The sequence below is a fragment of the Methanobrevibacter oralis genome, from assembly GCF_001639275.1.
GTDB classification, from domain to species: Archaea; Methanobacteriota; Methanobacteria; order Methanobacteriales; family Methanobacteriaceae; genus Methanocatella; species Methanocatella oralis.
Genome location: NZ_LWMU01000125.1, coordinates 1 through 57,671, shown reverse-complemented (window position 1 = coordinate 57,671; position 57,671 = coordinate 1). Strand labels below are relative to the sequence as shown.

Here is a 57,671-nt window from a genome sequence, read left to right as displayed (position 1 = left end):
AATTGTGAAAAACAATGAAATTATAAATCTAGAATTAGAATGGTTGCCTTTTAATTCAAATAGTTTATATGAAATTAAATAAAATTGCTTCATGAGAAATAATTATTTTGAAAATTTAAAAATAGAAAAATTAATTAATTTCTTCCACAAAATAGTATTGAGGGTTTGTTATTTTGTTTCATTTTGTATAATTTACTCTCGAACCTTATAAGACTTTCTATAAACAACTAGTTCTATTTTTAAAAAATGAAACAACCATAAAATAAAATATATTTCAATGAATATCAATCAAATTTAAACAATAAACCAACGCATTTGATTAAAACAAAGCAACATCCAATTAACTCACATTACAACAATAAACATTAAATAATAATAAACAATTAAACAACGAAAAACAAACAACCGTTTATCTATATTAAAAATTGAGAAAAATAAACACTCAATATTAACAATAAATACTTAATATTATAATAATGACTAAAATAAGTATTTTTAGAAAAGTCTTAGGTTGACAACATTGAGTTGTTTTTAAGTAAAAAATTTAAAGATACAAATAGCTCATCAAATTCGAGCCAAGGATTTTAAAATAATGAGAAAAAAACTTAACTTGATTGTAATGCTCCTTAACCCACAATACATCAAATTAAAACTCAATATAACAATATTTTAAAAAAATAATTCAGTATCAAAAATCAATCCATAAATCGACAAAGCCCACAGTTGTATAGTGAAACTGGATGTTCAATACACTTAATATTTATTGAATATTACATTATTTAATTACTTAAAATTTGCATATTTTTTAATAAGTTTAGTTAGTTTACAATGTATAGAATTTAGTAATTCTTTATTTGAATTCAATATTTCTTCATTCGTGGAGGATAATATTTCATTCTGTTTTTTAAGATTTTTAATTTCATTATTATTTCTTTTAATAATGTTATTGAATGTCATTATTGTTTTATTTTTAAATATGTCATAATTAAAGTGATTCAATTCATATTTTTTAATTTCATTAAGTACTATAGAATATTCATTAGGATAGACATCTAAATATCTAAATAAAAATGTCATTTGACTAGAGTTGATAGTAAGATCCAATAATCGTTCCATTTTTTTATTTTTAATATTTTCAAATATTTTATCTATTTCTTTCATGGTCTCTAATCTTTGTATAATATTAAAATCATATGAAAGACCTTGTCTTGACATAGAGTTACTTACTACTAATCTATAATAAATTGCATCACAATTATTCTCCACAACATAAAATTCAAAATCATATTTTGAGTATAGTTCACAGAAGAACACATGGTCATCCCCACTTCTAAGATTGGTATTAAATCTAATAGTTTTTATATATTTTGTAGGCATTAATTTATTTGTTGCGATTAATAAAGCTCCTTGTGAAACATCATAAGGATTTATAATTCCTGCACATTTATTCAATGACTTTGTGAAATAAGTTTCACTAACTTCCCCAGTATTTTCATCAATATCATAATAATTTCCAATTACTATCCTATTTGGTGCAGCATGTTCATATGTTATTTCTAAATAACCAGGACTAATAAAATCATCAACATCAATAAAAGTCACATATTCTCGATTTAATTCTTCAATTCCCTTATTTCTAGCTATTGTTGCACCTGGTTCAGATTCAATTACTTTGATATTAATTTTTGGATTTTGAGTTATAAAATTATTAATTAAGTTTTCAGTATTATCTCTTTCTCCATTAATGACAAACAAAACTTCAAATAATTTATAATTTAATGTTTGTTTTTTCATAGAATCTAAAAATGTTGGAATAAACTTTTCAGCTTTATATGTAGGCACTAAAACTGTAATTCCTTTTTTTAATTTTTGATATCTCATGTTATCATCTTAAAGCAAATATTATTAACATATTAATCAATTATATTAAATTTTTGAAATATTTCCTAAATTATATAATTTAATCTTGTCAGGTACATTTTTTATAATATTTTTAGTATCAAATATAATGGGTGTTTTCATATTTTTAATTAATAAATTAAAATCTAAATTTTCAAACTCGTCATGATCAGTTAAAATTAAACATAATGATGCATTAGCCAGTGTATTCTTTATATTTGTGTATTCCTTTTTTTCAATATGCGGATCATATATTTCGAGGTCATATTTATATTCTTTAAGTTTAGATATGATTTCAAATGATGGACTTTCTCGAGTATCAGAAGTGTTTCCTTTATATGAAATTCCAAAAATTGCGATTTTAATCTTTTCAGAATTACTATAATGTTTAACAATTTTATTGGCATATTTAACTATAAAATCAGGCATACTTTTATTTGTATCTCTTGCTAATTTGATTATTTTAGCTGTTTCAGGTGTTTTTGAATAAATAAAATAGGGATCAATTGCGAGACAATGCCCTCCTACACCAGGTCCTGGATTTAAAATATTCACACGAGGATGTTGGTTTGCAAGTTTAATAACCTCAAGTACATTAATATCAATTTCAGCACATATTTTTGTAAGTTCGTTAGCAATGGCAATATTAATATCTCGGAAAGTATTTTCCATACATTTTGATAATTCTGCAGTTTTTGCTTCTGTTTTCATTATTTGACCTTTAACAAAAATACTATAAACTTTAGCTGCTTTGTCAGCACAATTTTTTGTTATACCTCCAATAATTCTATTGTTATTAACAAGTTCATGCATTATTTTTCCCGGCAATACTCTTTCTGGGCAGTGTGCAAGGAATAAATCTTTTCCAATTTCAAAACCTTTTTCTTGAAAAATAGGTTTAATAATTTTTTCCATAGACCCTGGAGTCATTGTTGATTCAATAATAATTACATTCCCTTTTTTAACAAATTCTAAAATGGAATTGCAAGCATCAATAACAAAACTTAAATCACAACTTAAATTTTCAATTTTATATGGTGTAGGCACTGTTATGATAAAAACATCAGCTTCTGAGGGTTTTAATTTTGCAATATATTTTTTTTCGTTAATAGCATTAGAAATAATTTCAGATATTCCATCCTCTTCAATGTGAACAATTCCTTTATTCAAATTATTAATCATTTCTTTTTTAACATCAACTCCTACAACATTACATCTATTTTTCGCGAACAATGCAGCTGTAGGTAATCCAATATATCCTTGACCAATGACACATATATCCAATTTTGTCACCTAATTATTTTTTTAATATAAATTTTATCATTTTTTTTTTAAAATGATTTTAAATACTCAATTTCATCATATTTTCAAACTATTGCTTTTTTTTATCATTTAATAAGTTTAATTTTTTGTAATTTTATAACCTAAATAATATATTCACATATAGAAATTACTTTTTTAAAATTCGCTTAAGAAGATTATTATTTTTATCATTAAGTTTTTCTTTAAGTACTTTATTTTCATTTAATATTTTAGCATAATTTTTTTTAAGATATAAGAATTGATCTATTGTAAATTGGGGTGGTTGAATATTATTTCTAAGTGGTTTTGTAATAACTTTTTCAACTACATTATTATTTTTTATTAAAGATTCATTTTTAGCTTTTAATTTTTTATTATCATTTTTTAGTCTATTTATCAAAATTGTTTGAGTATGATTTAATTTTTCGAATTGATTTAATGTTTTATTATAAAATTCTAATTGTTTATCTAACTTATCTAGAGAAATATCAGTTGTATAAAATTTTAATAATTTATCTAAATCCTCAATTGAATTATTTATTTTTTTATAAATTTCATTATTTTTTTTAATTTTATCAGTATTCTCAATCATAAAATTACCTGAATATTCATATTTTAACTTTGAAATATCATGATGTTTCAAAAACTTAGATAATTTTTTGCAAAAGTTTTTATTAAAATTTCATTCTTGATATTTACAGTTTGATAATATGTTAATTGTTCAAAGTATAAATTATCTTTTAAATTTTTAAAAACATCTTATATTCTAATTTAATACAATATTTATATATTTTAATTTATATATAATAGTATATAAAAATGTTAGTAACTTTCAAAAACATGGGTGATTTCAATTAAACAAGTTTTCTACTAAAAACTTTTTTTAGTATATGTGATTTTAGTTTTATAATTTAAGCTATTATATCCATTATTCTGAAAAATTTAATGCATAATTCAATCAAATTATTCATCACTCAAATTTTTTAAAAGTGACGATTATTATAGGATTTAATTAATAATTATTATAATTGATTAAAATCTATTTTAGATTTTTAAAAGATTAATTAAACGATGGAGGAAAATTATGGTTGTGGTAAAAAGGGAGATAAATAATAAAAAAAGTAAAAAATTAGTTTGTGCATTTAATTTTCTACCGTATAATGATACAAGTAGTAATGTTGCTGCAAAAAGACTATTGGAACATGGTAAAGAATTTGATGTTATACATAATAAAATGGATTATCCTATTGATGATTATTTTTATAAAATTGTTAAAAAGCTAATAAATAATGATATTCTTTTAGATATTTCATATTTGTGGAAATGGGAAAACACTAAAACTTTTATGAAAGAAGGTATGGAAGAAATAAATAAAATATGTAAAAAAAATGGAGAATATGAAGAAGTTTATAGTAGATCAATGATGCCAATGTCACATTTTTTAGCATTTGCATACAAAGTAAAAAATCCAAAAGTGAAGTGGACAGCAGAATTTTCAGACCCACTTATGATAAATTCAAGAGGTGAAACAACTTATATTCAAATTGATAAAGAAGATATGGATAAAATAAATAGAATTATTGAAGAAAATAAATATCCTGTAGTGAATAATGATAATTTTATTTTTTATAGTGAATATATTCCTTTTTTATTCGCTGATAAAATTATTTTCACAAATCAAAATGAAATGGATTTAATGTTAAATACACTCCAAGTAGAAGAAGTAAAAAAAAATATACGAAAAAAATCAGTTATATCTCCTCATCCTATTCCAAATTCGGATTGGTATTATTTAAAAGAAGCTAATTATGATAAAATTGATAATAAAAAAGTTAATATTGCATATTTTGGTAAATTTTTTGATTTAAGGCATATATATGATGTATTTTCATCGTTTTATGCTCTTGATAAAAATTTACAAGAAAAAACTATTATTCATTTATTTGTTCAAAATCCAAATGAATTTCAAAATATTATAAATTGTACACCTATAAAAGACAATGTTATTGTTAATCCATTTTTATCCTTTTTTGAGTTTTTAAATTTAACTACAAAATTTGATTGTTTGATTGTCAATGATTTAAGATCTAAAGGAAATTTTAAAATAAATCCATTTGTACCATCAAAAATAAGTGATTATTTGGGTAGTGGGACAGATATTTGGAGAATATGTGAATATGGTAGTCAAATGGTTGGTATAGATACGAAATATCTTTCATATATAGATAATATTTTTAGTATTCAAGAAACATTAAAAAAGATAATTGAAGATAAAATTCAAAGTAAAAATTTAAATAAAAATTATATATAAATAATTGGAATTTTATTTTATTATTAATAATATTTCCTATTTTTGTTAAAATTTAAAGTAGTTTTTTGGGGTGGATTAATTTGGTTAAAGTTTCAGTTGTAGTTCCAGTATACAATGTTGAAAAATATTTAGAAGAATGTTTAGATAGTATTGTTAATCAAACTTTAGAAGATATTGAAATTATCTGTGTTAATGATGGATCTACAGATAATTCTTTAGATATTCTTAATCGTTATGCTAAACATGATAAAAGGATAACTATCATATCTCAAGAAAATAAAGGTCATGCTGTAGCCACTAATAAAGGTATTGAGCTTACAAGTGGTGAATACTTATACCTAATGGATTCTGATGATATCATAGAGTTAAATACTCTTAAAGAAACTTATGAATATGCTAAAGAAAAAGATGCAGATTTTGTTATTTTTCAGTCAATTAATTTCGATCAAAGTTCTGGTAAATATTATAAATCTGATTTTTATAGCATGGATATTGTTGCAGATATTATAGGAGATTCTGTTGTAAATTATAAAGATTTAGGAATTTTTATTTTTAGAATTTCAGTAACTCCTTGGAGTAAATTATATAATAATAATTTTATTAAAAGCATTGGAGCTAAATTTCCTGAAGGACTTATTTTTGATGATAATATTTTTTTTTGGGATGTTCTTTTTAATTCAAATAGAATAGCTTTTTATAAAAAGTACTTTTTCACACGTAGATGGCATGATCATTCATCAACAACAAATGGCAACAAACATTTTATGGATTCTATAACAATAAGCAATTTAATATTAGATAAATTTAAATATTATGGTGCTTTTGATAAATATAAAGAAATATTATATAATCGTAAGGTTGATCTAACTTATCTTCGTTTTTCAAATATTAAGCCAGAATTTAAAAAAGAATTTTTTGATAAATTACAAGAAGATTATAATCTTGTTGTTTCTGAGGGGCTTTATGAGGATTATTTAAATGTTTTAAACCAAAGAAATAAATTAATTTTTCGAACATGTTTGATTGCAAAAGATTATGAAGAATTTATTTTAAGAATTTCTAATTTTGATAATTTAAATTCATTAAATAATTTAAAAAAAGAAATTAAAAAAATGGAAAATGAAGTTCTTGTTCTTAAACAAGAAAATAGTAAATTAAATAATGAAATTACAACATTTAAAAAATCCAATAGTTGGAGATTAACATCCCCTCTTAGAAAAATAAGAAAATTTTTTAAAAATTAGGGCTCTTTCAAAACTTGGATTATTTGAATTTTTCGTGATTTTTGAGACGAGAAAAATTTCTCCACTATTTATTATTTATTTTTAATTTAAAAGTAGTAAATTATTTATATCAACTTAAATTAATATATAAAAGCTTTATATAATAATATGAAGTCTATATGACTTAAACTTATTGAAATATCACATCAAAGTGTAGAAAACATTTTATTAAACTCTGGTTATGTCTTTGATGATAAAAATTGGTCTTATCCCAGATATTACTTGTTTGACAGTCTTTGAATTAAAATTAATGGTTTTTATAACTATATTCTAGCATTATTCGATGTTAAATTAAATACCCTTGTTTTGGTTAAATTAGTCGAATCAGAAGATTCAGAGACTATTCATCGATTTTTAAAGGAATCTTTAAGAAATTATGACAAATTTTCAAGGGGGACATGATTTAAAACACGAATATCGAGAAGCTATTGATAAATTAAAAGTAAAACCCCATTTCTGCAAATTCCATGTAAAAAACATAAACATAAATTAAAAGTATTTATAAGGATTATTTTTGATAAAAATAACTTCAATGATGAAAAATTAATGAATTAATTAAACTAAAACAAGATATTTTCAAAATATTAGATGTAAAAAGCCTAGATATAGCTAAAAAACTAAAAAACGAGTTAATCAATAAAAAATATCCTGAAAATAAGTTTATTGCAAAAGTTCTTTGGAAATTCATCATTCCATACTTTAAAAAATTAACGACGCACCTTAAAAATAACAATATTTCATCGACAAATAATAAAATCGAAAATATATTCCAAAAAGTATTTCCAAAACACATAAAAAAGACAATGAAAATAGAACAAGGACCTTTAAAAAGATTTATGCTAAAACTAAATTATTGAACTTGTGAAGCATATGTGGATGGGGAAATCCACATTTAAAAAATAATATCAAAAATTAGATGGAATCATTTATTCAATTTATTTAGAATCAAATCTAATTTGTCTTCTAAATTATTAATCCTTTGTTCTATTTCTTCGGTATTGGCATTAATACCTTCTTTTTTAGCAACTAAACAAGTATCACACCAAGGATGTGCTTCTTTATCTTTATTAGTTGAAATGTGAAGAACTTCAAAATCGACATAATTTGCAATAGCTTTCATTCCATCTTCATTAAACCTGTAACAGTCAGTATCTGCAGCACCATGTTTGTTCCCACCACTTGGAGCAATAATGCAACAATATCCTCCCGGTTTTAAAACTCTCTCTATTTCGCCCATTGCTAACCAGAAGTATTCTAAATGTTCAAATAATTGTCCTGAAATTATAACATCATATGAGTTATCTTCAATTTCAAACCAGTTGTAAATATCATCAACTAAAATGTCTACATTTTTTCCGTTTTGGAAGTCAAGTCCAGTATAATTCCAATTATTTTCATTAAAAATTGATTTGTAATTAAAGTTTTTACCACTTGTATCAAGTGATCCAACATCTAAAATTTCTAGGGATTCGTTTTTATTTAAGTATGTGTCTTTAAACCATTTCATTTTATTGTGGGTTGTTTTATGCATTTTATACACCTTTTTATTCTAATTTTTTTAAAATCAAGTCTATCTTATTTTCTAGATTATTTATTCTATCTTCAAGATTTTTTTCATCTTTTCTAGCTACTAAAACACAGTCATGCCATTGATTATCATGATTCATGTATACTTCTAACATGTTTAGTTTAACATATTTGGCAATAGCTTTCATTCCATCTTCTTTAAATCTATAACAATCTACTGGATTTCTATGAACGGGACCCGCACTTGGAACAATAATGCAGAGGTAACCATTAGGTTTAAGTATTCTGGTCATTTCTTCTGCAGCCTTCCAAAAGTAATCCATGTGTTCAAAAGCTTGTCCAGAGATTACAATATCATAGGATTCATTTTCTATCTCTACCCAGTTATAAATATCTTTAACAACGATATCTACATTTGATCCTTTTTTAATATCCATGCCCCAATATTTCCAATTTTTTTCTTTAAAAAGCAATCCATAATTGTATGGGGGATTATTGGAGTCGTAAGAACCAACATCTAAAATTTTTAAATTGGTTGATTTATCGAGGTATTGATTTTTAAATTTTTCCATTGATAAATATGAACTTTCGTGCATTTATTCACCTAATTACTACTATTTATTATAAATTTATTTTATAAAAAAGTTTTTCATTCTTTCTATTTTATTTTTTTCAAGATTTTTTAATTGTTTACTTAATCTGATATTGCTTTGTTTTAAGTATTTATTTTCTTCTTTAATTTTTTCATTGCTTGTTTTTAATGTGGTTATGATTTGTTTTATTTCTTTTAACTCAGCTTTAATTTCAACTATTTCTTCCATATTTTTACTTAATTTATTTTCTAAATTCTCCATATACTTTTTATTTTGTTCAAGTTTCTCTTCAGGACTAACTGAGGTTTTATTTTCATTAATGAAGAATCTATTTTTAGAATCACCTATTAAATTATTTTCAATGTATTTTAATACATCTTCAGGAGAATCACAAGCATTCAGACTATCTTCTATTAATTCAAAATTCAGAGTTTCTTCATTTTTTGCATAATTAAATTCATCAATAGAGTATTTTGCCATTGACACAGTTTTTTTACTGTCCCATCCATGAACAGAATATCCCTGCCAAAACACGTTCTTTTTTATTAATTTTGCAGGATTTCCTGCATATGCAGTGTTTGAAGGTATTTTTTTATTAGTTAAGATAGAACCTGCACCAATTATTGAGCCCGACCCAATGTCACATCCTTTAAAAATCTTAGCATTTTGACCAATCCAGACATGGTCTCCAATGTGTATGCTTTTAGTATAGTTTAATCTTTTTTTTGTTTTAGTATCATAAATTAAATGGGGATCTGCAACTCTAAATATTACATTATATGAAAGCAAGCAATCTGAACCGACAGTTAGATTTTTTTCTTCAGAAAGTACAATAGTTGTCAATCCATTAAAATAATTGTTTTTTCCAATAAAACAAACATTATTGTTGTGAAGTGAAATATTCATTAAGTATTCGTAAGAATTACTTGATAAGTATAAAATGGAATTATTTAGATTAAAATCAATTCTAGAGTTTTTTAGAACAACATTTTCCTCACATACTAGAATGTTATTTTCACCAGTAAAATTAATAGAACTATTTATTAGTTCAGGAGGTTTTCCAATGAATTTATTATTTTTTAATTCTAAAAGTTGGTTTTTGTTTGTTATATTCATGTTTTCACCATTTTCTTTCCATCAAATACATCTTGCATTTGTTTAAATTCTTCATAATCATTGCAATTTATCACATGAATATAAAATGTATAATAATCAAAAGGTAATTTGTTTAAATCATTATTTTTTAAATTCATTGTTTCATAAAAAAATTTAATTTTAGAAAAATACTCTTCCTGATAATCTTTTTGAGTCCAGTCTAATTTATTTTTAAAGCTTTTCATTGAATAATTAACAAATTCATCTTTAAAATCTTCTATTAAATTATTTTCTTCTAAAAAATCTCTTATTTCAAGCATTACATAAAACCAAAGGGATTCATATTTGCCCCATCTAAATGAATTTTGAAGGGATGCTTGATTAGTTTTTGTGTAGTGGTAAAAAGTTTCAGAGTAATATGAAATTCTTTCAGCTTTAAGCATGCTTTTAAAATGAAACACGACATCATTATATATTTTGTAAGTTGAAAATCTGATTTTATTTTCTTTAATAAGGGATGTTTTATAAAATTTAGACCAGATTACTCCTAAATTGGGATTTACTATTTTATCTTTAACGAAATCATGATTAAATATGAAATCCTTTTCCACTATATTTTCATTAAAATATTGGACATGATTTTTTTTATTATTCTTAAAGTACCATATTGTATCAAAAAGAACTAAGTCACAATTTAATCTCTTGGCATGAGAATATAATTTTTCACACATATCATTTTCAATCCAATCATCAGCATCTAAAAAAATTATAAATTCTCCACTTGCTTCATCAATGCCTTTGTTTCTAGCTTTTCCAGCACCTTGATTTTTTTGATTAAATATTTTCAATCTGAAATCTGTATTTTCATTTAAAATATCTATTGAACCATCAATAGAACCATCATTAATGCAAATCACTTCAATATCTTTCAATGTTTGATTTAATGCAGAATCTATGCATTTTTCAAATAATTTCCCTGGATTGTAAACAGGAATTATAATAGATACTTTTACCATATTAATCTTTTAAACCGAAAATCTGTCATGTAGCTTATTTCTAACGAATAATTTTTGTATAAAATCAATTCTCTCATCAATTCTAAGTTCTGAAATTATTTTATCGATTGTTATCAAATCCAAAGTTTCTTTTAATTGAGGTCCATATATGTATATTCTGCTGTTATAATTTTCAGAGTTCAATGTATCTTCTGCTTTAAAACCACCATTATAGTCTTTTGTAAAAAATACATTGTCTTTTATAAGCTGTGCAGGGTTTCCAGCAAAGATTGCATTGGATTTTAATGAATAGTTACTTGGCACATAAGTATTATTATCTAAAATAGCACCAGAGCCAATTTTAGAACCCTTACTAATAAATGTTTGATGCCCAATCCAGACATGGTCTCCAATAAATATGCTTCTACTATCGTTTATTCGTTTTTTAGAAATTGTATCATAAATTAAATATGCATCAGAGGTTCTAAATATTGTTCCACTTGATATGATGCAATCATCACCTATGATGAGGTTTTGATGTTCTTGTATGTTAATACTTATTGGTTGTGCCATAGTGTTATCTCTTCCGATGTAAACTGTACAATCTTGAAAAACATGTATATTAATTGAATAATTGTTTTCGTTACGAGATAAATAAATTAATGAATTATTTCCTTTAAATTGGATATCACAGTTTACGAGATTCACATCATTTTCACAATATAAAATGTTATTTATTCCTATAAATTTTATATTTGAATTGGCTAAAGTTGGATTTCCTATAATTTTATTATCTTTTAGTTCTTGAATTTGATTATTGTTTGTTACATTTTCCATGTTTAATCCTCACAGCGACATTCTAGAATTGTGTCTCCGATAAATGTTTCTGGTCTTTCTTTAGATACTTTAAAAGTGTAACCTAGATTCAAACTTTCAATTAATGGTTTAATTTCAAAAAAATCGTTTACATTATGATATATACTTAAAAACATTATTGGTTTTTGTGTTTTAATCGTGTTAAGTGCTCCTTTAATTAATTTTTGTTCTGCTCCTTCAACATCCACTTTGATAAAGCCAACATCAAGATTATTTTTTTCAACATACTCGTCAATTGTCATGGTTTTAGCTTTAAGAACTTTATCATATTTTCGCATTGTAGAATCATTAGTGATACCTTGAATATTATCTCCTGCAAGATATAGGTTTTCTTCACCAATTTTATCGCTTAATGATAAGTTAACAGGGACAATGTTTTTAATATTATTTAGTTTAATATTTTCAACTAAGTTCTTGTATGAATCTTCAAATGGTTCAAAAGCATAAACGTTTTTTTGTGTCAACTTGGAAAATGGTATTGAAGAGTCTCCAATATAAGCTCCTGCATCAATAATATCTTTATTTTTTAAAAATTCTTTATCTTTATCCGTTAAAAAGTCATTCATAAAACAATGAACATTAAAAGTATTTGTTGTAAACTTATATCCACAGATTTCATTTTTCTTCACATTATTTTTTCTAAACTCCTGATGCTTTTTTTGGAGTTTTAACTCTTCATCAGTAAATAATGTGCCTTTTCTTTGCATATTTGCTGCTATTGCCCTTAAATAAATGTGTAGTAAAATATTTCTAGATTCTGTTGGTAAATTTTTAAGTAAGTCATTTAATTTAGTTGGAAAGTCTTCATGATAGGCAAAATTGACTAATTTATTATTGCAAAAGCTATCTGCTACTTTTTCTAAATTTCGAGCATCATGTTCTTCTTTATATAGTTCATAATTTTTCTTGTAAAAATTATACCTATCACTTTTTTCTAGGAATTTATCTTTAAAACTCATAAATTTCTAACAGCCTCATAAACTCGCTTACAATTATTTTTATCTTTGTATTTATAAAAATTTTCTACTCTTTTTTTATATTTTTCTTTCATTATACAATTATTATTTAAATATTCATTAATAATTTTGATTAATCTTGTTTCATCATGGATAACCTCTCCAAATCCATTTTTTTCATAATCAATAATTGACTCTTTAAAATGATAGTCATTTGCATATTGGTAATATAGAATTGGTTTTTTAAGATATGCAAAATCAAATGCAACAGAAGAAAAATCTGTTATCAATAATGATGATGAATTGAATAATTCTTGATAACTACTTGTTTCATCTATATTTACAAATTCATTTCTATCAAACAAATCAATTATTTCCATTATCTTTGGATGAGGTTTATAAATAATCTCATAATGATTTTTTTGAGCTATTTTAATTAACTCTTCATTGTTAATTAATGAATTATTTTTTTTAAAGAATTGTGTTTTTTTAATTTGCTTTTCACTTAAATTTTCTAAACTCCTTCTCCAACTGGGCATTATAAGAATTTGTTTTTTGTTGTTAATATTTTCTAAATTATCAAATCTTGGAAAACCCAATACTTTAATTACATCACTATTGTAATTATATTTATATTTTAGAAATGATTTAGCTTCTCTTTCAGATACACAAACAATCATTGATAAGTTTTTATCGTATTTTCTAAGCCATGATGACACATTGTCTTTTGTAACACCATGTTGTAAAAATATTTTCTGAGAATTAATTAACCCTGAATAAAGTTGTATGTTTTTATCCCAAAAAGGATTTAAAATAGACTCATCTGGGTGCGATGAGATGATTTTATCTGCAAATAAGTAAAGTAATCTCTGTTTAATAGAGTAAAATTTCAATGCATTATTAAACTTTTTAAAGTCCTTTGAATTTTCATTTAAAGTAAAGTATTTGTTTATACTATCATCAATATCATTACAGTAATTAAAAAGATGCTCTGCATTATCATCAGCTGAATCTTGTCTATCCATGAACATCCATATTGTTTTATTTTTGTAAATAGGAAATAAAATTAAATATACTAACCTAAAGAAAATTGCCGATGTCCAATAAGGGTATTTGTTAAATAGGATATTTTTTAAAACTCTTAACTCTAGACTAATCATTTTAAAATAAGAATATTTTAATATATGGAAAGTATTGTTTTTAAAAATGATTAAATAATCATCCCAAAGAGAATAATTACTTACTTTTGATAATCTAGCATGATTTAAAAATTCGATTTTTAATTCAATATAATTGCTATCTCTTTTTAGCCTATCTTTTACAACAAGTTTAATTTCATATTCCATTTCATTTAGTGGGATGCTAAAGTCAAAATTAATAGTTGATTCTAAAAATTCGCTTTCACTTCTATTATCATAATTAAAATTAGTTCCATTAAATATGTCATTTCCTTTTAAAAGTTTAATTTCAACATCATTGCTATTAAAAAAAGATCTTAAAAATCCAGAAAGAAACAACTGGTTATTTCTAATTTCAATAATATCAATGTAAAATTTGTGAATTGACAGTTCATCAATTAAAATATTATTGATGTACATTGATATTTTGTCATCTTTACTTATTATTTCGTAATCACCATATTTTAATTCAAATATTCTTTTTTTTAATTTATAATCATCTTTTTTAAAATGTTCTTCTATAATTTCATCATCAACAGAATCTAAAACATATTTTGTTAATTTATTAAATTCATCAAGTTCATCATTGTTAAGTATTTCTTTATAATAATCATCAAGAAACATCCATTTAACGTCGTAAATAATAAGATATTGTATAAATTTAGGAATGAAGCCCAATTTGTTTCTAGAATATTTAATCAACTCAATGAAGTATCCTTTCAAACGATTATTATAAAATCGTTTATCTTGTTTAACATTATCTATTATGGAAGAATTATCGTTTCGTTTTCTATAGCACAGGCCTCCATCTTTTATCACACCATAAGCCTTTTTTTCTAAAAGTATCTTATTTACCATTATGGAATCTTCGGAATTAATTAAATTAACATCAAACTCAAATTTATCAAATAACTCTATTTTAAAAAAAGCCGAATTTGTAGCTAGTTGGGGATAATTCCAATTTTTATCTAGATAAACAACTTTATCTTCAATAAATTTATAATTTAATGGGTGGGGGTCGGTTTTTCTTTCAAAAAAATACATTGGAATTGCAACCAAATCAATTTCTTCATAGTTATTTTCAAAAAAGTCATAAACGGAATTTAAAGTATTATTCATTAATTTATCATCAGCATCTAAGAAATTAACATATTTTCCATTAGCATATTTTATTCCAATATTCCTAGCTAAAGCTTGACCTCCATTTTCTTTATAAATATATTTAATATTATTTGGGTATTTTTCAGTATATTTTTTACAAATTTTTCCAGTGTCATCTAAACTCCCATCATCAACCAAAATAATTTCGACATCTTCAAAATTAAATTTTTGATTGATTATGGAATTTATTGCTTCATTTATATAATCTTCAACATTATAACATGATATTATAATTGAAAAAATTTTTTTATTCATAACACCATCAACAAACTTTATTTGCTTTATAATATTAATTAAACATTGTTATAAATATATTGCTAAATTAAATATAAACAATGTAAATTAATTATTCAACATTAAAAAACTTCAATGTTGTTTATCTAAGTTTGTCATTAAGAATTGATAAAATTTTAAAAAAATTTGATTTAAAACTATGTTTCATACAAAATAGGATTTTTAAAAGGCATCTAATTTTTGTATTGCCGATAAAGTTAAAAAAGAAGAAATTAATATTTATAGTAAATATACGATTTCAGATAAATTATGAGGTTGATGTTATAAAAATTTTATTTCATTTTATTTGAATTTAATAGATTTTGTGATTAAAAGCATCATTATATTAAATAAAATTAAATGTTTATTAAAGAGTGTAATGTGGTTTTCATGAGTATAGCTAATAGTAATAATATCTTTTTATTACAAGAAATTGTTAAAAAGAATTTTTCATCAAAATACAAAGATTCTGTTTTAGGCATATTTTGGAGCATATTAAAACCATTATTGATAATGATTGTATTTACTATTATTTTTTCCACTTTATTTGGAAGAAGTATTGAAAACTTTCCTGTTTACTTTTTATCAGCAAGATGTCTTTTTGATTTTTTTAATTCTGCAATTGCAGCATCTATGAATTCCATTAAAGGTAATCAAAATATTTTAAAGAGAACTGCAGCTCCTAAACACATTTTTATTTTAGGAAGTATAATTTCTGAATTTATTAATTTTTTCATTACATTAATAATTTTGGTCGGAGTAATGATTGTAACTCATGCACCATTTTATTTTAATACAATTCCCTATGCATTTATTCCAGTTTTAGCTTTGACAATGATGATAATTGGAATAGGATTTGTTGTTGCAATATTATGTGTTTATTACTCAGATATTCAACATTTATGGGGTGTTATATCATTAGTATTAATGTATTCTTCAGCAATGTTTTATCCGATGGATATTATCCCGGAACCATATTATAGTTATATGATTTTAAATCCTCTATTTTGGGTAATAGATCAGTTTCGGCATTTTGTAATTTGGGGAACAATCCCCAATACATTAAATATAATTAATTTATTATTATTTTCATTAATTATTTTAGTATTTGGAGTTATTATATATAAAAAATATGAAGATATGGTTTCAAAGAGATTTTAGGAGGTTTTAGATGAGTACAGAAGAAAAAAATTTTAAATTTAAAAAGTCGCTTAATAATCCTGAAATTCAAAGTACCATAGAAGATTCTCAAGTTATTAAAAATAATGAAACAATTAAAAAACGATTACATGCTAAGGAAGTTTTAATTAATAAATATCATTTATCTGAAATGGAAGCTGAAGAAAAATTGAATGAGGCTGAAAGGAAAGCTTTAGCTAAAAAATCAAATGGGGAGAATTTTAAAGGAATTAATCATAAAAATCAAAGAAATATTGATAATATACAAAATCTTCGAAAGCTGGAATTAAAAAAGCATAATGAAAAAGGCATGTCTGTTGATGATGTAATTATACCTCAGCATGTATTAGATAGGGAACAAAAAATTAAAGAAAGTAAGCCGATTAAAGATGTGATCCCTGAGATTTCAACAGAACAAAATTCTAAAAAACAAGTAATTAATGTTGATAATCAAAAGAGCGAGAATGGCAATTTTCAAAATAATTTCAATAATAATTCTAACAACTATGAAATAAATAATCAAAAAGTTTCTGCTGATGTTTTACATAACAATGGAATTAATGTCTCTGAAGAGAGTCTGAATAATGTTTCAAGTCAACAAAATAGTGTTAATCATCATACCTCTGAAGTAATTAAAAAAGAAAGAACAATTCCTAATAATGCACAAAAACATGATGTAGATGCCATTTTATCTAACATTATCCAAGACTATAATCAAAATATTTCAATTGAAGTTCAAAATGTTGATTTGACATTTGAAGTTCAAAATGATAAAATTGACAATTTAAAAGAACATTTTATAAGGACATTAAAGAGAAACAAACCTAAAAAAACTAAATTTCAAGCTTTAAAAGATATTTCATTTAAAATTTATAAGGGGGAAAAAGTTGGAATCATTGGGTATAATGGAGCAGGTAAGTCTACTTTGCTAAATGTCATTACTGGAATTTACAAACCTGATAGTGGTTGTGTGAAAACTGAAGGTAGAATTTCCCCATTACTTTCATTAGGTGCAGGTTTTGATTATAATTATTCTGGAGCTAAAAATATATTTTTAAATGGGGCAGTTTTAGGCTATGATAAGAAATTTTTAGAAGAAAAATATGATGAGATTGTAGAGTTTGCGGATTTAGGCGAGTTTATTAATTATCCAATTAAGAATTATTCTTCTGGAATGCTTGCAAAGTTAGGATTTTCAATAGCCACTATTGTTGAACCGGATATTTTAATCATTGATGAAATTTTAGGTGTTGGAGACGTTAATTTCAAAAAGAAAAGTAATGATAAAATGAAATCATTAATGGATGGTCAAACTACTGTTATTTTAGTTTCTCATTCAATACCTCAAATTAGGCAGTTATGTGATAAAGCTATTTGGATTGATAACGGGTGTGTTCGAGAGATAGGTGAAGTTAACACGGTTTGTGATAATTATCTTAAAGATTCTGAAAAAGCAAGTACTAGTCAGCTTAAGAATATTCAATTTAGATAATTAAATTTCAACATTACTTATATGATGTATGTATATATATTACATTACGGGGTGGGGTGAAACAGAATGTTTAAATTTTCAGTAGTGATAGCAATTCGTAATTCTGATGTTTGGCTTAAAGAATCTATCGGTAGTATCATTAATCAATCTTTAGATTTCAAAGATAATATTCAAATAATTTTAGTTAATGATGCTAGTTTAGATTTAAGTGAAGATATTTGCCTTAAATATAAGGCTAAATATCCTCATAATATTAAATATATTGCTAATAAAGAACATTTAGGAGTTTCCCAGTCACGTAATTTGGGTCTCAAGCATGCTACTGGAGAATATGTCACGTTTATTGATAGTGATGATTTTGTATCTCTTAATGCTTTCTTCAATGTTTATAATTTCTTTAAAAAACATGATGGAATGGATATTGTTTCTATTCCTATTTTTTTCAAAGGAGATAAAAAAGGAGAGCATATTTTAAATTTTAAATATGAAAAAAATCAAGTAGTTGATTTAACCAAAAATCCTAATTATATCCAGTTATCTGCTTCTTCATCTTTTTTTAAAAGAGAAAAAATTAAAGATTTAGAATTTGATCCTAGATTACATATTTCTGAGGATGTTACATTTATTAATCAATTGCTTTTAGAAAATCCTAAAATTGGTTTTTGCAAGGATGCTAAATATTTCTATAGAAAAAGGTTAAACAAAACATCTGTATTGGATAATGCTCTTTTTGATAAATATTATTTTATTCCTCGTTTAAAATATTATTTTAAGTACTTAATTGATGAAAGTTTAAAATATTATTCTTCTGTTCCATTATTCATTCAATATACTCTGATGTACGATTTACAGTGGATATTTGAAATTTCTACACTTGATAATATTTTAGGTGATAGGGAATGTATAGAATTTAAAAAATTATTATATGATATATTGCAATATATTGATGATGAAGTCATTTGTTCTCAATTTGGCATTGCCAATGATTTAAAGGCACATATAACATATTATAAACATTGGTATGAGATTAAAAATAATCATGAAGATATTTCAAACAACCTAATTGAAAAATTAGATTTAAACACAGTGTATTTAGATATTTTTGAGATTAAAGACGATGTTTTATATATTATGGGTGTTTTAAAATCTTATTTCGCTGATATTGACATATATTGTATTGTAGATGGTGAAAAAGTCAAAACAAATAAAATTGATTTTCCTCAAAGAAAAGAGTATTCATTGGGAAATTCACGCAATATCAATAACAATTTTGAAATATCTATAAGTTTAACTAAAGATAAACATGAAATCAGCTTTGATTCTTCGCTAGATAACTTTGATAATTTAAATATTGACTTTTCAAGGCCATGTAATTTTTCAAAAATAACTTCCTATCAAAAATCAGAAAATTTCTTAAGCATATTAAAAGACAATTCAATTATAATTAAACCATATAAAACTCGTTCTTGGATCAAACAAGAAATAAAAACTTTAAAATCCATGTTTGCTAAACATGAACAGGGGTTTAGGACAGGAATTATATTAAGGGCATTGTATTTATTAGCATATCCTTTTTTATACAAGAAACATATTTGGTTATTTATGGATCGTCCATTTATTGCAGATGATAATGGGAAAATATTATATGAATACGCAATTAAACAGGATGAAAACGTAAAAAAGTATTTTGTTGTAGGTAAGGGAAAGTATTTTGATGAAGTAAGTAAGTGGGATGGTGCAAAAATAATTCCTTTTAATTCAATTAGACATAAGTTACTAGGATTATTTGCAGAAAAAATTATAACATCACATCCGGACAATAGTGTTATTTATCCATTTTGGGGTAATTATCCTCATTTTGCAGGTATTTTAAAATCCCAATCTATATTTCTCCAGCATGGAGTTACAAAGGATAACGTTTCTTCATGGTTAAAAAAATATGATATAAATTTATCCATGTTAGTGACTGTTTCAAAAAAAGAGTTAGAATCTTTTTTAAGATATCCTTATCATTATGATAAACAAATACTTAAATTAACCGGATTTCCACGTTTCGATAAATTAAATAATGACATTATTAAAAAACAAATTGTTATAATGCCTTCTTGGAGAAGATATTTAAAAAATAGGCCTGAAGAATTTATTCTAACTTCCAAGTATTTCATTACCTTTGATTCATTAATTAATAATAAAAAGCTGCATGAAGCTTGTGAAAAGTATGGGTATGAAATAATTTTTAAACCACATCCTAATACTTATGAATTTATTGATCTTTTTGATTCAGATTATGTGAAAATAGATTATGAAAATAAAAATTATGTGGATTTCTTCAATTCTTCATCACTTTTAATAACTGATTATTCTAGTGTCGCATTTGATTTTGCATATCTTAAAAAACCGGTTTTATATTATCATTATAGTGACGATTATCATTTTGATTTAAAAGAAAGCTATTTTGATTATGAATCCATGGGATTTGGCGAAATAGCTAATGATGAAGATACATTAGTTTCGTTAATTATTGGTTATATGGAAAATGATTGCAATATTAAAGAAAAATATCTTAAAAATATTAAAAACTTCTTTTCATTTGATGATAATAATTCGTGTAAACGTGTTTATAATGAAATTAAAAAGTTATGACTCTTTAATAAGATAAGGATTCATTTTATAAATTGGATTAATGAGTGTTTGGGTATAAATATTTAGTAATAAGTTATAATCAACATTATATTTCTTTAAACTTCTTATTTGCAGCTATTGCATAATTATTGTAATCGTATTTTGGACCTTTTGTCGCTTTGCGAGTAAAGGATTATTCTACTATCAACATCAACTGCAATAATGGCATTTAGTGTGAGCTTTTCCTTTCTTTTCCCCTAAATTTGCGCATAAATATTTTTTGTCTGCATAGTCATTAGTGAAATCCTGTAACCATCAAGAGCAATTAATTTTGGTTTAATTCTTAAATGTCGAATAATTTGCTCAGTTATTCTTTCAAACATTCAAGGTAGGCATCTTTTTAAAGAATATTTCTGGAGCGTAGAATAATTTGGTGATTTTTTAATTTTATAGATAACTTTTCAAACCACTTAACGATACAAAATCCAATTAGTTTCTCGATAAGTCATATTTAAATAAATTTTTAAAGCAACAATCGTAAAATAATGCAGGTTGAGAATTATAATTTACTTAGAATACTTATTTAAAGCAACCATAGAATAGTTATAAGTAAATTCAATGATTTTTACCAGTTCATTGACTTAATATCACTTTTACATTGATTTTTATACTTTTTAAAAAATTTTTTTGTTTGCCTTTTAAAGCTAAAATCCAAAAGACTTTTATGCTCAGAAAACCTAACTATACTTGGAGAATGTTTATTTTTATTATTCATATAAATATATATTCTCCATTTTACTATAAATAACTCTTTAAAATCTTTTTTTTAAAAAACACCATGTAATATTTCAAATGTAAATAAAATAGAAATAAATATATCATAAAACACCAAAAATAAGAGTTTAAAATAGAAAAAAAATAAACTCAACGTGAAATTTCAACTGTAAATATAGGATTTCAACAAAGTCAAATTTTAATTAAATATTTAAACATTAAAAATATAATTTATATTATATAATTGATTATGAGTGTAGTCAATTTTAATATATTTTTAAACCAAGAGGTTATATTTCATGTATGTTTTAAAATTTGAGGATTTAAATAAATCCGACATTGGAATTGCAGGTGGAAAAGGTGCTAACTTAGGAGAACTAACTCAAGCGGGCATTCCTGTACCACCAGGTTTTGTTGTAACTGCTGAAACTTACGAAAAATTCATGGAAGACTCTGGAATTAATGGAAAAGTCATGGATATTCTTGATAAAATTGATATTAATGATACTAAAGAACTCCAGATGGCATCTGAAGAAATTAAAGCTATTATTACTAGCACTCCAGTTCCAGATGACATGTCTACATTAATTCTTGAAGCTTACAATCAGCTTTGTCAAAAAGTTGGTGAAGATGATACTGATGTGGCAATTAGATCTTCTGCTACAGCTGAAGACTTACCTGAAGCATCATTTGCAGGTCAACAGGAAACTTACTTGCATGTTTCTGGAAATGATGAAGTTATGGAATATGTTAGGAAATGTTGGGCTTCTTTATTTGAAGCAAGAGCAATTTTCTATAGGGAGGAAAATAACTTTGAACATTCTAAAGTATTCATAGCTGTTGTTGTCCAAAAAATGGCTAATGCAGATAAAGCAGGGGTCATGTTTACTGCAAACCCTTCAACTGGTGAAGATATTGCTTTAATAGAAGGGTCTTGGGGTCTTGGTGAGGCTGTTGTATCTGGTGATGTAACTCCTGATAATTATGTTGTGGATAAAAAAACTAATGAGGTTGCTAGTGTAACTATTAGTGATAAAAAAGTAATGTATACTAATGATGAAGATGGTACTAGTATTAAAGTCGATGTTCCTGATGAAAAAAGGAATGAAAGAGTTTTATCTGATGATGAACTGGTAGAGTTAACAGAAATGGGTAAAAGAATCCAAGCTCACTATGGTCAACCAATGGATACTGAATGGGCGTTTGAAAATGGAACATTGTTTTTATTACAAGCAAGGCCCATAACTACATTAGGAGATGTTGAGTTAGATGAATCTAATTCTGATGATGTTGGAGATGTCCTTGCAAGAGGTCTTGGTGCTAGTCCAGGTACAGCTTCCGGTAAAGTTAAAATAATTAATGACATTGATGAATTAGATAAAATTAAAGACGGGGACATCATGGTTACAACCATGACCACTCCAGATATGGTGCCTGCTATGAGAAGAGCTAGTGGTATTGTAACTGATGAAGGGGGTGTAACATGTCATGCATCTATTATTTCTCGTGAATTAGGTATTCCTTGTGTTGTAGGAACTGGTTCTGCAACAACTACATTAAAAGAAAACTCTGACGTCACAATAGATGGTAAAAAAGGATTGGTCTTTGATGGTATTACTAAAATTAAAGCTGATTCAACTACAGTTGCACCAGTAAATGCTGAAGCACCTATTGTAACTGTAACTGAAGTAAAAGCTAATGTGAGCATGCCTGAAGCTGCTGAACGTGCTGCAGCTACTGGTGCTGATGGTGTTGGACTTTTAAGAACAGAACATTTAATGTTAACTGCAGGTGTTCATCCAGGAAAATTTATTGAAGATGGTAAGGAAGATGAATTAATAGATATTATTGCAGATAATGTAAAAATCGTCGTTGATGCATTTTATCCAAAACCAGTATGGTATAGGACTTTAGATGCACCTACTGATGAATTTATAACATTGGATGGTGGAGAAAACGAACCTGAAGAACATAATCCAATGCTTGGTTGGAGAGGAATTAGAAGAGAACTTGATCAACCCGAAATCCTTAAATGTGAATTTAAAGCTCTTAAAAAACTTTATGATCAAGGATACACTAATATTGGAGTTATGATTCCATTATCACAAACTCCTGATGAGTTAAGACAAGCAAAAGCACTTTGTTCTGAAGTAGGTTTAGAACCTCACACAGACATTGACTTTGGAATGATGGTTGAGATTCCTGCTGCTGCTTTAACTATTGAAGATTATATTGATGTTGGAATTGATTTTGTAAGTTTAGGAACAAATGATTTAACTCAATATACTCTCGCTGTCGATAGAAATAACGAATTTGTTGCAAAACATTATACTGAAGAACATCCAGCAGTAATGAAGTTAATTGAAATGACAATTAAAAAATGTGCTAAAGTAGGTATTAAATGCAGTATTTGTGGTCAAGCTGGAAGTGTTCCTCATATTGTTGAAAAACTCGTTGCATTTGGAATATCAAGTGTATCTTCAAATGCTGATGCTGTGGCGGAAGTTAGAAGGACTGTAGCTAGAGCTGAACAGAAAATTATTCTAGAAGCTGCTCGTAAAAACTTAGAATAGTTTTATATTTTTTTTCTTTTTTTTTATTTAATTAGCTCATGTATCAGGTTGTTTTATGGAAGATAAACCAGTATCTCGTAAAGAAATTTTAAAAGAGCTTGAAGAGATTCAAAAATTAGATTGTAAATACTCTGATGGTAGGATTTTAGGGTCTATGTGTACAGAACCTCATCCTTTTGCAAAAGAAGTTTTTTGTAAATTTTTAGATTCAAATCTAGGAGATCCAGGACTATTTAAAGGAAGTAAGTATATTGAAAATAAAGTCATCCAATCTCTTGGAAAATTATTATCTTTAGATAAATCTTATGGAAATATTGTAACTGGTGGTACAGAAGCTAATATAATGGCAATGCGTGCAGCAAGAAACTATGCAATGAAATATAGGGGAATTGTTGATGGTGAGATTATTATTCCTGAATCTGCACATTTTTCATTTAAAAAAGCTGCTGACATGCTAAATTTAAAAATTATCGAAGTGAATTTGGATGATAATTTTAAAATTGATGTTGAATCTCTAAAAAATCTTATTTCAAGTAAAACTGTAGCTATAGTGGCTATTGCAGGTACTACAGAATTAGGTTTGGTGGATCCTATTGAAAAAATAGCTAAAATTGCCAATGATAATCATATTTATTTTCATGTAGATGCAGCATTTGGCGGATTTTCTATTCCATTTTTAAAAGAATTAGGGTATGATTTTCCAGATTTTGACTTTTCTCTTCCTGGGGTTTGTTCCATTACTGTTGATCCCCATAAGATGGGTTTAGCTCCAATTCCTGCTGGTGGAATTATTTTTAGAAAAAAAGAATTTCTAGATGTTATGGCTGTTGATTCTCCATATTTAACAGTTAAAACACAATCTACAATTGTTGGTACAAGATTGGGAGCATCATCACTAGCTGCTTATGCAATAATGAAATATTTTGGAAAAGAAGGTTATTGTAAGATAGCTAGTGAAACAATGGATAAAACAAAATTCTTAAAAGAAGGGCTTGAAGAAATAGGATATGATGTTGTTTGTGAACCAGAGTTGAACCTAGTTGCATTTAATCATCCTAATAAAAATGCACATGAATTAGCTAATGAATTAGAAGAATTGAATTGGAAAGTTTCTGTTGCTAAATGTCCAATTTCAATTCGGGTTGTTTTGATGAATCATATTAAAAAAAATCATTTGAAAGAGTTTTTAGAAGATTTAAAAGAAATTTATTAATCTTTAATATCTTCAACATACATTAATGGGTAATTAAGCTCTTCAATGAATTCTATTCTTATTTTTGCTTCTGCATTCTTTACTTTTGTATAAATTGTAACATCAAGCATGTCTCCACTAAGGGAGGTGTAGTCAAATCCGCTCATGTTCTCTTCGAGTTTATCAAATTTTATTTCAGCTTCCACATTTTCTATTGCTGGTTGTAAGCTTAATGATTCTTCAATAGCTTTTTCCAAACCTTTTTTGGAACTTTTAGATACAGGAACTCCTACAAATTGGTGAAATAGAGCTCCCATGCTTATAGCTCCTTCAAATATTGCTCTTTCTCTTGATGTAATATTTGAAAAGTATTTTTTATCAACATCCAATTAAACTCCCCCATTCAAGAATATTATTTTGTCATAGATTAATTGGGATGGAATTGGATTGATACAACAATAAATCAGTACAGCCGATATGATTAAGATAGTAGCTAAAATATAAATTCTATGGTCTTTAGGGTAGAAGTAACTAAATATTAACCCGACCACTAAAAATAATCCTGTAATAATTATTGCATTTAATTCTTGTGGATTGTTTTTTATTACTTCGTTATTTATTGGATTTTTATCATTTATTTCTGCTTGAATTATTAATCTGTGTTCTGTTGAACCAATAGGGTCACATGTGACTAAATATAAATAGTTTCCACTTTCTTTCGTGTTTATTTTGTAGTTTGGTTCTACAATTGTTGAATTAAGTACTGTATAGTTTATCTCACCAATTCCTGGCCATTCTAGTAAAACTGAATCTCCTTTTGATACTTCATTAAGTCTTAAAAATGGTGATCCTTGGAGTGTTCTATGTCCATAAATCACCAAATCACCTTCAGTTGGCATGTTCGAGGTTTTATTATACCATACTCCTTGGGAAAGTGATTCATTATTTAATTTTTCTTCAACTCCAATAGTTGGTATTAATATCACAGGTGCATCAATATTTTTTTCAACAGCTATTTTTGATGAAAAATAATTAACTTCACCCATAGCATATAATCCAATTATTAATAAACAAATTATTACTATTAAAGTTGTGATAATTTCTTTATTCATAATATCAATTTTTTATCTTAAAGATATTATATTTTACCTTTTAGGAATTAATTTCGTTTATCATCCATTCGGGAGCGTGAGTTGTTGGGATTGTAAGTACTATTTTATCCATGTTATTTAACATATAATTTACTTTATCGTTTGGTGTTTCAATAAGCAACATATATTGAGCATCTAAATCACCTAAATTGATTTGTCTTTCATAATTTGATAATTTAATACCATAATTTTTAAGTAATTCTATTGTTTTATCTTCATTATATCCATTTAACATTGATGCTTTAATTAGTTCTAATACATTTGAAGAAAATCCTTTTGTTTTTTCATTTGGATTTGTTTCATTCCCATTTACTTTTAAATTCGATTTTGAATATTCTGAGTCTATTTTTCCATTTTCTTCATATCTCATTATGGCTAAAACTGTACACCCACTTATGTCAGGGTTTGTATTACTTGTGATGTTTGTATCATTATTATTTGTGTAGATATCAACAATGCTTCCTACTTGTATTAATCCAGCACCCGCTTGAAGTCTTGAAATTAAAACAGGTACTGAAACCGTATTTGGTTTTTCGAATTTAATATTAGATAATATTTTTGCATCATTTTCATTTACTATTGTAATTGCGTCATTAATAGGAATTATCATGTCTTTTGTTTCATTTTCATATGTTACCATGGTTCTATTGTAGTTATCTTGATTTTTATATATTGATTTTTTATGAAAGGATTTCCAATCTTTTGTAGCAGGAATTAATAAATTTATATTTTCTAATTCTTGGGGACTATTCGCATTTTTTATTTCATTTTCTAGATTTACTGCATTTACAGAAGTTGTTAATGGACCTTTGTATAAATCATGAAGTTCATTAAGTTTACTGGTTTTTATAAAAGATAATTCTTCTTGTGATGGTTCATATATTACAAAATAATAAGCAGACATGATTAATGTTATCAGGATTAGTGTTGTTATGATTACTCCAATTTTTTTCTTTTTTTCATTTTCACTTATTTCTGTTGAATTGGGACTGAGATAAACTCCAATTTTATGATTTAATGATTTTAATAAGCTTAGTTCATTTTTTTCTTTTGGTTTTGAAAAATTTTCTTGTTTAGAAATTTGTTTTCTAAACTCATTGTTGTCATCAAAACCTCTAGGGTATAATGGATCTTTTGGTTGTTTATTGTTCATCATTCATACTCCTAAATTTAATTAAAGTAGGTGGTGGGGATATTTAATGTTTTATTACATTTATTAAAAGGTAGTATAAACAACAAAATAAAACTATAATAGCTGGAATATTAATAGTATAAATTTTTATTGGAATTTGAAAGATTAATAATATAGAACAGATAAAACACATATAAAGTAGCATTGTGTTGCTGAATTTAGGATATTTAACATCGCTAATCATTAGTAAAGAAATTAATATGCTTAATATTAAAACAATATAGGTGTTGAATAATCCACTTAGATAGAATGTAGCTATTATAATCGCGATTCCTGGAATGGGAAATCCAACAAAATCTTTTGTTTTAGTTTTATTTGCAATTACATTGTATCTTGTTAGTCTTAAAACGCCACATATTACTATTAATAGGCAAACAATTATACTACTTAAATTGAGGAGGTTTGAAGTTGCATTGATGGATTTATAAATGAATATTGCTGGTGCAATGCCGAATGATATGATATCTGATAGAGAATCAATATTCTTTCCAAATTCCAATTCATCTTTTCTATTGGTTTTTCTAGCTACCCAACCATCTACGGAGTCAAACATGACAGCTAGTATAATTAAACTTGATGAAATTACTAAATTTTCATTAATTGCAAATATAATAGCTAAAAAACCAGAGCTCATATTTAATAATGAAATGATATCTGGGATTGCTATAAAATTTTTCATACTAGTGTTTTTAAGTGTCATGTTAAACCTCAGTAATACTTTTTTATTTATCTTTTATTAACTTTCGCTTGTGTTTTGGTTAATTTTTCTTTATTTATATTTTTACTTAGACATGTTTGTTATTTTTATTAGATATTAAAGTTTTAACTTATTTTTTTAATATTGATTTCAAATTATTTTTCTTTTTCTTTTTACTCCTTGAAATGTTTTATTATTTTTTGTATGGTGTTAATTTTATGCCAATTTAAGCATTTTGAAGTAAAATATATATAATAATAGATGGTAATAAATATTAATTGTTGGGCTTTAATAAATAACATTTTAAATATTTTTAGTAATGTGTATTTGGATGTTAATTTTTATTTATTGAGCTAATATGTGTTTATAACTAATAATATGTGAGAAATTAAATGATAGAAGATAATATACGTGTTCTAAGACAAGCTGCAAAAATTAAATCCAGTAAAAATCACACGGTTGAAAAAACATGGTGTGTCATTGCAGGTAATGTGGATTTAATTGATGATATGGCTTATAAAGCTATTGCATCTAAATATAATGTTAAGATTAGATTTAGGGAACATGCTATATTACACGATGGAAAATTAGATAAGAAATTTGATTTTATCATGCTTTATGGCATTTCTACAAGCATTGATGCTTTTAAAAGAGATGTTGAAAAGCAGGGTGGAGCTTTTGTTCAAATTTCACGCTATTATCTTCAAGAGGAATCTAATTTGATGGTGTTAGTTGCTCCTGATGATATTATTAAACATACTGTATCTACCATCGAGAAATTAAAAATCCCATTTGCGATTTTACAAGAATCGCAAACTACTGGATTTATTGATGTTGATTTGAATAATGAAGTAAAACTACCAAAATTTATTAAATCTGTATTAAAACCGTTTTATAATGCTAATGAGGTTGTTTTATCGACAATTCTTATTTCTGTTGAAAAAGATGAAGATATTAAAAAAGTTCAGAGTATAGCTACATCTAACAGAATTTTCATCATCGACTTTAAAGATATTGTTACGGAGGATTAGTCATGAATATTTTTGGAAATGAAGAGGAAGAGCCACAAACTGAAAACACACGTGTTATCAGTAATAGTTTAGGGATTGATTTAGGAACTTTAAATACTGTAATTGCAAAGCCTTCTGGAGATAAATTTGATTTATATCAGATTCCTTCTGTTGTTGCAGTTAAAAAAGATGATCCTAGTGAAGTTTTAGCTGTAGGTGAAGAAGCTAAAAAGATGTTAGGAAGAACTCCTGGAGATATTTTGGCTGTAAGACCTTTAAAAAAAGGTGTAATTGAAAATGTTGTACAAGCACAAGCTTTATTAATTAAAGCAATGCAAATAGGTATTAATGAAGGTGAAAGTGTTGGAAGAATTGTTATTGGAATTCCTGGTGATTCTTCTGAAGTAGAAAAAAATGCTGCTGAAGAAATTGGTAGAAAAGCAGGTGCTCAAAATATCTTAGTTATTAGTGAAGGACTAGCTGCAGCTATTGGTGCTGGTTTACCTATTGCTGAACCAAATGGAACTATGGTTGTTGATATTGGTGCAGGATCAACTGATATTGTAATTATCTCTCTTGGAGGTATTAACGATATTGAAACTGTTAGATGTGGTGGGGACGATATTGATAATAAGATTGTTGATATTGTAGCTGAGAAATACGATGTAGCTATTGGTATTCATGATGCAGAATCTGCAAAAATAGAAGTGGGTATGGTTCATTGCAGCGAGCAACTTGAAAATTTAAGTGTTGAAGTTATAGGAAAATCTTTAGAAACTAACAGACCTAAAAAAGTGGTTATTGATTCAATGTTAGTTGCGGATGCTGTCGAACCGTTTATGCAACAAATAATTGATGGATTAAATTTTATTTTAGAAAGATTATCTCCTGAATTAATGATGGGAGTTTATAATAATGCAGTAGCTGTTGGTGGAAGTTCTAGACTTCGTGGAATTAAAGAAAGAATTTTTGATGAAATAGCAATTCCAATAGAAGTTTCTGATGATCCAATGACTGTTGTTGCAAAAGGTACAGCTATTGTTGCTGCAGAACCTCTTGCATTAGAACCTGAAGTTCGTCTTAGAGCTTTAAAATAAATATTTTTATTTATTTTCTTTTCTTTTTTTATGCTGATTTTTATGGATATTTTAGGTATGGATGAAGCTGGTCGAGGTTCAGTTTTAGGTCCACTAGTAATTGCAGGTGTTGTTGTGCCTGAAAAAATGTTTAAAGTTCTTGAAAGAATGGGTGTTAAAGATTCCAAAAAGTTAACTCCTCAAAGAAGAACTATTTTATCTAGAAAATTAAAAAAAATGTTTGATTATGGGGTTGTTATCATTACAGCATCTCAAATTGATGAAATGAGAGCTAATGGGATTAATTTAAATGAAATTGAAAGGAAAGGAATGGAAAAAATCATTTTAGAATTGAATCCAAAAAAAGCAGTTGTTGATGCTGTTGATGTTAAGGCTGAACGTTTTCAGGAAAATTTGCACCAAGCAACCGGAGTTGATGTAATTGCTCAGCATAAGGCTGATGATAATTATATTGAAGTAGGAGCAGCATCAATTATAGCTAAAGAAGTTAGAGATTCTCAAATTGAAGAAATCAATAAAGATTTTATTAAGATGGGTGGAATCGGTTCAGGTTATCCTTCAGATCCAACTACTAAAAAATTTTTAACTAATTTTACATATGAATCAATGCCTGATTTCGTGAGAAAGTCATGGACTACGGTAGCTAAAATGAAGTGATTTTTTAATTAATTTTAAGTATATTGACTAATATATTATTTTTATAAATATTTTGTATAATATTACAGAGGATGAGTATGATTATTGAGTATATTATGCCTTTTATTGATGGAATAGCAGATATATTTACTCAGGGAGGAATTATTACGTATATAATTCTTTTTATTGGAGTTTATGGTCTTATTATTTCGTTGAGGAAGATTGTGTATCTTAGGAATATTAGTAAAATAGATACAACTGAAATTTTTGGGGTAGTTACAGCTTCTATGGAAAGAGGTGGAGCTGTTGAAGCATTAAAAGCAATTAATGGTTTTAAAAACCCTATTTCTAGAATTATTTCTGAAACTTTAAAGATTGGTTATAAAAATAAAGTTGAAGTTGAAGAAAGTATGGAACAAATTTTCATTGTTGAATTGGCAAAAATGACAAAAGGTTTGAATACGATTAAAACAATTACAGAATTAGCTCCTTTTTTAGGTTTAATTGGTACAGTTATTGGTATTTGGTTAACATTTAAATCATTAGGTGTTAATCCAGATTCTGCTGCAATGGCTGAAGGTATTTATGTAGCATTAACAACTACAATTATGGGTTTGTTAGTAGCAATCGTGTTATTGCCATTACATACTTATATTCAAGGACTTATTGAAGCAGAAATGGATAAAATTGAACTTGCTACAAAAATGACTAATTGGGGATATGCTGTAGTTAAAGTAAAGGTCGATGCTAATGTTGAATGTGCACTTGAAGCTCTTCAAGAAGCCGAAGGTGTTGTAAATACAAGGTTAATTTCTGATCCTTATGCAAATATTAAGGTTTCATTTAAACCAAGCATGTTAGATAAAAGTATTGCCAATATCATTTTAGAGAAATGTAATGTTAATGCAGAAATTACAGAAAGTAAATTAAGACAATAAGTGGTTTTATGACAATTGATGTTAAAGCATATAAACGTAAGATATTAAATCAAAAACCAAGTATTAATTTGGTTCCATTTATTGATATTCTTTTTACAATCATGATTTTTCTAGTTATAACAAGTAGTTTTTCAGCTACTACAACTGATGTAACAGATGATGCTACAAATCCAGATACTGGAAAACCAAATGTCACAGATGTATCTGGTGATGCAGAATATTATGTGGTCCCTGTAGCTAATTTACATAAGGTTACAGTTGATGGTCAAGATAGATCGGATGCGATTGCAGGTAATGCTGTTGGGGTTCAGGCTAATATTATTGATAATGGACAGATTGTAATTAAACCAGGTGAGGTAGTTATTACTACTCCTTCAGGTGACTCCCCTCGTGATGCTGTACAAAGTCCTACACTTTAAATGGAGTAAAAATAAAATGTATGTTGGAAGAATTCTATCTGTTGGAATGACTAGTGAGAGAAAAGCTTTTGTTGCATATAGAGTTTCAAGTAGATCATTTCCAAATAGGCAATGTTTAAAACATGAAAAAAGAGTAGCTGTTGTTCCTATAGAAGGACATGAAAGAGATATCTTCGAAAATACCTATATTTCTTATAATAGTATTATTATTGAAGATGATATTGCTATTGTATCTAATGGTTCTCAAACAGATGTGATTGCTGATAAAATAGCTTTAGGAATGAATATTAAAGATGCACTTGCATATTCATTACTTACAATGGATTATGAAAAAGATGATTATCATACACCTAGAATTGCAGGCGTTGTGAAATCAGCAGAAATAGAAGAAGATTATGAATGTTATATAGGAATAGTTAGTGATTCTAAATTGTTAGTTGAAAAAGTACCATATGCTAAAGCAGCATTTATTTCTACATATGGAAATCAAGTTTATGATTTAGTGGACTTTGATGGTGAAAATCCAAAAGAAGCTGCTAAATTTATTTTTGATCGCGGAACTTTTGCTAATTATGAAAAACCAGTAACTTCATGCGCTGCTGTTTTTGATGGACAATGGAATATAGATATTTATAATCCTTAATCTTTTTTTTATTCTCATGATGATATTATGACAATTGAATTAATTGGGTTAGAGAATATTCCAATTGTAAATAAGGGCGATGACATTTCACAAATGATTAAAGATGCTATTTTAAAACAAGAATGTTCAATTAAACATGGGGATATTATTTTAATTGCTGAAACTTTAATTTCAAAAGTAGAGGGAAATTTTATTAAAATAGATGAAATAAATCCTTCAAAGGAAGCTATTGAAATTGCACTAAAATCTAAAAAAAATCCAAAATTAGTCGAAGCTATTTTTGGAGAATCAAATGAAATTGTAGAAGTAGGCCCTGATTTTATTATAAGTGAAACTCATCATGGTTTTGTTTGCGCAAATGCAGGGATTGATGAATCTAATGCTGATGAAGGATTAGCTACTCCTATGCCTAAGGATTCTGATAAATCTGCAAGAGAAATTAGACGGTATTTAGAGGAAGAATTTGGGGAAGAAATAGCTGTTATTATCACAGATACTCAAGGAAGAGCATTTAGAAACGGGGCTGTTGGAGTTGCTATTGGTTGTTCTGGAATTAAAGCACTATGGAAGCGTGTTGGTGAAAAAGATTTATATGGTCGTAAACTTGAAACAACTGAAATTGCAACAGGTGATGAATTAGCAGCAGCTGCTTCTCTTGTAATGGGTCAAGCTGATGAAGGATTGCCGGTTGTTATTATTAGAGGTTTTGATAGTTTTGATAAATTGCGTGATGTTGATTCTAGTATAACTTCTTTAATTAGACCTAAAGAATTTGATGTGTTTAGAAAATAAGTGAAATTATGATTACAATATTATCTGGTGGAACTGGAACTCCAAAATTACTTCAAGGAATAAAAGAAATAATTGACCCTACTGAATTAACTATTATTGTAAATACTTTGGAAAATGATTATTTTTCAGGTGTTTATGTATCTGCTGATATTGATACAGTTTTATATACAATGTCTAATCAGATTAATGATGAGTTGTGGCATGGCATTAAGGGAGATACTTTCATTACTAATGAACAACTTGAAAAAATAGGAGCTCCTGAATTGCTTCGTATAGGAGATAAAGATAGAGCTACTAAAATACAAAAAACAGAGTTGATGAAGAAATATTCTTTAAGTGAATCTGTTGACATTCAGGCTAAAAAAATGGGTATTTCATCTAAAATCATACCCATGAGTAATGAAGACTCAGAAATTAAGATTGTTACAGATATTGGAGAATTAGAATTTCATGATTTTTTAATTAAACATCAATGTCAACCTGAAGTTTTAGATGTTAAATTCTCTAATGTATCCCCTTCAGAGGGGATTATTGAAACTATTAATAATTCAAAAGCAGTTATTATTGGTCCTTCCAATCCTATTACTTCAATATTACCGATTTTATCTCTTGAAGGTGTTCGTGATGCTTTAAAAAAGACTTATGTAATTGCAGTGTCTCCTATTATTGGTGAAGATTCTGTTAGTGGTCCAGCTAGTAAGTTTATGAAGGCATTGAATATTGAAGTTTCACCATTTGGTGTTGCATCATTATATGAAGATTTTTTAGATAATATTGTCATTGATGAAAAAGACATTGACAAAATTAAAGATTTAAAGCAAATAGTTAATAAGGTAACAATTACAAATACAATTATGGATAATTTTAAGGCTAAGAAAAATTTGGCTGAGATAATTTTAAAAGAAGTTCTTTGAGTGGAGCGTTTTTTTAATGATACAAATGACATTAATACAAATTGATAATTATGGTCCTTGGACTGTTACTCCAAGACCACGTACAGAATCTGATTTACAAATGTTGCAAGCAAATTTATTTGCTGATTTAAATCAACAATTCGGAAATAAAAAAGGTTTAGTCTTTTTTACAAGATTCGACAATTTACTTGCTATTTCAAATGGTCTTAATGAGGAAGATCACTTAAGAATTCAAAGATCTATTAGAAATAGATATCCTATAACTGTTAGTATGGGTGTAGGTGCTGCAGAAACTCCTCATGAAGCTCAAAAATTAGCAACTATAGCTCTTCAAAGAGAAGGTGGAGCCCAATCAAGTCAAAGAAAAGAAATTTTAGCTATTGATAGTTTAATTGAAGAAGAAGATGATAGTTTTGTTCAAGCAGCTCATATTGATATTAATAGTGTAACTAAAACTTTAACAGATATTGAGTCTGCTTTTGACACAAGTTTCATGGTTAATAAAGCTCAACATTATTTGATGACTAAATTAATTAAAAAAGGAGCATTATTATTTTTCATTGGTGGAGATAATTTCATGGCTCCATGTAATGGAATGTCTGAAAAAGATATTGAGGAGGTTCTCGTTGAAATTAATGAGGAAATAGGTATTGCTCTTAAAGCAGGAATAGGTAGAGGAAAAAATGCTGAAGATGCTGCTTACATGGCAGATATTGGGCTTGAAGAAATTCGTGAACGCAATAATGAAATGTGGACTTGGGTTATTGAAAAGGAATATTAGGGGGAATTTATATTTTTAAAGTAGTTGCTCCTATGGCTGGAATAACTAATGCCGAATTTTTAAATAAAGTTATTCCATTTGGTTTCAATGTAGCTACTTTAGGGGGTTATAGTTTAGATACTCCTACAATTAAAGCTAGTGAAAAGATAATTAAAAGAGGAAGAAGAGAATTTTACTTTCCTCTCGATGAAATTTTTCCATATATTGAAAGCGAAGCAGCTTTGATAAAAAATACTCATAAAAATGTAAAAGTTTCTGCAAATCTCAGATCAACAACATCCCAACCTATTATTGAGTTAAGTTCTATTAAAGATTTAGATATTGTTGAAATTAATTGTCATTGTCGTCAAGATGAAATTTTAGCTATTGGTTGTGGCCAAGAAATGTTAAAACGAAATGATTTACATAAATTCATTTCAGAAGTTGCAGATAATGCTAATTCAAAAGTATCTGTTAAGATTAGAGCTAATGTTGGTGGTGTAGATACATTAAAAATAGCTAGTTTAATTGAAGATGCAGGTGCTGATTATTTACATGTTGATGCTATGAAAATCGGTGCTGGTGCAGATTATGAATTATTGAAAAACTTAGTTAATCAGGTTAGTATTCCAGTTATTGGTAATAATTCTATTAATAACGAACCAAATCTTGAAAAAATGTTAAAGACTGGTGTTTCTGGTTTTTCTATTGCAAGAGCTATTATTTCTGGCAATTTAGATTTTGATATTCTTAAATATTAAATTCGAAACTATTATAAAGAATTTAATATATATTTATTAATTGATAAAAAGGTGATTTCATGGATTTTATAACTCTTAAGAATATTACAAAAACATTTAATGGTGTTGATGTTCTTAAAGATATTAATTTAAAGATATATGAAGGGGAGACATTAGGTATTTTAGGACGCAGTGGTAGTGGAAAATCCGTTTTAATTAACATGCTTAGAGGAACTTTAGATTATAAGCCAGATAGTGGAAATATTATTATGAATCTTGCTGTTTGTCCTGAATGTTTGGCAGTTGACTCACCATCTCATGTTGGTGATAAATGTAGTTGTGGAGCTAATTTAGAATCTAAAGAGATAGATTTCTTTAATTGTGATAGATTGTTATTTGCAAGTATAAAAAGAAGAATATCTATCATGTTACAACGTAACTTTGCTTTATACGATGAGGAAACAGTAATTGAAAACGTCATGAGGGCAATGGATAATGATAGAGATTATGAAGATAAACTATATGGTGCATTAGAATTATTAGAAATGGTTCAAATGAATCATAGGATTACACATATTGCTCGTGATTTAAGTGGTGGGGAAAAACAAAGGGTTGTACTTGCAAGACAATTAGCTAAAGAACCGATGATGTTCTTAGCAGATGAACCAACTGGTACATTAGATCCTCAAACTGCTGTTAAATTACATAATACATTAAATCATGGTGTAAAAGAAGCTGGAATAACTATGTTAATTACTTCTCACTGGCCAGAAGTAATGACAGAACTTGCTGATAATGTAATTTGGCTTGAAGAAGGTCAAATCAAAGAGGAAGGGAATCCTAAAACCGTTGTGGATAACTTCATGAAAACAGTTCCTGCTCCTGAAAAACCAGAGATTCCAGAATTTGGTGAACCTGAAGTGGAAATGAAAGATGTTAAAAAACATTATTATTCTATTGAAAGAGGAGTAATTAAGGCTGTTGATGGAATTAATTTAACTATCAATAAAGAAGAAATCTTTGGTATTGTTGGTTTAAGTGGTGCTGGTAAAACTACACTTACAAAAATGTTAATGGGATTAACAGAGTTAAGTAGTGGAGAAATCAATATTAAGCTAGGTGAAGAATGGATTGATATGACTAAGGTAGGCCCTCTTAATAGAGGCCGTGTAATGCCATATATTGGTTTATTACATCAAGAATATTCCTTATACCCACACAGGGACATTTTAGGAAATTTAACTGATGCTATTAGCTTAGATTTACCTGCAGAATTTGCTAAGATTAAAGCAATACATGTATTGACTACTGTTGGATTTTCAGATGCAACAGCCGAGGGAATTTTAAGTAAATACCCTGATGAATTAAGTGTAGGAGAAAAACACAGAATAGCTCTTGCACAAGTTCTTATTAAAGAACCTAAACTCATTATTTTAGATGAACCAACAGGTACAATGGATCCAATCACTCGTGTTATTGTTACAGATTCAATTTTAAAAGCACGTAAAGAATTAGAGCAAACTTTTATTATAATTTCTCACGATATGGACTTTGTGTTAGATGTTTGTGACAGAGCTGCTTTAATGAGAGGAGGTAAAATCCTTGATATGGGTACTCCTGAAGAAATGGTTGAAATATTAAATCCTGATGAGAAAAGGGGTATGTTTAAAGAAGAACAAAAATAATATTCTTTTCTTTTTATTTATTTAATAATTCTTTTATTTCACGCCAATTTGGCAAGAATTCCTCCATTAATTTTTTAAAATTTTTACTATGATTAAATTCAATTAAATGAGTTAATTCATGTATAATAACATATTCTAAACAGATTCGTGGTTTTGTAGCTAATTTTAAATTTAATGTGATTCGTTTATCTTGAAAGTGACAATTACCCCAATTTTTCATATCTCTTATTTTTACTTCATTAGGTTGTTTTCCAACAATATTTATACATTTATTTAATAATGGAGGAATATTTTTTTTCATTTCTAACCTATAAAATTCATTCAATGCTTTTTTTCTACTTTTTATTGTGCTTCTTTTTGAAACAGGAAGATAAATAATTCCATTATTGACAGTAATATCTTTTACTTTTTCATTAGATATTACTTTTAAAATGTATTTTTCACCCCATAGGCAATGGGTTTCACCAGACTTATACTTTAAAGGAGCTTGTATTTTATTTTCTAAAATATATCTTCTCTTTTTTTCAATCCAATCTTTATGAGATTCAATAAACTCATAAATTTCTTTATCAGATAAATGTTTAGGTACTGATACTTTAACATTAGCAATTGGTGGCAATACTCGTATATACATATTTTTAATTTTTTTTCTACTTATTTCAGTTGGAATGTTATTAATTTTCATGTTTTAATATGTGTTGTTGTTTAAATCAAATGGCGTATTCCATTAATTAATTTATTTATCTATTTCTCTAACATGAAATACTTAATCAATTAATATTTGAGATTATATATACTATAAAAAAGGTTATATAATTTAAAATTTATATAAATAAACTAATATTTTAATTATTATTAATTTATATTTTAAACTTTGATTTGGAGGGAGTATATGACTTGGGAAGACGCACCGTCTCATATTTGTAGAGGAGGAGATGTTAGGGGTTTAGCATTTTGTTGTCCACCGGTTAAACCATGTCCTATATTAAATGTACTAGATGAAGTTAATTTAACTCCACAAGATTATATTGATATTAAAACTCAATTTGCAAGAGAAACTAAATTAGGCGAAGGGGCAGGAACTTGTTTTGGATCATTAGTATGGTGTTGCAAACCATCTAAACCTTGTCCATTAAGAGACATGACTTTAAATAATATTGGAATGAGCCATGATGAGTATTTAGATTTGAAAAAAGAGTTATCTGAAAGATTAACTGGTGTTGAAAAACCAGCAGCTGATGAAAAAGCAGAATCATTAGCTGAAACATTTAATGTTTCTAAAATTGAAGCAATAAATATTTTAACAGATTGTAATAATGATTTAAGGGCTGCTGTTAGAGTATTAAGGGCAAAAATGTTGGAGAATTCTGATTAAAATGAATTGGACTTCTTGTTATTTGAAAACTTCTGATTTAAAAGTATTTGTATTAGGTACTGGTGAAGTAGCTACTCGTAGAGCAAATAGATTCTTAGATCATGGGGCTTTTGTTAAATTAGCTGGAAGTGATTTGGATGATGGACTTAAAAGTAAAGGAGCTATTTTAGTATCAACGGATGAAGTGGATTCTTTAGTTAAATGGGCTGATTTAGTTATTTTAGCTAGTGGTGATAAAGAGCTTTCAGAGTATGTTTCAAAAATTGCAAGTAATAAATTATTAAATCGAGCAGATGCACCAGATGATGGAAACATTATTATTCCAACAAGTTTTAAAATAGCTGATGTTGAGATTTCTATTTTTACAAATGGCAGAAGTCCATTAATGGCTCGCCAATTAAGAAAAAAGATTCAGTCAATTATTACTGATGAAGATATTTTAGAAATTGAACTTCAAAATTTTGCAAGGTCTTTACTTAAAAAAAAACTTTCTAATCAAAAAGATCGTAAAAATGTTTTATATGACATTTTTGAAGATGAAACTGTCAATAATTTAATTAAATACAATAAGATTGATGAATCAAAAGAATACATTAAAAATTTAATTGATAATATAGGGGATTTAAGTGATACTTAATTTAAGGGTTGATCATAAAGTAGCAGATATTCATTCAATGGAAAATATTGCTCAAGATATTGATGAATTGTTTTTAAAGTTGCAAGAAAGATTTTCAATTACTGAATACATTGAAATACATACTTGTAATCGTAAAGAGTATTATATTCATAATGATTATATAATGGCTGAAGAAGAGTTATTGGATCATGATAATAATGCGATAATTATTGAACATGGTGAAGATGCAATTATTCATTTATTACGTATGGCTGCTGGTTTAGAATCAATGATTGTTGGTGAAGATCAAATTTTAGGTCAAGTTAAAGATGCTAAATATAAAGCAAGCAAAAATCTTCACTGTGGAAAAGTTTTAGATACTCTTTTTACTAAAGCTATTCATGTAGGGCAAGTTGTAAGAAATAAAACTAATATTAATAAGGGTTCTGTTTCTATTGGATCAGTTGCTATTGATTTAGCAGAAAAACATTTAGGAAGTTTAGAAAATAAAAATGTTTTAGTTGTTGGTGCTGGGAAAATGGGTAGGTTAGTTGCAAAGGCACTAGCTGAAAAAGATTTAAAAGCAATTTTTGTAGCAAATCGAACTTTTTATGTCGCTGTTGAGTTAGCTCGTGATTTAAATGGGGAAGCCATATTATTTTCTGACTTGGAGAAGTATTTAGCAAATGCAGATTTAGTTATTAGTGCAACAAGTGCACCTCATACATTATTAACTAAAGAACGTCTTTTAACTATTAATATGGATTATTCTAATTTGATGATTGTTGATATTGCAAATCCACGTGATGTTTCAGAGGATGTTGCTGAATTAGGAGTTAAATTATTCAATATAGATGATTTACGAGACATTGCAGATGAAAATACTCAACTTAGAATTAATGAGTTTTGTGAAGCAGAAGATATCATCGAAGATGAGTTTAATTTACTTAAAGGGTCTTTCAAAATAATGGAAGTTGAAGGAACACTAGCTAATTTAAGAGTATCTATGGAAAAAATAAGACAAGATGAAACTAAAAAAGCTGCTTCAAAATTATCTGATGTAGATGATAGTGCTAAAATATTAAATAATTTAACAAATTCTATTGTTAATAAGATTTTTTTTGATATTTCTCAAAAAATAAAAAGTGCTGCAAAAGAGGATAATGAGGATGTTCTCTCTGCAGTTGAGTATATTTTCTGTGAATAATGTTTTGTATTAATAATCTCCTAAAACATCCTTTTCAAGAGATTCATTTATTTCACTCCAATCTATTTCATGATTTAAAGATTCAGGTTTGAATCCAAATCCTTTTTTACCTCCACCACCTTCATTATTCCGTCTTTTTTTAAATGATCCTTTTTTATGTTTTTTTCCATCTAAAGTCATTCCTTCTTTGACACAATAGCCATTAGCATATTCTAATATGGGTTCAACACCTTTAATAATATTATTTTTAATTGTTTCATTTGTAAATATCTCTTGTGGTCTTATTAAGTTGGATTTTTCTAATTCTTTGTTAAAATCGCTGGAATTATCAACTAATTCGCATAACTTTTTAATATTTTTAATTATTTTTTTAGAAGTTAAATGACCAACTTTTACATAATAATAATTATCTTTAAAGTATTCTTCATTATTAATAGGACGAGATATGACAAATTTTTCCCGTATTTTTTTATAAATATGAGATTTGGGGTCTATTTTGATTAAAAACGAGACAGAATTATTTTTTGAAATTTTAATAGATGATTTTTCAGGATTATTATTAAATTTCAATATTAATTTTGGCTTCGGTTTATATTTTTTAAACTTTTCTGTTTCTTTTAATCCAAAATAATATATTTTTTCATCATTGTTTAGACATATCCTTGAGAACCATATTGAAAAATTGTTTTTGTAATTTTGCTTAACTTTGCTATCATGTGGTTTTGGCATTATATCATGTTTTAATCTGATATATTCATTTCTTTGCAGTAAATGCAGTAAATTTTTAAAAAAACTTGCTTCTTGTATATTCGGGTTAAAATTTTTCATTTAAATCACATTGGTGTTGGTTATGTTTATATATGATGTTTTATTATATATATCTTGTGTTTATTTTTTTAAAAAAAATAATAGGGATTTATTCAAACATTCCTTTCACTTCACTGTTTTTAATTTTACAAGATTTGATGGCATAATCAATATCTTTCATAGTAATGGTGTTCGAATCATTAGCTATTGCATGGTGAAGTGATGTTTTTAAGATTTTTTCTTTCAAATCCCGTCCAGACATTCCTTTTGTCATATTAACTATTTTGTCTAATTCTAAATTATAATCTAGTGGGATTGTAGCTAAATTTTTTTTTAAAATAGCTAATCTTTCTTCTTCGTTCGGTAATTCAAATTCAATTTCTTCTTCAAATCTACTTCTAAATGCATAATCAAGAGAATTAAGATTGTTTGTTGCACAAATTGTCATTACGGCATCATTATTTGAAATTCCATCTAATTCAGTTAGTAATGAGTTTACTATTTCAGACACATCTCCTCTTAATGATTGAAAACTTCTATGCAGGGCTATTGCATCGATTTCATCAATGAATATTAATGATGGTGAATTTTTACTAGCCTTTTCAAATAATTCATGAATTTTAGATGAGCTATCTCCTACATGATCTCCAATAAGTGATGTGGCTTTAATTAAATACAATGGAATGTTAAGTTCATTAGTTAGTGCTTTTACAAGCATGGTTTTTCCAGTACCTGGTTGTCCGTAAAATAATATGTTTTTTGGTGCCCATTGGTTAAATATTTCGGGATTTTCCAAATATTTCATTAACACTTTAATTTTATTTTTAGCATTTTTTTGACCAACAACATCAGAAAGTTTAATGTTTGATTTATTTTTAACCTCATCAATTTCTTTTATTTCATCAAATAAAATGTTAATATTCGTTTTTTCTGAAATTATTGATTCATTAGGTTTGGCAGTTATTATTTGAAATCCATAGTCTGGAATTATTTTTTGATCGAATAAATAAGAATTTTCTTTTACAACTACTCCTAACCATTGTTCACGGGCATATTCTTCAAATAATTTTGTGTTACTAATTTCTATATCATTTTCCATTAATGCAAAATCAAAAGGATAACCAATAGGTTTTAAAACTACACATTCAGCAAAGATATCATTTCCATTTTCTTTTTTAGGTGTTTTTTGGTTTGATGTTTTACTTTCAACTGGTAAATTATTGCTTTTCAAATTATCCTCCCTTTGTTTTTTATTTATATAATAATTGGATTTGTAAATTATTTTATTTAAATAGTGATATATTATAAAATTTGAACTATATTAAACTTTTGTATAATTCTTTCATTTTTAGGGCATCTTCATCACGAAGTGGGGTTTCACAAATAATATTTGCCTTCCAACCATTTTCAACAAGATTTTCAAGTAAATCTTTAATATTTGGACCGTATTCATCACTTTCAGCAAGTATATGATGTTTTACTTCACCACCAGGGCCATATTCGATTGTTGTAAAATGACAATGTAGCATATCAATATCCAGATTATCTTCAATTGTTGAAAAAATACAATTATAATCTGTTTTACTATTTAAAAATCCCCTACCTCTTGCATGTACATGTGCAAAATCAATTGTTGGTTCAAAATGATCAAAGCTAGCACATAATTCAACAATTTCTTTAACATTTCCTTGTTGTGTGCGTTTTCCTGTAGTTTCGGGAGCGAAAGTAAATTCACAAATGCCTTCTACTTCTAATTTTTCAAATAACTTATTAATGGTATTTTTTGATATTTCCATAGCTTTTGTGGGTTTTTGATTTGTGTAAAATCCTGGATGAAATACTAATCTATAAGCTCCCATCCATTCTCCTGCACGTGCAGTAGCTATTAGATGATTAAGACTTTTTTCAATCTTTTTTTCTTCTTTTGCACATAAATTAATATAATATGGACCATGCATTGAAATTAAAATGCCATATTTTTCAGATTCTTTTTTTAAAGTTTCAGCTGCATTTTGACCAATTCTAACTCCATATGGTGATTGGTATTCATATGAATCAAGTCCTTCTTTTTGGATATATTTTGGAGCTTCGTATGCTTTACCTTTGTAATTTATCGGGCTACCGGCAGGTCCAAATAGTACATTATCTTTCATTATTATCAAAGTGTCGGTTGATAGGAATTATAAAATTCCCATTGATTTGTTGGTTTTAGCTATTGATTTTTCCTTATCACTTTCTATTTCTAAAATTGCTCGAATAGCATCAATATTTTCAGGTATTACATCAGATTCTTGATGTACAGCTTGCATATAGAATAATTCATTTTCTACTACATTAATGGATTCTCTCCATACAGGAATTTCATATAAATCATTTCTATTTCTTCCTAATTCTTTAGCATATTCCATTAACTCTGCAGTTGAGCCTAAACCTTCTGATGCATCAATAACAAGCACTCTTGAACGTTTTTCTAATGCTTCAACAATGTCTTCAGTTTCAACATTGTTGTTGATTTCAACCATAATATTGTGTTGGTGCATTAAAGTTGTAGGTACAAGAAGCGCCATTGTGGTCACATCAATTCTATTCATAACAGTTTTTACATCTGGGCCATGATGTGATGGTACAGTTGGAGGATTAGGTACAATTGAGTTAATTGGGCCTTTTTTAACTTCAGATGGGTCTGATCCTCTTCTAACCATCACTGCCCTAGCTTTTTTAATATCTGCAATTTTATCAATAGTATATAATGTTCGTGTAAGACCAGTAGTATTACAAGAAACTACTCTGGTATAATCTGCACCATACGAATCATCATAATTGGAAATAGCATTAAATGAAAGGCCTGTTAATTCATGATCTTCTCCACCTTGATAAATAGCTTTTATGCCAGCTTTTTTATACATTTCAAGATTTTGAGGTCCAATACTTCCAGGAGTACAATCTACAACAACATCGGCTTCTTGAATCATATTTTCTACTGTTCCTGCAATTTCAATACCCGCATCTTTAAATAGTTGTTCTTTTTCAGGAATTCCAATATATAAATCATATCCTTTTTCTTCAACAGCTGTTCTTGCTTCATAATTTGGTCTAGTTTTACTAACTCCAATTATTTTCATATCGTCCTGAGCAGCCACTGCATCGGCCACTCTCTTACCTATGGTTCCATATCCATTAATTGCAACAGATTTCATTTTAATCCCTTTTATAAAAAAAATCTCTTATGTGGATTAAATTTTATTGTTTAAGTTATTTATAATTTAATATTTTAAAATGGGTTTAAAAGTTTAAAAAAAGAAAAAAAATAAATGTAGATTTATTCTACATCGAATCCTGCTTCTTCAACTGCTTCAGTTAAATCAGCATCAGTTACTTTATCGGTATCTAAGGTTATTTTTGTAATCCCGCTGTCTAAATCAGCTTTTGCATCTTCAACACCATCAATATCAGTTAATGAAAGTTGAACAGCATTTACACATGAGTTACAATGCATTCCTACGACTTTAATTTCTTTTTCTTCAATTGCCATAAGTTTCATCTCCTATAATTTATATTTATGTACTAGTATTTTCAAATAGGATTATTTAAACTTTTAGTTTTAACTAAATTATAGTATTTTCATTTTTTTGAGGTTCATTTAAGTGTAGTTTATAGTTAATTAACTTTGTTGAGTATGATATAACTATTATAGAACCAATATTATGAATTAAAGCTCCTTCAATTGGACATATAATATTTAAAATAGCTAATATCATAGCTAATACATTTAAAGTAATTGCAAATCCAATACTTATATTAATTGTTTTTATAGTTTTTCTAGAAATAGCTATTAGTTGGGGAATATCTTTAAGGTTATCATTTATTAATGTAATATCTGCAGTGTTTATTGTTATATCGCTTCCAATTTTACCCATTGCTATACCTACATTTGCTTTTTTTAATGAAGGAGCATCATTTATTCCGTCACCAATCATGGCTATTTTATTATTTTCAAGTTGTTTTTCTTTGATATATTTTAATTTATCTTCTGGCAAACAATTATAATGAGCATTGGAAACATTTACTTCTCGAGCAATTTTCAGCCCAGTTTTTTCATTATCTCCTGTTAATAATGTGGTTTTTATGTTTAATTTTTTTAACATGTTTATTGTTTTTTTGGAACTTTCACGCAATGTGTCTTTGAGGATAACTTTTCCAATAACTTCTTTATTTTTTGAAACATAGATTTCAACATTCAAATCATTTTCATCAATAAATTTTGGTGTAATGTTTTTTTCTTTAAGATATTTTAAATTACCAGCACATATTTCATCTCCATCTATCATGCCGGTTATTCCTTTACCAACATCAATTTTAAAATTCGAAACTTCTTTTAAATCTTTATTTTCACTATATTTAACAATACTTTTTGCAATGGGATGTTCTGATTTACTTTCTACTGAAGTTAATAATTCCATCATTTCTTCTTCATCATCACTAATAATTTTAACAATTTTTGGGGTTCCATGAGTTAGTGTTCCTGTTTTATCAAATATTAATTCCTTTACTTTTGATAGTTCTTCAAAGGAGTTTCCATCTTTAACTAAAATACCATATTTTGTTAAATTTCCGATTGCCGCCATGATTGCAACGGGTGTAGCTAGCACTAATGCGCATGGACAAAAAACAACTAAAATAGTCACTGATCTTGTTATTTCACCTGTTACTATAAAGGTTAAAATGCTTGCTGTAAATGCTATTATCACAATCCAAGTTGCCCATTTATCTGCTGTTTTAACAATTTTTGCATTTTCTGGTTTTGATGATTCAATTAACTTAACTAGTCTTTGAAACGAACTATCTTTACTTTTTTTAGTTGTTTTCATTGTAAATGAACCATATTCATTTATTGTTCCACTATATACTTCATCACCTTTTGTTTTATTTAATGGTAAAGATTCTCCTGTTATTGTAGCTTGGTTAATTGATGTTTCACCATTTAAAATTACACCATCACTAGCTATTGTTTCTCCTGGCAACACTTTTAAAATATCTCCAATTTGGATATCTTCAGCATTAATTTTTTCTTCAATTCCATTTTTTATTCTAGTTGCTTTTTGTGGAGTTAGATTTACTAATTCTTTTATTTTTAATTGTGTTTTTGATACAGTATATTCTTCTAAAAATCCTCCAATAGCCATTATTGTTGCAATTTCTCCAGCTGCAAATGTTTCTCCAATAATTATCGAAGCAATAATTGCTATTGTTATTAATAAATCTGCTTTTATATCGTGTTCTTTTATTAATTTTTCAATACACTCTTTAAATATTGGAATTCCACAGAGGATAATTGGTACTAAAGATAAATAATCTATTAATAGTAAAAAACTTCCAATCAATGTTATTGTGGAGATACTTATTTTGATAATATCAATTTTTTCTTTTTTGCCAAATTTTAAATTCATTTCTTACAACCCCTATGTATGGCTATACCTGTATTGGTATATAATTATTTTAAAAAAAATTATAATCTGGAGTAATATTCTAATATTGATGAAAAATCATTTATTGCATCATCAGAATTATTAGATTCAATAGATTCTTTAATACAATGTTCTAAATGTCCTTCAACAATGATATGCCCTACTTTGTGTAATGCTGATTTAGAAGCATTAATTTGCATTAATATTTGTTCACAAGGGATATCTTCATCAATCATACGATCAATAGCATTTAATTGACCTATTATTTTTTTGATTCTTCTATGAATATTTTCTGAATCCATACATTTTTTCAAAATAACACATCCTATACCTATTGGGGTATATGTAGTCTGGATGCATATAAATGTTTTGATGGTGATTTTTTAAAAATAAAAAATAAGAATGAAAATTTAAATTTAATTTTCCAATTCTTCTAATTTTTGTGGGAAATATGTGTCTACAACATATTCAAGCCCATATTTTGAAAAAGATTGCTGTTCTGCTTTTTTACCAATCTTAAGCATCTTTTTAATTTCTGTTTGCCAGAAATCACTTTTGTATCTTGGATCTTTAGATAATTCTTTTAATCTCATGACATCGACATCTTTGAGCTTATCAGTTGGTAAATCATAGTTAATAATATCTGATGCTGTAACACCCATAAATTTAGCATCAGGAGTAGCTAAATCGTGATTAACATGAGCTAATTTAGCACTTCCTGAAATAATTACTTGTGCAATGTGGAACCCCCAGGGGTCTCCGTCGTTACAAATATAAACAGGTAAACCTAATTCTTCATTTACCCTTTTAATGAATCTTCTTGTAGCACGAGCAGCTTGTCCTTTTAATCCGACAATTAAAGTATTAAATCGTTTATGCGCATTTTCTTGAACCATTCTGTGGAACATCCCCATTGTTTCCACTGCAATGACTCTTTCCACACCACAATCTAAGAATTCTACTTGGTCAATAGTTGGTGAAATAGTATAACCGGATTTCCCTGCTTTTGAAGCATTAATTTCCACATCATCATCTAATAATGTAATGTCTCCATATACTGATGCCCCGTCTTCCTCAGGCATTAATCCTAAATCTTCCCTTGTAGTTCCAAGCGTTACTTCTAAATCTTCTCCAACAATGTTAGATTCTTGTTGTGTTTTAAAACTAATTCCCCAACCTTCAGAAACATAATACATTTCCCTGATAGTTGCTGTTTTTTCTCTTGATACTAAATCTTTACAGAAATTAGCTACATAGACCATTTGTCCTAATTTTCTAATTTGCTTAACATTACCTAATGATCTTTTTCCGTATCTATCGCCTAAGATATAATATCTTTTAGCATCATCATAAACAATATTTCCAGTACCACGGGAAGGTACTCTAATAGAAGGAACTTTATTTTTTTCAATTTCCTCAATGATTTCTTGACCTAATCCTTTTAATTTATTAAAAGTGTATTCTTTTCTTAATTCTTTATGAGATTTTTCTTGTTGTTTTACTTCATCAGTCATTTAATCACCTGTCTGCATCATATTCATCTAATGCACTATCAACGCTATGTCCACGTTCATCAAATTCTTCCATGATGATTGCATCAAGTTCTTCTTCTTCCTCTTCTTCCTCGATTTTTTCACCAAGTAACTCTGCAAGCGCTCTTTTAGTTACTTTAGCTAGAACTTCTTGATACTCTGGAACACCGGTTTCTCCTAATTTAGCAGATTCTTCAATAATTACAGGAACATAATCTTCAAATACTTTTGAACGTTTTTCTTTTTCTTTAGCTGCTTTTTTCGCCCTAATGTGCTTTTGAAGTTTACGAGCTAATTTCATTGTAGCTTGTCTAATTTCATGAACAATTTCAGGTTCTGGTGATACACTTTGTTTACCAGTTGAAAGATAAGGTACTTGAGTTGATATAATATTTACAAATAATGTTAATGGTGTGTTATCTAAATCTTTAAGGCCATAACGTTTCCAGTCAATACTTTTTAAAGCTTCAGTAATAGCACAACTTCCTGCATCGAAAGTTAATGGAACTCTGTTAGCAAATCTCATAATTTCAGACTTTCTTTGTTCATTAACAACTCTTCCAGCTTCTCCACCATATGCAAGTCCTGCTTCAATAATGAATGATACTCCTCCGGAATATGTTGCAGGTTTTCTAGTAATTGTTGTGATGAATTCAGGTTTTAGTATTTGTTTCATACCTTTTTCAATTTGTTCAGATCCAATAGGAATAAGTCCATTTGTTGGTGGAGCCATGAATTTCATTTTCTTAAAACAGTGTACAATAGTTTCTGCTTCTGAGAAAGTCATGTCTTTTGGACGTTTATTCATGTCAATTTTAGTTAATTCACTTATTTCATCGACTCTTTTATTTGACATTCTTGAAAGTGATGCGGTTAACATGCTTTTGTATCTTCTTTTATCGGTGTTTTGTGCCATTGTCATTAAGTCATCAGCACTAACTCCTGTTGGGTGAGGTAATACTTCCTGAGGAAGTACTGGAATAACATCTGCGGCTCTTTTAAAAATGTATTTGTGCCCACTCGGATCTCTAAATGTAATTTTAGCATGAGGGTTTCCAATCATGGTTCTTCTTATGTATTCAAATGCACCTTGTTCTGCAAGGGAGTATGAAACTTCTTTGAATTGTAATTCAATGCAAACTCCAGTTTGTTTGCAAGGGAAATCTTCACGTTCCATTAAAATTCCAGTATTTTTTTTCACATCCATTTGAAATTTCATTTTAACTCCTTTGAGTTCATCTCCATCTTTATAACAGGAAATTACACGGGTTGGTTTACCGGTTGTCATTTGAGATAGTAGTACACAACCACTACAACCTAAACCTTGTTGACCTCTTGATTGGATGTTTCTAAATTTAGATCCTGCAAACATTGTACAGTATACTTGCATAATATATTTTTCAGGAATTCCTGGACCGTTATCTTTATGTTTTAAGATATAATGTTCTTTATCTACTCGTTTTAATTCAATATCAATATCTGGGAGAATTCCTGATTCCTCAGCTGCATCAAAACTATTTGTTATTAATTCGTGAAAAACAATTGTTAATGAACGGATTTTCCCAGTAAATCCTAACATTTGTTTATTTTTTCTAAAAAACTCGGATGGGGTTAATCTTGTAAAATCTTTCTGCCAATCGAGTCCGATATCTTGTTGTATCACGTTTTTCCTCCTTTTTTGTAGGTTATTGTGATTATTAATTATTTCATTATCTTATACCTAATCTAAGTTATAGATCATTTTAAAAGTAATATTTTTTTATTACCCTATCTATAGCTACTAAAATTAAGATAAAAATAATAATAATTTTTTGCAAAAAATATAGTATTTAAACTATGTTATCTATATATGTTGGTTAAAGTATATAATAGTTTACTATATTATTTAAAATATTGACTCTACTTTTTATTAAATAGTAATATTGTAGTCATTTTAAAAAAATAATATAAGTAACAAAAAATTTTTGTTACTAAATGTTTTCAGCATCGAATTCGATACCATCTTTTAATTCGATTTTATCTTCTTCGATTCCAACTAACTCTTTAAATTCTTTCATTTTTAATGTTTCTTTTTTATGTTCTAAGAAAGAATAAACAGATTTATGTCTAGATCCATTTAAGATCATTTCAATAGCTTCTTTAGCTACCGTAATATTGTCCATTTCACCTATTAATGAAACGGTTTTTCCATAAATAGCCATATCAACTTCAGCCATTTCCATTATTATTTCACGTGTTTTTCCATTTTTACCAATAATTCTGCCTTTATATCTAGCAAGAGCGTTTTTAGATTTCCCTATATATAAAGGTAATTTCATAATTTCTAAGTAAATTTCATCACTAACTAGTTTAAGTGCAACTTCAGGGTTAAATCCACGAGCTATAGCTTTTACAATGTGATTTGCATTCCAAACTCCTAATGGATCTTCCATATCTTCTCTAGGTGATATATATACAGTACCATCATTACTATCTATTTCAAGTATGGTTCTAGTAGCTTTTTCAATGGATTTTTTAATATTTCCATTGCTTCCAATTAATGCCCCTACTCTATTTTGAGGTATTTTCAAATAATCTGTTTCTGGCATATTTTTTCACCTCTCATTATAGTATTTATTTTAAATATTTTATTTAAATTTATTTAAAAAACTTACAATCAAGGTATTCCCAGACTTCTTCAAAACTAGTTTTAACACATAATTTTCTATATTCGTGAACTATAGTGTTGATGTCTCTTTCAAGTAATTCTCTTGAAATGGGATTGTCTAAAACAACAGATTGTGAAACATCTATAATAACAGGTTTTTCATTAAAATTTAAGATGTTATAATTAGATAAATCACCATGAACGAGTTTAGCTTCGTTAACAAATAATTTAAATTGAACTAATAATTTATTAAAAAATTCATCAGGATTTTTAGGTGGTTGGTTTTTAACAGGTTGAGCTGGATTTCCAGTTTCATCCCCAATGAATTCAATTAAAAGAACATTATTAGCACTAGTGAATGCTTTTGGAACTCTAACTCCAGCTTCATATAATCGTGTTAAGTTTTTAAATTCTTTTGTAACCCAAGAGTAAATTATTTTTCTTTTATTTTTAGTTTTTATATTAAATCTTGGATCGCCTTTAAGATAATAATCCATTTTTTTAAAATCAGAAGTAGCTATTCTATAAATCTTAACAGCTAAAAAATTTTCATTTTTATCAATGCCTGTAAGTACATTGGCCTCTTTTCCAGTACTTATTGCACCATTTAATATATCAATGTATCCTTGATTAGCTAATTTATACAAAGTTTCTAAAGTTAATTTATCAAAAATTTCATTACCTACTTTTCGCTCAGAATTATCCTTTTTTCTTTTTTCAGAATGTAATTTTTGATGTTTTGCATCTGCTTTAGCTATTTTTGAATCCATTAAAATCGTTTAAAAATAGGTAATGGTTACATTTTTAGGTAACCTTTTCTTTCAAGCCAATTAGATTCAGTTTTGGTGTATCTCCAAATCACATCAGCTTTTTCATCAGATTGAAAATCCCAAGGTTTTACTAAAATGACATCTCCTTCGCGAATCCAAATACGTTTTTTCATTTTTCCAGGGATTCTAGTCATTCTCATGTTTCCATCTGCACATCTGACTTTTAATTTTCCATGTCCCATGATTTGTTCTACTACTCCAGGTATTTCTCCTTTTCTAGGAGTTCTTACTCTTCTATATTCTTGTTGTTGGTTTTGATTTGGTCTTGACAAATACTCTCCTCCAGTTTCAATAGCTTATCTACTCATTATCGTACATAATATTAAATTATTTATATATTTATAAATAATATATATATTAACTTATTGGATTTTATTTAAAGGAGATATTATGGGAGTTGAATTTTTAAAAATTAAAGAATGTGATGATGCATTAAATATAATTCAAGATTTATTTGATGAAAATTATAACTTTTTAAGTGAAGAAATATCATGTAGTGAAGCTTACGGTAGAATATTATATGAAGATGTTTATAGTAGAATAGATTTTCCTCCTTTTGATAAAGCATTAAAAGATGGATTTGCGATTCTCTCAGAAGATAGCTTTGGAGCTAGTGAAGAAAATCCAAACACATTAGATGTAATTGATTTTTTAGAAGCAGGTTCAACTACTGATAAAGTTGTTGAAAAAGGAAAATGTATTGAAATAAGCACTGGAGCTGCACTTCCTGAAGGCTCTGATGCAATTGTGATGGTTGAATATTGTGAAAAATTTGATGATAAAGTTAATTTATTAACAACCGCCACTCCATCTCAAGATGTTGCAAGTAAAGGATCTGATATTAAAGAGGGAAATTTAATTCTTAAAAAAGGCGATTTTTTAAATCCGGGTAAAATTGGTGTTTTACTTTCACAAGGTTTTGAGAATATTGAAGTTTTTAAAAAACCTACTGTTGGTGTAATATCTTCTGGAAATGAAGTTACAATGCAAAGTGAAGAATTAACGCATGGTAAAATTTATGATGTTAATGGAAACATGATTAAAAATGCTGCAATTTCATGTGGTGCTAATGCAGAGTTTTTAGGTATTGTTCAGGATGATTATAAATTAGTTAAAGAAAATATTATTAATGCTTTAGATGAAGTAGATATTTTACTCTGTTCTGGTGGGACTTCTGCAGGTCAAGGGGATGTAATGAGAACAGTTTTAGATGAATTAGGTGAAGTATATGTTCATGGAATTTCTGTTCAGCCTGGTAAACCCACTATTGTTGCTGTAGTTAATGGTAAAGTTGTTATTGGCCTTCCAGGTAATCCAGTTTCTGCTTTGATGATATTTAATGTATTTGTAGCTCAAGCATTAACTAAATTGTCTGGAATTAATAAAGAATTTGAGAATAAAATAGTTAAAGGTAAAATGACTAGAAGAATTCATTCTCCTGTGGGTCGTATGCAATATCAGCTTGTTAAAGTGGATGGTGAAAATGTTCATCCTATATTTAAGGACTCTGGTGCAATATTTTCACTTTCAACAGCAGATGGTTATGTGAAAGTTCCAAAATCTGTTGAAATTTTAGATGAAGGAGAAAATGTTGAAGTTTATTTATTTAATTAAAAATATTTTTTAATTGTTATTTTTAGATATATATTATAAGGTGTAAGAATGGATAGTGAAGTAAAAATTATTCCTGATCAAAAATTAGCTGTTATTAATTACAAAGGTCCAATTGAAGATTTAGATATTTTAGTTTCTAAATTAGTTGGTTGGGTTGATGCTGAAGAAATTAAAACAAATGGAGAACCATTTATTGTATATTACTCTCCAAGACATGATGTAAATGAAGGGGATGCTGTATTTGATGTAGGTATTGTCCTTGAAGAAGATGTTGATGAAAAAGATATTATTCGTGTTGTAGATTTATTTGAACACAAAGTTTTATCTGGAAGGCATTATGGGTCAATTGATAATATTTTAGATACTTATAAAGAATTAGTTGAAATTTCTCAAAAAAACAATTATGATATTATTGGATCTCCTAAAGAAGTTTTAATTAAAAGTTTTTACAATTGTGATGATGAAAAAGAGTTTGTAACAGAAATTCAATTACCTATTATTGAAATGTAGGTGTTTAATGTGTCTAAAGAAGGGTTTGATTTAGATAAAGAACTTGAAAAAATTTCTAAAAATACTTATAAATCAATGAAAAAATTCGAAATGGCTTTTGATGCTAAAATAAATAGGCTAAATCAAGAAATTGAAAGTCTTAATAGGAAACAATTGAAAGATTTTGATGATAATAAAAAATTAACTTCGCATTATCTAAATATTGATTATTCTTCTTCAACAATTGACAGATATCGTGAAAAATTGAAAAAAATTTAATTTTTCTTATTTTTACTTTTACCATTGTCTTTTATTAAATATTTTATTGTTGGGTGTCTGTCAAATTTAATTTTTTATAAAAAATTGTTTCTTATTGAGTATATAAATTAGATACTATACTCACTGGAATGATTACTAAAAGTCAATCGAGCGTATTATACATTAATTCAGTGAATTTTAAAAGTATAATTCATCATTGTTATTTTTTCTCAGCGAATGTACGTCTAAAAATTTTTCATCAACATCAAGACCAATTTCAAAAAGACTTAAATGCCTTGAATTCAAATAAATAATACGAAAAATGATTTATTTTTGTTTTATACTAATAATTATTCTCTATTTTATTATATTTTTATTTTAACTTTATTAAATATAATTCCAAGTTTAATAAAAATACAAGCAATATATTTTTTTACATCAAAGTGAAATTTCATAATAAATAATGTGTTTTTTTGATTAAAATGGTAAAAAAATTTTGATGTTAGTCCAAATTTTACTATGTTTTCTACAAAGTTCTAATAATATAAAAAAATTTGTATTGTTCCTTTTAAAAAGACACAAAGGAAAATTAGATTGTATTAACATATTAAATAGAAAAAATTACATTTTGAAATTTAATGCCTGAAATGTGTGTAAAAAGAAATTTGGAGTGTTGGGATGAATATTTTTTCAGTTGGGTAATGTGTCAAAGAGGAGGTTGGATTGAAAAAAACGAAAAATAAGAGCTAACAAAATTGAGTCCACCCCTCCTCCATAAAATAATGATATCAGTTAATTATTTATATGATTATCTATATAATTTTTTATTGTAAAATAGTACTTTCTAAAAATAAAATTGAATTATTATTTATTTAATGTAATTATGTTCATTTAATGTAATATGATAAAATATTTGGCTTTAGTATTAAATAATAAATAGTTCTTTTTTTTGAATTGAGAGTATTATTTTTTTCATATATAAGAAAATCCTATTAAAACTTTTGAATTAGGGTATATTAAGTAAGAAATAAATGTTATTGCTTAATAAATAATTTATTAATAAGTTTTTTTAGGGTTTTAGGTAAAATAAATGGAGGAGTTTTTAAAATGTTTAAAAATTTTAGTAAAATTTTAATATTTTTATTGTTTTTTGTATTTTTAACTGTTTCTACAGTTTCGGCAGAAGATAATGTAACTGGGGATATTGGTTTAAATGAGGAAAATAGTAACTATTTGGAAATACAAGATATAGATAATAGTGTTTTAGGCAATTCTGAGTCGAATAATACTTTAAAAGCCTCATCATCTACTTTTAAAGATTTACAAAACATAATAAACAATGCTCATATTGGAGATACAATAACTTTAAACAAGGACTATACATACACTACAGGTGATTCTCCAATATTCATTGGCAAATCTATAACTATAGATGGGAAAAATCACATAATAGATGGAAAATTAGCAACAAGAATACTTAAAATAGATGGAAAACACGTCACAATAAAAAATATAAAATTCATAAACGCAAAAAACACAGACACCGACTGGGGCAGTGCTATAGATTGGTATGGAGACTACGCTAATTTACAATATTGCTCTTTCAACAACAACCAAGGCACAAAATTAGGAGGTGTTGTTTACTTACATGGAACTAATGGTAAAATAAGCCACTGCTATTTCAACAACAACAAAGCCAATAATTATGGTGGTGCTGTTCGTTGGGGGGGTGATAATGGTTTTTTAAGTGGTTGTTCTTTTAATAATAATACTGCCCGAGGGTATGGTGGTGCTGTTTATTGGTATGGTGCTAATGGTTTTTTAAGTGGTTGTTCTTTTAATAATAATACTGCTTATTATGGTGGTGCTGTTCATTGGCATGGTGCTAATGGTTTTTTAAGTGGTTGTTCTTTTAATAATAATACTGCCGAGCATGGTGGTGCTGTTTATTGGACTGGTAATAATGGTAAGTTAAATGGTTGTTCTTTTAATAATAATACTGCCCGAGGGTATGGTGGTGCTGTTTATTGGGCTTGGAATAATGGTAAGTTAAATGGTTGTTCTTTTAATAATAATCATGCTGATTATGGTGGTGCTGTTTCTTGGTATGGTGATAATGGTTTTTTAAGTGGTTGTTCTTTTAATAATAATACTGCCCAGGAGGATGGTGGTGCTGTTCGTTGGTGGGGGGGGGGGTGATAATGGTAAATTAAGTAGTTGTTCTTTTGTTAATAACCATGCTAAATTTAAAGGTAATGTTATTTACTGGTTTAAGTCAGGTGATATATTTGCTTGTACTTTTAGTGTATTTCGTCCTAAAAATACAAACACTGTTACTGTTAATAACTTAATTTACTACGAAAAAAATAATTACAATGTTGATTACTATGAAAATGGTAATAAAATCCTTAATAGTGGGATAAATAAGAATATTACTTTTTTTAATTTAAACAGTGGAAAACACACTATTAAAATGATTTATAAAAAAGATGGTAATGATTTGACTAATGATTTAATTATTACTGGTGATTCTTATTTAAATTCTAATAATGTGTATATGTTTTATAATGATGGGACAAAATATAAGGTAAAATTAACAGACTACCAAGGAAAACCTTTAATTTATAAAAATCTTCAAATCACAATCAAAAATAAAAAATACAACCTAAAAACAGACAAATATGGCTATGCTACTATACTTCTCAAACAAAAACCTGGACAATACTCAATAATAGCTAAATTCAATGGAGATAAAGATTATGGTCCAAGCACCTTCACAACCAAGATAAAAATCTTAAAATCCCCAATAACAAAAAATAAAAACTTAAATATTTATTTCATGGGTGGAATATTTAAAGTACAAATAATACATGCAA

Annotated in this window: 54 protein-coding genes (1 of these 54 running past the window's edge); 27 read left to right on the top strand and 27 right to left on the bottom strand. The window is 27.2% G+C overall.

The genetic code is table 11. The annotated features are described in order from the left end of the window. Positions 1–82 carry the 3' portion of a hypothetical protein gene (locus MBORA_RS09655; RefSeq protein WP_042691630.1) on the top strand. Its footprint begins 2,078 nt before the window's first position, so only the last 82 of its 2,160 coding nucleotides appear in the window; its start codon lies off the left edge, out of view; the stop codon is at positions 80–82. 701 nt (positions 83–783) lie between these two features. Here MBORA_RS09655 and MBORA_RS09650 read toward each other — a convergent pair. The 3 genes from MBORA_RS09650 to MBORA_RS09640 all read right to left on the bottom strand — a co-directional run bounded on the left by MBORA_RS09650 (position 784) and on the right by MBORA_RS09640 (position 3,793). Continuing rightward, positions 784–1,881: a glycosyltransferase family 2 protein gene (locus MBORA_RS09650; protein WP_063720605.1), complete on the bottom strand. Its 1,098-nt coding sequence runs from the start codon at positions 1,879–1,881 to the stop codon at positions 784–786. A gap of 45 nt (positions 1,882–1,926) precedes the next feature. Continuing rightward, positions 1,927–3,183 (bottom strand): nucleotide sugar dehydrogenase, encoded by a 1,257-nt coding sequence (locus MBORA_RS09645; protein ID WP_063720604.1) that lies wholly within the window; start codon positions 3,181–3,183, stop codon positions 1,927–1,929. A gap of 166 nt (positions 3,184–3,349) precedes the next feature. Further along, positions 3,350–3,793, bottom strand: coding sequence for a hypothetical protein (locus MBORA_RS09640; protein WP_063720603.1), 444 nt, complete (start codon positions 3,791–3,793; stop codon positions 3,350–3,352). Positions 3,794–4,285: 492 nt separating this feature from the next. Between MBORA_RS09640 and MBORA_RS09635 the strand changes: the two genes are divergently transcribed. Together MBORA_RS09635 and MBORA_RS09630 are read left to right on the top strand one after the other, a co-directional pair. Next, positions 4,286–5,512: a hypothetical protein gene (locus tag MBORA_RS09635; protein ID WP_063720602.1), complete on the top strand. Its 1,227-nt coding sequence runs from the start codon at positions 4,286–4,288 to the stop codon at positions 5,510–5,512. Positions 5,513–5,592: 80 nt separating this feature from the next. Then, positions 5,593–6,756: a glycosyltransferase family 2 protein gene (locus MBORA_RS09630; RefSeq protein ID WP_063720601.1), complete on the top strand. Its 1,164-nt coding sequence runs from the start codon at positions 5,593–5,595 to the stop codon at positions 6,754–6,756. A gap of 961 nt (positions 6,757–7,717) precedes the next feature. Here the strand turns inward: MBORA_RS09630 and MBORA_RS09625 are convergent. From MBORA_RS09625 to MBORA_RS09595, 7 genes are read right to left on the bottom strand one after another with little or no spacing between them, the layout of a single operon-like run. Then, positions 7,718–8,326: a methyltransferase domain-containing protein gene (locus MBORA_RS09625; protein ID WP_042691621.1), complete on the bottom strand. Its 609-nt coding sequence runs from the start codon at positions 8,324–8,326 to the stop codon at positions 7,718–7,720. Positions 8,327–8,339: 13 nt separating this feature from the next. Next, positions 8,340–8,918 carry a class I SAM-dependent methyltransferase gene (locus tag MBORA_RS09620; protein ID WP_042691617.1) on the bottom strand — a complete coding sequence of 193 codons (579 nt, stop codon included), beginning with the start codon at positions 8,916–8,918 and terminating at the stop codon, positions 8,340–8,342. A gap of 33 nt (positions 8,919–8,951) precedes the next feature. Beyond that, complete coding sequence (locus tag MBORA_RS09615; RefSeq protein WP_063720600.1) at positions 8,952–10,031, bottom strand: acyltransferase; 1,080 nt, start codon at positions 10,029–10,031, stop codon at positions 8,952–8,954. Further along, positions 10,028–11,026 carry a glycosyltransferase family 2 protein gene (locus MBORA_RS09610; protein WP_042691614.1) on the bottom strand — a complete coding sequence of 333 codons (999 nt, stop codon included), beginning with the start codon at positions 11,024–11,026 and terminating at the stop codon, positions 10,028–10,030. The genes MBORA_RS09615 and MBORA_RS09610 overlap by 4 nt, the downstream gene beginning before the upstream one ends. A 9-nt stretch (positions 11,027–11,035) precedes the next feature. Then, positions 11,036–11,842, bottom strand: a complete 807-nt coding sequence (locus tag MBORA_RS09605) for an acyltransferase (protein WP_042691611.1) — start codon at positions 11,840–11,842, stop codon at positions 11,036–11,038. A gap of 2 nt (positions 11,843–11,844) precedes the next feature. Further along, the gene (locus MBORA_RS09600; RefSeq protein WP_042691608.1) at positions 11,845–12,840 is read right to left on the bottom strand and encodes an FkbM family methyltransferase; all 996 of its coding nucleotides are present in this window, start codon (positions 12,838–12,840) and stop codon (positions 11,845–11,847) included. Continuing rightward, positions 12,837–15,431 carry a bifunctional glycosyltransferase/CDP-glycerol:glycerophosphate glycerophosphotransferase gene (locus tag MBORA_RS09595; protein ID WP_063720599.1) on the bottom strand — a complete coding sequence of 865 codons (2,595 nt, stop codon included), beginning with the start codon at positions 15,429–15,431 and terminating at the stop codon, positions 12,837–12,839. The genes MBORA_RS09600 and MBORA_RS09595 overlap by 4 nt, the downstream gene beginning before the upstream one ends. 408 nt (positions 15,432–15,839) lie before the next feature. Between MBORA_RS09595 and MBORA_RS09590 the strand changes: the two genes are divergently transcribed. From MBORA_RS09590 to mfnA, 5 genes are all read left to right on the top strand, one after another. Then, a complete protein-coding gene (locus tag MBORA_RS09590; RefSeq protein ID WP_052331730.1) occupies positions 15,840–16,610 on the top strand; it encodes an ABC transporter permease in 771 nt (256 codons plus the stop codon). A 10-nt stretch (positions 16,611–16,620) separates the two neighbouring features. Further along, positions 16,621–18,120 (top strand): ABC transporter ATP-binding protein, encoded by a 1,500-nt coding sequence (locus MBORA_RS09585; RefSeq protein WP_082853413.1) that lies wholly within the window; start codon positions 16,621–16,623, stop codon positions 18,118–18,120. 66 nt (positions 18,121–18,186) lie between these two features. After that, positions 18,187–20,763, top strand: coding sequence for a bifunctional glycosyltransferase/CDP-glycerol:glycerophosphate glycerophosphotransferase (locus MBORA_RS09580; RefSeq protein ID WP_042691602.1), 2,577 nt, complete (start codon positions 18,187–18,189; stop codon positions 20,761–20,763). Between the two features lie 1,052 nt (positions 20,764–21,815). Then, a complete protein-coding gene (gene ppsA / locus MBORA_RS09575) occupies positions 21,816–24,089 on the top strand; it encodes a phosphoenolpyruvate synthase (RefSeq protein WP_042691598.1) in 2,274 nt (757 codons plus the stop codon). 55 nt (positions 24,090–24,144) lie between these two features. Further along, positions 24,145–25,302 (top strand): tyrosine decarboxylase MfnA, encoded by a 1,158-nt coding sequence (gene mfnA, locus MBORA_RS09570; RefSeq protein ID WP_042691594.1) that lies wholly within the window; start codon positions 24,145–24,147, stop codon positions 25,300–25,302. Here the strand turns inward: mfnA and MBORA_RS09565 are convergent. The 4 genes from MBORA_RS09565 to MBORA_RS09550 are packed head-to-tail and all read right to left on the bottom strand — an operon-like array spanning position 25,299 to position 28,324. Further along, entirely contained in the window at positions 25,299–25,670 is a 372-nt protein-coding gene (locus tag MBORA_RS09565) for a dihydroneopterin aldolase family protein (RefSeq protein WP_042691591.1), read from the bottom strand. The two genes, mfnA and MBORA_RS09565, sit on opposite strands and share 4 nt — an antisense overlap. Beyond that, positions 25,671–26,393 carry a class E sortase gene (locus MBORA_RS09560; RefSeq protein ID WP_042691588.1) on the bottom strand — a complete coding sequence of 241 codons (723 nt, stop codon included), beginning with the start codon at positions 26,391–26,393 and terminating at the stop codon, positions 25,671–25,673. It lies immediately after the preceding gene. Positions 26,394–26,433: 40 nt separating this feature from the next. Beyond that, positions 26,434–27,588, bottom strand: a complete 1,155-nt coding sequence (locus MBORA_RS09555) for a hypothetical protein (protein WP_232817580.1) — start codon at positions 27,586–27,588, stop codon at positions 26,434–26,436. A 40-nt stretch (positions 27,589–27,628) separates the two neighbouring features. Further along, complete coding sequence (locus MBORA_RS09550) at positions 27,629–28,324, bottom strand: archaetidylserine synthase (protein WP_042691584.1); 696 nt, start codon at positions 28,322–28,324, stop codon at positions 27,629–27,631. 389 nt (positions 28,325–28,713) lie between these two features. Here MBORA_RS09550 and MBORA_RS09545 point away from each other — a divergent pair, with 389 nt between their 5' ends. The 11 genes from MBORA_RS09545 to atwA all read left to right on the top strand — a co-directional run bounded on the left by MBORA_RS09545 (position 28,714) and on the right by atwA (position 37,955). Further along, entirely contained in the window at positions 28,714–29,352 is a 639-nt protein-coding gene (locus MBORA_RS09545) for a hypothetical protein (protein WP_042691579.1), read from the top strand. 2 nt (positions 29,353–29,354) lie between these two features. Then, complete coding sequence (locus MBORA_RS09540; RefSeq protein ID WP_063720597.1) at positions 29,355–30,428, top strand: rod shape-determining protein; 1,074 nt, start codon at positions 29,355–29,357, stop codon at positions 30,426–30,428. A 42-nt stretch (positions 30,429–30,470) separates the two neighbouring features. Then, positions 30,471–31,085 (top strand): ribonuclease HII, encoded by a 615-nt coding sequence (gene rnhB, locus MBORA_RS09535; RefSeq protein WP_063720596.1) that lies wholly within the window; start codon positions 30,471–30,473, stop codon positions 31,083–31,085. Between the two features lie 77 nt (positions 31,086–31,162). After that, positions 31,163–32,002: a MotA/TolQ/ExbB proton channel family protein gene (locus tag MBORA_RS09530; RefSeq protein WP_063720595.1), complete on the top strand. Its 840-nt coding sequence runs from the start codon at positions 31,163–31,165 to the stop codon at positions 32,000–32,002. A gap of 8 nt (positions 32,003–32,010) precedes the next feature. Continuing rightward, entirely contained in the window at positions 32,011–32,421 is a 411-nt protein-coding gene (locus MBORA_RS09525; protein ID WP_042691576.1) for an ExbD/TolR family protein, read from the top strand. Positions 32,422–32,437: 16 nt separating this feature from the next. Beyond that, positions 32,438–33,064: an IMP cyclohydrolase gene (locus MBORA_RS09520; protein ID WP_042691573.1), complete on the top strand. Its 627-nt coding sequence runs from the start codon at positions 32,438–32,440 to the stop codon at positions 33,062–33,064. Between the two features lie 27 nt (positions 33,065–33,091). Next, entirely contained in the window at positions 33,092–33,856 is a 765-nt protein-coding gene (locus MBORA_RS09515; protein WP_042691570.1) for a coenzyme F420-0:L-glutamate ligase, read from the top strand. 8 nt (positions 33,857–33,864) lie between these two features. Further along, positions 33,865–34,770 carry a 2-phospho-L-lactate transferase gene (cofD, locus tag MBORA_RS09510; protein ID WP_042691568.1) on the top strand — a complete coding sequence of 302 codons (906 nt, stop codon included), beginning with the start codon at positions 33,865–33,867 and terminating at the stop codon, positions 34,768–34,770. Positions 34,771–34,786: 16 nt separating this feature from the next. After that, positions 34,787–35,551 (top strand): GTP cyclohydrolase III, encoded by a 765-nt coding sequence (locus MBORA_RS09505; RefSeq protein ID WP_063720594.1) that lies wholly within the window; start codon positions 34,787–34,789, stop codon positions 35,549–35,551. Between the two features lie 32 nt (positions 35,552–35,583). Continuing rightward, positions 35,584–36,291, top strand: coding sequence for an MJ0144 family RNA dihydrouridine synthase-like protein (locus MBORA_RS09500; RefSeq protein WP_042691566.1), 708 nt, complete (start codon positions 35,584–35,586; stop codon positions 36,289–36,291). A 59-nt stretch (positions 36,292–36,350) separates the two neighbouring features. After that, entirely contained in the window at positions 36,351–37,955 is a 1,605-nt protein-coding gene (atwA, locus tag MBORA_RS09495) for a methyl coenzyme M reductase system, component A2 (RefSeq protein ID WP_042691563.1), read from the top strand. A gap of 13 nt (positions 37,956–37,968) precedes the next feature. Here the strand turns inward: atwA and MBORA_RS09490 are convergent, their stop codons facing one another. Further along, positions 37,969–38,640, bottom strand: coding sequence for a M48 family metallopeptidase (locus MBORA_RS09490; RefSeq protein WP_063720593.1), 672 nt, complete (start codon positions 38,638–38,640; stop codon positions 37,969–37,971). 207 nt (positions 38,641–38,847) lie between these two features. On the opposite strand from MBORA_RS09490, the gene MBORA_RS09485 reads away from it, so the two are divergent. From MBORA_RS09485 to hemA, 3 genes are read left to right on the top strand one after another with little or no spacing between them, the layout of a single operon-like run. Continuing rightward, a complete protein-coding gene (locus MBORA_RS09485; RefSeq protein WP_042691560.1) occupies positions 38,848–39,330 on the top strand; it encodes a methanogenesis marker 9 domain-containing protein in 483 nt (160 codons plus the stop codon). A 1-nt stretch (position 39,331) separates the two neighbouring features. After that, positions 39,332–39,967 (top strand): precorrin-2 dehydrogenase/sirohydrochlorin ferrochelatase family protein, encoded by a 636-nt coding sequence (locus MBORA_RS09480; protein ID WP_063720592.1) that lies wholly within the window; start codon positions 39,332–39,334, stop codon positions 39,965–39,967. Next, entirely contained in the window at positions 39,957–41,153 is a 1,197-nt protein-coding gene (gene hemA / locus MBORA_RS09475) for a glutamyl-tRNA reductase (protein ID WP_063720591.1), read from the top strand. Before MBORA_RS09480 ends, hemA begins: the two co-directional genes overlap by 11 nt. 9 nt (positions 41,154–41,162) lie before the next feature. Here hemA and MBORA_RS09470 read toward each other — a convergent pair whose 3' ends face one another. The 12 genes from MBORA_RS09470 to eif1A all read right to left on the bottom strand — a co-directional run bounded on the left by MBORA_RS09470 (position 41,163) and on the right by eif1A (position 52,706). Continuing rightward, positions 41,163–41,723 (bottom strand): hypothetical protein, encoded by a 561-nt coding sequence (locus MBORA_RS09470; RefSeq protein ID WP_147659456.1) that lies wholly within the window; start codon positions 41,721–41,723, stop codon positions 41,163–41,165. Positions 41,724–42,069: 346 nt separating this feature from the next. Next, positions 42,070–43,191 carry an AAA family ATPase gene (locus MBORA_RS09465; protein ID WP_063720590.1) on the bottom strand — a complete coding sequence of 374 codons (1,122 nt, stop codon included), beginning with the start codon at positions 43,189–43,191 and terminating at the stop codon, positions 42,070–42,072. Between the two features lie 85 nt (positions 43,192–43,276). Next, entirely contained in the window at positions 43,277–44,113 is an 837-nt protein-coding gene (locus MBORA_RS09460; protein WP_063720589.1) for a TIM barrel protein, read from the bottom strand. A gap of 27 nt (positions 44,114–44,140) precedes the next feature. Then, positions 44,141–45,157: a phosphorylating glyceraldehyde-3-phosphate dehydrogenase gene (locus MBORA_RS09455; protein ID WP_042691555.1), complete on the bottom strand. Its 1,017-nt coding sequence runs from the start codon at positions 45,155–45,157 to the stop codon at positions 44,141–44,143. 122 nt (positions 45,158–45,279) lie between these two features. Further along, complete coding sequence (locus MBORA_RS09450) at positions 45,280–45,492, bottom strand: heavy-metal-associated domain-containing protein (RefSeq protein ID WP_042691552.1); 213 nt, start codon at positions 45,490–45,492, stop codon at positions 45,280–45,282. Positions 45,493–45,565: 73 nt separating this feature from the next. Then, positions 45,566–47,407 carry a heavy metal translocating P-type ATPase gene (locus MBORA_RS09445; protein WP_063720588.1) on the bottom strand — a complete coding sequence of 614 codons (1,842 nt, stop codon included), beginning with the start codon at positions 47,405–47,407 and terminating at the stop codon, positions 45,566–45,568. A gap of 59 nt (positions 47,408–47,466) precedes the next feature. Further along, positions 47,467–47,739, bottom strand: coding sequence for a metal-sensing transcriptional repressor (locus MBORA_RS09440; RefSeq protein WP_042691550.1), 273 nt, complete (start codon positions 47,737–47,739; stop codon positions 47,467–47,469). Positions 47,740–47,841: 102 nt separating this feature from the next. Further along, positions 47,842–48,939, bottom strand: a complete 1,098-nt coding sequence (locus tag MBORA_RS09435) for a DNA topoisomerase IV subunit A (RefSeq protein ID WP_042691547.1) — start codon at positions 48,937–48,939, stop codon at positions 47,842–47,844. A gap of 4 nt (positions 48,940–48,943) precedes the next feature. Next, positions 48,944–50,620 carry a DNA topoisomerase VI subunit B gene (gene top6B, locus MBORA_RS09430; RefSeq protein ID WP_394328386.1) on the bottom strand — a complete coding sequence of 559 codons (1,677 nt, stop codon included), beginning with the start codon at positions 50,618–50,620 and terminating at the stop codon, positions 48,944–48,946. A gap of 307 nt (positions 50,621–50,927) precedes the next feature. Next, the gene (locus MBORA_RS09425; protein ID WP_042691544.1) at positions 50,928–51,545 is read right to left on the bottom strand and encodes a KH domain-containing protein; all 618 of its coding nucleotides are present in this window, start codon (positions 51,543–51,545) and stop codon (positions 50,928–50,930) included. Positions 51,546–51,594: 49 nt separating this feature from the next. After that, on the bottom strand, positions 51,595–52,374 hold the full coding sequence (locus tag MBORA_RS09420; RefSeq protein WP_063720587.1) for a serine protein kinase RIO: 780 nt from the start codon (positions 52,372–52,374) through the stop codon (positions 51,595–51,597). 26 nt (positions 52,375–52,400) lie between these two features. Continuing rightward, the gene (gene eif1A, locus MBORA_RS09415) at positions 52,401–52,706 is read right to left on the bottom strand and encodes a translation initiation factor eIF-1A (RefSeq protein ID WP_042691541.1); all 306 of its coding nucleotides are present in this window, start codon (positions 52,704–52,706) and stop codon (positions 52,401–52,403) included. 118 nt (positions 52,707–52,824) lie between these two features. Between eif1A and MBORA_RS09410 the strand changes: the two genes are divergently transcribed. The 5 genes from MBORA_RS09410 to MBORA_RS09390 all read left to right on the top strand — a co-directional run. Beyond that, complete coding sequence (locus MBORA_RS09410; RefSeq protein WP_042691538.1) at positions 52,825–54,048, top strand: molybdenum cofactor synthesis domain-containing protein; 1,224 nt, start codon at positions 52,825–52,827, stop codon at positions 54,046–54,048. A gap of 48 nt (positions 54,049–54,096) precedes the next feature. Beyond that, entirely contained in the window at positions 54,097–54,558 is a 462-nt protein-coding gene (locus MBORA_RS09405) for a GyrI-like domain-containing protein (protein ID WP_042691535.1), read from the top strand. A gap of 9 nt (positions 54,559–54,567) precedes the next feature. Then, the gene (locus MBORA_RS09400) at positions 54,568–54,816 is read left to right on the top strand and encodes a hypothetical protein (RefSeq protein ID WP_042691532.1); all 249 of its coding nucleotides are present in this window, start codon (positions 54,568–54,570) and stop codon (positions 54,814–54,816) included. A 1,086-nt stretch (positions 54,817–55,902) separates the two neighbouring features. Continuing rightward, positions 55,903–56,994, top strand: a complete 1,092-nt coding sequence (locus MBORA_RS09395) for a right-handed parallel beta-helix repeat-containing protein (RefSeq protein ID WP_063720586.1) — start codon at positions 55,903–55,905, stop codon at positions 56,992–56,994. Continuing rightward, positions 56,966–57,671 (top strand): hypothetical protein (locus MBORA_RS09390; RefSeq protein WP_156482721.1); only part of this gene is annotated, 706 nt, incomplete at its 3' end. The genes MBORA_RS09395 and MBORA_RS09390, both read left to right, overlap by 29 nt.

Bases quoted from the DNA above. Each gene is read 5' to 3' on its own strand.
- MBORA_RS09420 (WP_063720587.1), bottom strand. From the start codon at position 52,374: ATGGATTCAAAAATAGCTAAAGCAGATGCAAAACATCAAAAATTACAT.
- MBORA_RS09410 (WP_042691538.1), top strand. From the start codon at position 52,825: ATGGGAGTTGAATTTTTAAAAATTAAAGAATGTGATGATGCATTAAAT.
- MBORA_RS09525 (WP_042691576.1), top strand. From the start codon at position 32,011: ATGACAATTGATGTTAAAGCATATAAACGTAAGATATTAAATCAAAAA.
- MBORA_RS09505 (WP_063720594.1), top strand. From the start codon at position 34,787: ATGATACAAATGACATTAATACAAATTGATAATTATGGTCCTTGGACT.
- MBORA_RS09455 (WP_042691555.1), bottom strand. From the start codon at position 45,157: ATGAAATCTGTTGCAATTAATGGATATGGAACCATAGGTAAGAGAGTG.
- atwA (WP_042691563.1), top strand. From the start codon at position 36,351: ATGGATTTTATAACTCTTAAGAATATTACAAAAACATTTAATGGTGTT.
- MBORA_RS09640 (WP_063720603.1), bottom strand. From the start codon at position 3,793: ATGATTGAGAATACTGATAAAATTAAAAAAAATAATGAAATTTATAAA.
- MBORA_RS09485 (WP_042691560.1), top strand. From the start codon at position 38,848: ATGACTTGGGAAGACGCACCGTCTCATATTTGTAGAGGAGGAGATGTT.
- MBORA_RS09585 (WP_082853413.1), top strand. From the start codon at position 16,621: ATGAGTACAGAAGAAAAAAATTTTAAATTTAAAAAGTCGCTTAATAAT.
- MBORA_RS09595 (WP_063720599.1), bottom strand. From the start codon at position 15,431: ATGAATAAAAAAATTTTTTCAATTATAATATCATGTTATAATGTTGAA.
- MBORA_RS09555 (WP_232817580.1), bottom strand. From the start codon at position 27,588: ATGATGAACAATAAACAACCAAAAGATCCATTATACCCTAGAGGTTTT.
- cofD (WP_042691568.1), top strand. From the start codon at position 33,865: ATGATTACAATATTATCTGGTGGAACTGGAACTCCAAAATTACTTCAA.
- MBORA_RS09650 (WP_063720605.1), bottom strand. From the start codon at position 1,881: ATGAGATATCAAAAATTAAAAAAAGGAATTACAGTTTTAGTGCCTACA.
- rnhB (WP_063720596.1), top strand. From the start codon at position 30,471: ATGGATATTTTAGGTATGGATGAAGCTGGTCGAGGTTCAGTTTTAGGT.
- MBORA_RS09540 (WP_063720597.1), top strand. From the start codon at position 29,355: ATGAATATTTTTGGAAATGAAGAGGAAGAGCCACAAACTGAAAACACA.
- MBORA_RS09545 (WP_042691579.1), top strand. From the start codon at position 28,714: ATGATAGAAGATAATATACGTGTTCTAAGACAAGCTGCAAAAATTAAA.
- MBORA_RS09395 (WP_063720586.1), top strand. From the start codon at position 55,903: ATGTTTAAAAATTTTAGTAAAATTTTAATATTTTTATTGTTTTTTGTA.
- MBORA_RS09445 (WP_063720588.1), bottom strand. From the start codon at position 47,407: ATGAATTTAAAATTTGGCAAAAAAGAAAAAATTGATATTATCAAAATA.
- MBORA_RS09605 (WP_042691611.1), bottom strand. From the start codon at position 11,842: ATGGAAAATGTAACAAACAATAATCAAATTCAAGAACTAAAAGATAAT.
- MBORA_RS09435 (WP_042691547.1), bottom strand. From the start codon at position 48,939: ATGACTGATGAAGTAAAACAACAAGAAAAATCTCATAAAGAATTAAGA.
- MBORA_RS09460 (WP_063720589.1), bottom strand. From the start codon at position 44,113: ATGAAAGATAATGTACTATTTGGACCTGCCGGTAGCCCGATAAATTAC.
- MBORA_RS09625 (WP_042691621.1), bottom strand. From the start codon at position 8,326: ATGCATAAAACAACCCACAATAAAATGAAATGGTTTAAAGACACATAC.
- MBORA_RS09490 (WP_063720593.1), bottom strand. From the start codon at position 38,640: ATGAAAATTAATAACATTCCAACTGAAATAAGTAGAAAAAAAATTAAA.
- MBORA_RS09515 (WP_042691570.1), top strand. From the start codon at position 33,092: ATGACAATTGAATTAATTGGGTTAGAGAATATTCCAATTGTAAATAAG.
- MBORA_RS09450 (WP_042691552.1), bottom strand. From the start codon at position 45,492: ATGGCAATTGAAGAAAAAGAAATTAAAGTCGTAGGAATGCATTGTAAC.
- MBORA_RS09405 (WP_042691535.1), top strand. From the start codon at position 54,097: ATGGATAGTGAAGTAAAAATTATTCCTGATCAAAAATTAGCTGTTATT.
- MBORA_RS09590 (WP_052331730.1), top strand. From the start codon at position 15,840: ATGAGTATAGCTAATAGTAATAATATCTTTTTATTACAAGAAATTGTT.
- MBORA_RS09560 (WP_042691588.1), bottom strand. From the start codon at position 26,393: ATGAATAAAGAAATTATCACAACTTTAATAGTAATAATTTGTTTATTA.
- MBORA_RS09530 (WP_063720595.1), top strand. From the start codon at position 31,163: ATGATTATTGAGTATATTATGCCTTTTATTGATGGAATAGCAGATATA.
- MBORA_RS09610 (WP_042691614.1), bottom strand. From the start codon at position 11,026: ATGGTAAAAGTATCTATTATAATTCCTGTTTACAATCCAGGGAAATTA.
- MBORA_RS09580 (WP_042691602.1), top strand. From the start codon at position 18,187: ATGTTTAAATTTTCAGTAGTGATAGCAATTCGTAATTCTGATGTTTGG.
- MBORA_RS09500 (WP_042691566.1), top strand. From the start codon at position 35,584: ATGGCTGGAATAACTAATGCCGAATTTTTAAATAAAGTTATTCCATTT.
- MBORA_RS09635 (WP_063720602.1), top strand. From the start codon at position 4,286: ATGGTTGTGGTAAAAAGGGAGATAAATAATAAAAAAAGTAAAAAATTA.
- MBORA_RS09600 (WP_042691608.1), bottom strand. From the start codon at position 12,840: ATGAGTTTTAAAGATAAATTCCTAGAAAAAAGTGATAGGTATAATTTT.
- MBORA_RS09550 (WP_042691584.1), bottom strand. From the start codon at position 28,324: ATGACACTTAAAAACACTAGTATGAAAAATTTTATAGCAATCCCAGAT.
- MBORA_RS09480 (WP_063720592.1), top strand. From the start codon at position 39,332: ATGAATTGGACTTCTTGTTATTTGAAAACTTCTGATTTAAAAGTATTT.
- MBORA_RS09425 (WP_042691544.1), bottom strand. From the start codon at position 51,545: ATGCCAGAAACAGATTATTTGAAAATACCTCAAAATAGAGTAGGGGCA.
- ppsA (WP_042691598.1), top strand. From the start codon at position 21,816: ATGTATGTTTTAAAATTTGAGGATTTAAATAAATCCGACATTGGAATT.
- mfnA (WP_042691594.1), top strand. From the start codon at position 24,145: ATGGAAGATAAACCAGTATCTCGTAAAGAAATTTTAAAAGAGCTTGAA.
- MBORA_RS09615 (WP_063720600.1), bottom strand. From the start codon at position 10,031: ATGAATATAACAAACAAAAACCAACTTTTAGAATTAAAAAATAATAAA.
- MBORA_RS09520 (WP_042691573.1), top strand. From the start codon at position 32,438: ATGTATGTTGGAAGAATTCTATCTGTTGGAATGACTAGTGAGAGAAAA.
- MBORA_RS09620 (WP_042691617.1), bottom strand. From the start codon at position 8,918: ATGCACGAAAGTTCATATTTATCAATGGAAAAATTTAAAAATCAATAC.